Source organism: Halorubrum lipolyticum DSM 21995 (assembly GCF_000337375.1).
Lineage (GTDB): Archaea > Halobacteriota > Halobacteria > Halobacteriales > Haloferacaceae > Halorubrum > Halorubrum lipolyticum.
In genome coordinates this window covers 54,729-111,529 of sequence record NZ_AOJG01000006.1, presented here as the reverse complement: position 1 = coordinate 111,529, position 56,801 = coordinate 54,729, and the positions used below count along the sequence as shown (strand labels likewise).

52 protein-coding genes and 2 pseudogenes (2 of these 54 cut by a window edge) are annotated in these 56,801 nt (G+C 69.9%); 36 read left to right on the top strand and 18 right to left on the bottom strand.

Annotated elements, in window-relative coordinates:
* Positions 1-251, top strand: partial view of a hypothetical protein gene (locus C469_RS16610; RefSeq protein ID WP_147587229.1) — the 3' portion only. It extends 199 nt beyond the left edge of the window; 251 of the gene's 450 nt are visible here — the last part of the coding sequence; the start codon falls outside the window, past its left edge; it ends in the stop codon at positions 249-251.
* Between the two features lie 147 nt (positions 252-398).
* Here C469_RS16610 and purD read toward each other — a convergent pair whose 3' ends face one another.
* Positions 399-1,682 (bottom strand): phosphoribosylamine--glycine ligase, encoded by a 1,284-nt coding sequence (gene purD, locus C469_RS02235; RefSeq protein ID WP_008003466.1) that lies wholly within the window; start codon positions 1,680-1,682, stop codon positions 399-401.
* Positions 1,683-1,810: 128 nt separating this feature from the next.
* Between purD and C469_RS02230 the strand changes: the two genes are divergently transcribed.
* Genes C469_RS02230 through C469_RS02220 form a run of 3 tightly spaced genes read left to right on the top strand, consistent with a single transcriptional unit; the run spans position 1,811 to position 6,585 of the window.
* The gene (locus C469_RS02230; RefSeq protein WP_008003464.1) at positions 1,811-4,054 is read left to right on the top strand and encodes a thioredoxin domain-containing protein; all 2,244 of its coding nucleotides are present in this window, start codon (positions 1,811-1,813) and stop codon (positions 4,052-4,054) included.
* 51 nt (positions 4,055-4,105) lie between these two features.
* Complete coding sequence (locus C469_RS02225) at positions 4,106-5,434, top strand: hypothetical protein (protein ID WP_008003463.1); 1,329 nt, start codon at positions 4,106-4,108, stop codon at positions 5,432-5,434.
* A 41-nt stretch (positions 5,435-5,475) separates the two neighbouring features.
* Positions 5,476-6,585 carry a geranylgeranyl reductase family protein gene (locus tag C469_RS02220; protein WP_008003462.1) on the top strand — a complete coding sequence of 370 codons (1,110 nt, stop codon included), beginning with the start codon at positions 5,476-5,478 and terminating at the stop codon, positions 6,583-6,585.
* A gap of 23 nt (positions 6,586-6,608) precedes the next feature.
* Here the strand turns inward: C469_RS02220 and C469_RS02215 are convergent, their stop codons facing one another.
* A complete protein-coding gene (locus tag C469_RS02215; protein ID WP_008003461.1) occupies positions 6,609-7,079 on the bottom strand; it encodes a TRAM domain-containing protein in 471 nt (156 codons plus the stop codon).
* A gap of 157 nt (positions 7,080-7,236) precedes the next feature.
* Between C469_RS02215 and C469_RS02210 the strand changes: the two genes are divergently transcribed.
* The 11 genes from C469_RS02210 to C469_RS02160 all read left to right on the top strand — a co-directional run bounded on the left by C469_RS02210 (position 7,237) and on the right by C469_RS02160 (position 20,144).
* On the top strand, positions 7,237-8,475 hold the full coding sequence (locus tag C469_RS02210; protein ID WP_008003460.1) for a mandelate racemase/muconate lactonizing enzyme family protein: 1,239 nt from the start codon (positions 7,237-7,239) through the stop codon (positions 8,473-8,475).
* Positions 8,476-8,730: 255 nt separating this feature from the next.
* The gene (locus tag C469_RS02205) at positions 8,731-9,081 is read left to right on the top strand and encodes a DUF2209 family protein (protein ID WP_082230085.1); all 351 of its coding nucleotides are present in this window, start codon (positions 8,731-8,733) and stop codon (positions 9,079-9,081) included.
* 22 nt (positions 9,082-9,103) lie between these two features.
* Entirely contained in the window at positions 9,104-10,453 is a 1,350-nt protein-coding gene (gene hflX, locus C469_RS02200; RefSeq protein ID WP_008003458.1) for a GTPase HflX, read from the top strand.
* Between the two features lie 120 nt (positions 10,454-10,573).
* Positions 10,574-12,532, top strand: coding sequence for an acetate--CoA ligase (gene acs, locus C469_RS02195; protein WP_008003457.1), 1,959 nt, complete (start codon positions 10,574-10,576; stop codon positions 12,530-12,532).
* Positions 12,533-12,605: 73 nt separating this feature from the next.
* Positions 12,606-12,842 carry a DUF2061 domain-containing protein gene (locus tag C469_RS02190; RefSeq protein WP_008003455.1) on the top strand — a complete coding sequence of 79 codons (237 nt, stop codon included), beginning with the start codon at positions 12,606-12,608 and terminating at the stop codon, positions 12,840-12,842.
* A 238-nt stretch (positions 12,843-13,080) separates the two neighbouring features.
* Positions 13,081-14,886: a bacterio-opsin activator domain-containing protein gene (locus tag C469_RS02185; protein WP_008003451.1), complete on the top strand. Its 1,806-nt coding sequence runs from the start codon at positions 13,081-13,083 to the stop codon at positions 14,884-14,886.
* 110 nt (positions 14,887-14,996) lie between these two features.
* Positions 14,997-16,991: an acetate--CoA ligase gene (gene acs, locus C469_RS02180; protein WP_008003450.1), complete on the top strand. Its 1,995-nt coding sequence runs from the start codon at positions 14,997-14,999 to the stop codon at positions 16,989-16,991.
* Positions 16,992-17,105: 114 nt separating this feature from the next.
* Positions 17,106-17,609 carry a DUF4212 domain-containing protein gene (locus C469_RS02175; protein WP_008003449.1) on the top strand — a complete coding sequence of 168 codons (504 nt, stop codon included), beginning with the start codon at positions 17,106-17,108 and terminating at the stop codon, positions 17,607-17,609.
* Positions 17,606-19,336 carry a VC_2705 family sodium/solute symporter gene (locus C469_RS02170; RefSeq protein WP_008003448.1) on the top strand — a complete coding sequence of 577 codons (1,731 nt, stop codon included), beginning with the start codon at positions 17,606-17,608 and terminating at the stop codon, positions 19,334-19,336. Before C469_RS02175 ends, C469_RS02170 begins: the two co-directional genes overlap by 4 nt.
* Complete coding sequence (locus tag C469_RS02165; RefSeq protein WP_008003447.1) at positions 19,336-19,797, top strand: universal stress protein; 462 nt, start codon at positions 19,336-19,338, stop codon at positions 19,795-19,797. The genes C469_RS02170 and C469_RS02165 overlap by 1 nt, the downstream gene beginning before the upstream one ends.
* Positions 19,798-19,883: 86 nt before the next feature.
* A complete protein-coding gene (locus tag C469_RS02160; protein ID WP_008003446.1) occupies positions 19,884-20,144 on the top strand; it encodes a hypothetical protein in 261 nt (86 codons plus the stop codon).
* Between the two features lie 13 nt (positions 20,145-20,157).
* Here the strand turns inward: C469_RS02160 and C469_RS02155 are convergent, their stop codons facing one another.
* Positions 20,158-20,814, bottom strand: a complete 657-nt coding sequence (locus tag C469_RS02155; protein WP_008003445.1) for an NAD-dependent epimerase/dehydratase family protein — start codon at positions 20,812-20,814, stop codon at positions 20,158-20,160.
* Positions 20,815-20,975: 161 nt separating this feature from the next.
* Between C469_RS02155 and C469_RS02150 the strand changes: the two genes are divergently transcribed.
* The 3 genes from C469_RS02150 (at position 20,976) to C469_RS02140 (ending at position 23,503) form a co-directional block, all read left to right on the top strand.
* The gene (locus C469_RS02150; RefSeq protein WP_004045866.1) at positions 20,976-21,170 is read left to right on the top strand and encodes a cold-shock protein; all 195 of its coding nucleotides are present in this window, start codon (positions 20,976-20,978) and stop codon (positions 21,168-21,170) included.
* A gap of 286 nt (positions 21,171-21,456) precedes the next feature.
* On the top strand, positions 21,457-22,611 hold the full coding sequence (locus tag C469_RS02145) for an acyl-CoA dehydrogenase family protein (RefSeq protein WP_008003444.1): 1,155 nt from the start codon (positions 21,457-21,459) through the stop codon (positions 22,609-22,611).
* A 70-nt stretch (positions 22,612-22,681) separates the two neighbouring features.
* On the top strand, positions 22,682-23,503 hold the full coding sequence (locus C469_RS02140; protein WP_008003443.1) for a sensor histidine kinase: 822 nt from the start codon (positions 22,682-22,684) through the stop codon (positions 23,501-23,503).
* 58 nt (positions 23,504-23,561) lie between these two features.
* Here the strand turns inward: C469_RS02140 and msrB are convergent, their stop codons facing one another.
* Positions 23,562-23,981, bottom strand: coding sequence for a peptide-methionine (R)-S-oxide reductase MsrB (gene msrB / locus C469_RS02135; protein ID WP_008003441.1), 420 nt, complete (start codon positions 23,979-23,981; stop codon positions 23,562-23,564).
* A gap of 109 nt (positions 23,982-24,090) precedes the next feature.
* On the opposite strand from msrB, the gene C469_RS02130 reads away from it, so the two are divergent.
* On the top strand, positions 24,091-24,327 hold the full coding sequence (locus C469_RS02130) for a CDGSH iron-sulfur domain-containing protein (RefSeq protein ID WP_008003440.1): 237 nt from the start codon (positions 24,091-24,093) through the stop codon (positions 24,325-24,327).
* A gap of 21 nt (positions 24,328-24,348) precedes the next feature.
* Here C469_RS02130 and C469_RS02125 read toward each other — a convergent pair whose 3' ends face one another.
* On the bottom strand, positions 24,349-25,434 hold the full coding sequence (locus C469_RS02125; RefSeq protein ID WP_008003438.1) for a DNA topoisomerase IV subunit A: 1,086 nt from the start codon (positions 25,432-25,434) through the stop codon (positions 24,349-24,351).
* Positions 25,435-27,891 carry a DNA topoisomerase VI subunit B gene (locus tag C469_RS02120; RefSeq protein ID WP_008003436.1) on the bottom strand — a complete coding sequence of 819 codons (2,457 nt, stop codon included), beginning with the start codon at positions 27,889-27,891 and terminating at the stop codon, positions 25,435-25,437.
* Positions 27,892-28,060: 169 nt separating this feature from the next.
* Here C469_RS02120 and C469_RS02115 point away from each other — a divergent pair, with 169 nt between their 5' ends.
* Positions 28,061-29,023 carry an oxidoreductase gene (locus tag C469_RS02115; RefSeq protein ID WP_008003434.1) on the top strand — a complete coding sequence of 321 codons (963 nt, stop codon included), beginning with the start codon at positions 28,061-28,063 and terminating at the stop codon, positions 29,021-29,023.
* A gap of 84 nt (positions 29,024-29,107) precedes the next feature.
* On the opposite strand, the gene C469_RS02110 is transcribed toward C469_RS02115, so the two are convergent.
* Together C469_RS02110 and C469_RS02105 are read right to left on the bottom strand one after the other, a co-directional pair.
* The gene (locus tag C469_RS02110) at positions 29,108-30,250 is read right to left on the bottom strand and encodes a pyridoxal phosphate-dependent aminotransferase (RefSeq protein WP_008003433.1); all 1,143 of its coding nucleotides are present in this window, start codon (positions 30,248-30,250) and stop codon (positions 29,108-29,110) included.
* Positions 30,247-30,735 (bottom strand): Lrp/AsnC family transcriptional regulator, encoded by a 489-nt coding sequence (locus tag C469_RS02105; protein WP_008003432.1) that lies wholly within the window; start codon positions 30,733-30,735, stop codon positions 30,247-30,249. The genes C469_RS02110 and C469_RS02105 overlap by 4 nt, the downstream gene beginning before the upstream one ends.
* 133 nt (positions 30,736-30,868) lie before the next feature.
* On the opposite strand from C469_RS02105, the gene C469_RS02100 reads away from it, so the two are divergent.
* The gene (locus tag C469_RS02100; protein WP_008003431.1) at positions 30,869-31,729 is read left to right on the top strand and encodes an aldo/keto reductase; all 861 of its coding nucleotides are present in this window, start codon (positions 30,869-30,871) and stop codon (positions 31,727-31,729) included.
* Positions 31,730-31,759: 30 nt separating this feature from the next.
* Here the strand turns inward: C469_RS02100 and C469_RS02095 are convergent, their stop codons facing one another.
* Together C469_RS02095 and C469_RS02090 are read right to left on the bottom strand one after the other, a co-directional pair.
* On the bottom strand, positions 31,760-32,575 hold the full coding sequence (locus C469_RS02095) for a hypothetical protein (protein ID WP_008003430.1): 816 nt from the start codon (positions 32,573-32,575) through the stop codon (positions 31,760-31,762).
* Between the two features lie 89 nt (positions 32,576-32,664).
* Complete coding sequence (locus C469_RS02090; protein ID WP_008003423.1) at positions 32,665-34,020, bottom strand: adenylosuccinate synthase; 1,356 nt, start codon at positions 34,018-34,020, stop codon at positions 32,665-32,667.
* Positions 34,021-34,291: 271 nt separating this feature from the next.
* Here C469_RS02090 and C469_RS02085 point away from each other — a divergent pair, with 271 nt between their 5' ends.
* The gene (locus C469_RS02085; protein WP_008003416.1) at positions 34,292-34,597 is read left to right on the top strand and encodes a hypothetical protein; all 306 of its coding nucleotides are present in this window, start codon (positions 34,292-34,294) and stop codon (positions 34,595-34,597) included.
* A 250-nt stretch (positions 34,598-34,847) separates the two neighbouring features.
* Here C469_RS02085 and C469_RS02080 read toward each other — a convergent pair.
* From C469_RS02080 to C469_RS02070, 3 genes and pseudogenes are all read right to left on the bottom strand, one after another.
* Positions 34,848-37,144 (bottom strand): annotated as a pseudogene (locus C469_RS02080) (DUF7527 domain-containing protein).
* A 140-nt stretch (positions 37,145-37,284) separates the two neighbouring features.
* Positions 37,285-37,758 carry an NUDIX hydrolase gene (locus C469_RS02075; protein WP_008003413.1) on the bottom strand — a complete coding sequence of 158 codons (474 nt, stop codon included), beginning with the start codon at positions 37,756-37,758 and terminating at the stop codon, positions 37,285-37,287.
* A gap of 84 nt (positions 37,759-37,842) precedes the next feature.
* Positions 37,843-38,890, bottom strand: a pseudogene (locus C469_RS02070) (transcription initiation factor IIB).
* A gap of 313 nt (positions 38,891-39,203) precedes the next feature.
* Between C469_RS02070 and C469_RS02065 the strand changes: the two are divergent.
* Together C469_RS02065 and C469_RS02060 are read left to right on the top strand one after the other, a co-directional pair.
* Positions 39,204-40,376, top strand: coding sequence for a M24 family metallopeptidase (locus C469_RS02065; protein ID WP_008003409.1), 1,173 nt, complete (start codon positions 39,204-39,206; stop codon positions 40,374-40,376).
* Between the two features lie 69 nt (positions 40,377-40,445).
* On the top strand, positions 40,446-41,630 hold the full coding sequence (locus C469_RS02060; protein ID WP_008003408.1) for an MFS transporter: 1,185 nt from the start codon (positions 40,446-40,448) through the stop codon (positions 41,628-41,630).
* A gap of 50 nt (positions 41,631-41,680) precedes the next feature.
* Here the strand turns inward: C469_RS02060 and C469_RS02055 are convergent, their stop codons facing one another.
* Positions 41,681-41,917 carry a hypothetical protein gene (locus C469_RS02055; RefSeq protein ID WP_008003406.1) on the bottom strand — a complete coding sequence of 79 codons (237 nt, stop codon included), beginning with the start codon at positions 41,915-41,917 and terminating at the stop codon, positions 41,681-41,683.
* Positions 41,918-42,062: 145 nt separating this feature from the next.
* Here C469_RS02055 and C469_RS02050 point away from each other — a divergent pair, with 145 nt between their 5' ends.
* From C469_RS02050 to C469_RS01995, 12 genes are all read left to right on the top strand, one after another.
* Positions 42,063-42,722: a helix-turn-helix domain-containing protein gene (locus tag C469_RS02050; RefSeq protein WP_008003403.1), complete on the top strand. Its 660-nt coding sequence runs from the start codon at positions 42,063-42,065 to the stop codon at positions 42,720-42,722.
* Positions 42,723-42,987: 265 nt separating this feature from the next.
* Complete coding sequence (locus C469_RS02045; protein WP_008003401.1) at positions 42,988-43,617, top strand: hypothetical protein; 630 nt, start codon at positions 42,988-42,990, stop codon at positions 43,615-43,617.
* A complete protein-coding gene (locus C469_RS02040; protein WP_008003400.1) occupies positions 43,617-44,318 on the top strand; it encodes a QcrA and Rieske domain-containing protein in 702 nt (233 codons plus the stop codon). The genes C469_RS02045 and C469_RS02040 overlap by 1 nt, the downstream gene beginning before the upstream one ends.
* The gene (locus tag C469_RS02035) at positions 44,318-45,826 is read left to right on the top strand and encodes a cytochrome b (RefSeq protein ID WP_008003399.1); all 1,509 of its coding nucleotides are present in this window, start codon (positions 44,318-44,320) and stop codon (positions 45,824-45,826) included. Before C469_RS02040 ends, C469_RS02035 begins: the two co-directional genes overlap by 1 nt.
* Positions 45,819-46,019, top strand: coding sequence for a hypothetical protein (locus tag C469_RS02030; RefSeq protein ID WP_008003398.1), 201 nt, complete (start codon positions 45,819-45,821; stop codon positions 46,017-46,019). The genes C469_RS02035 and C469_RS02030 overlap by 8 nt, the downstream gene beginning before the upstream one ends.
* Positions 46,012-49,035, top strand: a complete 3,024-nt coding sequence (locus C469_RS02025) for a nitrate reductase subunit alpha (protein WP_008003395.1) — start codon at positions 46,012-46,014, stop codon at positions 49,033-49,035. Before C469_RS02030 ends, C469_RS02025 begins: the two co-directional genes overlap by 8 nt.
* Complete coding sequence (gene narH / locus C469_RS02020; RefSeq protein WP_008003387.1) at positions 49,035-50,129, top strand: nitrate reductase subunit beta; 1,095 nt, start codon at positions 49,035-49,037, stop codon at positions 50,127-50,129. The genes C469_RS02025 and narH overlap by 1 nt, the downstream gene beginning before the upstream one ends.
* Positions 50,119-50,997: an ethylbenzene dehydrogenase-related protein gene (locus C469_RS02015; RefSeq protein ID WP_008003385.1), complete on the top strand. Its 879-nt coding sequence runs from the start codon at positions 50,119-50,121 to the stop codon at positions 50,995-50,997. The genes narH and C469_RS02015 overlap by 11 nt, the downstream gene beginning before the upstream one ends.
* The gene (locus tag C469_RS02010) at positions 50,994-51,797 is read left to right on the top strand and encodes a molecular chaperone TorD family protein (protein ID WP_008003384.1); all 804 of its coding nucleotides are present in this window, start codon (positions 50,994-50,996) and stop codon (positions 51,795-51,797) included. Before C469_RS02015 ends, C469_RS02010 begins: the two co-directional genes overlap by 4 nt.
* 5 nt (positions 51,798-51,802) lie before the next feature.
* Positions 51,803-52,738, top strand: coding sequence for a phosphate ABC transporter permease (locus C469_RS02005; RefSeq protein ID WP_082230086.1), 936 nt, complete (start codon positions 51,803-51,805; stop codon positions 52,736-52,738).
* Positions 52,735-53,571: a HEAT repeat domain-containing protein gene (locus tag C469_RS02000; RefSeq protein WP_008003380.1), complete on the top strand. Its 837-nt coding sequence runs from the start codon at positions 52,735-52,737 to the stop codon at positions 53,569-53,571. The genes C469_RS02005 and C469_RS02000 overlap by 4 nt, the downstream gene beginning before the upstream one ends.
* 37 nt (positions 53,572-53,608) lie before the next feature.
* Positions 53,609-54,934 carry a P-loop NTPase gene (locus tag C469_RS01995; protein ID WP_008003378.1) on the top strand — a complete coding sequence of 442 codons (1,326 nt, stop codon included), beginning with the start codon at positions 53,609-53,611 and terminating at the stop codon, positions 54,932-54,934.
* Positions 54,935-54,971: 37 nt separating this feature from the next.
* Here C469_RS01995 and C469_RS01990 read toward each other — a convergent pair whose 3' ends face one another.
* The 4 genes from C469_RS01990 to hisC form a co-directional block, all read right to left on the bottom strand.
* Positions 54,972-55,193 carry a type II toxin-antitoxin system HicB family antitoxin gene (locus tag C469_RS01990; protein WP_008003376.1) on the bottom strand — a complete coding sequence of 74 codons (222 nt, stop codon included), beginning with the start codon at positions 55,191-55,193 and terminating at the stop codon, positions 54,972-54,974.
* 74 nt (positions 55,194-55,267) lie between these two features.
* Positions 55,268-55,870, bottom strand: coding sequence for a CDP-alcohol phosphatidyltransferase family protein (locus C469_RS01985; protein WP_008003374.1), 603 nt, complete (start codon positions 55,868-55,870; stop codon positions 55,268-55,270).
* Positions 55,871-55,896: 26 nt separating this feature from the next.
* Entirely contained in the window at positions 55,897-56,442 is a 546-nt protein-coding gene (locus C469_RS01980; protein WP_008003373.1) for an adenylate kinase family protein, read from the bottom strand.
* Positions 56,439-56,801, bottom strand: partial view of a histidinol-phosphate transaminase gene (hisC, locus tag C469_RS01975; protein ID WP_049910921.1) — the final stretch only. 732 nt of this gene lie beyond the right edge of the window; 363 of the gene's 1,095 nt are visible here — the last part of the coding sequence; its start codon lies beyond the right edge, outside the window; the stop codon is at positions 56,439-56,441. The genes C469_RS01980 and hisC overlap by 4 nt, the downstream gene beginning before the upstream one ends.

The window sequence follows — 56,801 nt, the reverse complement described above, 5'->3', positions numbered from 1 at the left end:
GTGAGTTCGACGTTCCGACAGCCGAGGATTCGCCTCCACCGTGGGATCATCCGGAAGGCGTTTATCGAAAGAATGTGCTTCCGAACATGCGTTCGTTGATCGCGACTGTCAGCTACGAAGGCGAGAGGCTCACGCATTCCTGGCTAGTGTCGTGCAATCACCTTTATATACGCCTCCGTGACAACGGCGACGTGACCTTTACGACGATATCGCCGGATCTCTTCGACAGTATGGCTTCCGATCTTGACTGACCGCCGTCCGTTACAGCGCGTGGTCTGCACTCTCTATCTACGTCTGTGCCCTCTATTCAGCGCACCTGCGGAAATCCGCCATCACCTGATTCAACAGAGCCGAGTAGAAGAGTCGCTCCCGGTCGCGGGTCGAAGACCGCGACGAGCTCAGCGTCGGAGCTCGGCCATGTGCTCGATCCGGCGCTCGACGAGGTCGGCCGTGCCGATGTCGTGGCGGATGCGGACCCGGTCGCCGGCGGCGGCGAGCGCGTCCTCGGCCTGCGCCTCCGCGGCCGCGATAGAGTCGCCGCGGCCGACGACGGCGAACGACCGCGAGGTCGTCGTGTAGAGGCCGTCCTCGCGCTCGTCGACGCTGGCGTAGTAGAGGAGCGCGTCGCCGACGCTCTCCTCGTCGACGGCGATCTTCGCGCCCGCGTCGGGGTCGGTCGGGTATCCCTCCGGGACCGCGTACTTACAGACGGTCGCCTCGCCGGAGAAGGCGAGTTCGGGGAGGTCGTTTCCGTCGCGAGCGGCCGTGAGCACGTCGAGGAAGGGGGTCTCTAAGACGGGGAGCGTGTTCATCGCTTCCGGGTCGCCGAAGCGCGCGTTGAACTCGACGACCTTCGGACCCGCGTCCGTGAGCATGAACTGGCCGTAGAGCACGCCCTTGTAGTCGGGGAGCGCGTCCACGACCGCCTCCAGCACGTCGACGGCGGCGTCGTAGTCGCCCTCGGCCATGAACGGCAGCGAGAGGCCGGTGGCGGTGTACGACCCCATCCCGCCGGTGTTCGGTCCCTCGTCGCCCTCGTATGCGCGCTTGTGGTCCTGCACCGCGGGCGTGGTGCGGAGCTCGCCGTTCGCGACGAACGCCTGCACCGTGAACTCCTCGCCGACGAGCCGCTCTTCCAACACGACGCGCTCGTAGTCGGAGTCGCGGAGGTATTCTTTGGCCCCCTCGGCGGTCACCTGATCGCCGATCACCTTCACGCCCTTGCCGCCCGTGAGCCCGGCCGGCTTCACCGCGAGGTCGCCGTCGTAGTCGTCGATGTGATCGCAGGCGGCCTCGATGTCGTCGAACACCGCGTAGTCCGGACAGCCGGGGATGTCGGCCTCGTCCATGAACTCGCGCTGGTACGCCTTGTCAGTCTCCAGTCGCGCCTCCTCGGCCCGCGGCCCGAACGCGTACACGCCGGCGTCGTCGAGCGCGTCGGCGACGCCCGCCGCGAGCGCGGACTCCGGCCCGATCACGGCCAGGTCCGCACCCACCTCGGTCGCGTAGTCGGCGACCGCCGCGGCGTCGGTCTCGTCGATCGTCTCGAAGCCGTCGGCGAGCCGGCGGATCCCCGGGTTCCGGTTGCTCGCGCAGGCGTACAGCGCGCAGTCCTCTGCGACGGCGCGGGCGATCGCGTGCTCGCGCCCGCCGCCCCCCACCAGGAGTACGGTCTCCGTCATGTGCGACCGATCACTACACGGTAGTGTAAGCCTTACTCTCTATCTGCGCACGGATATCCACGTTCGTGTAGGTATTCACGGCGACGCTCGTGTGACGGGTTTTTGCCGCGCCGGGCCGAATCGGGCGTATGTCACAGCCGACCGAGCGGAACCGTCTCGACGGGGAGGCGAGCCCGTACCTCCAGCAGCACGCCGACAACCCCGTCAACTGGCAGCCGTGGGGCGAGGAGGCGTTCGAGCGCGCTCGCGAACACGACGTGCCGGTGTTCGTCTCTATCGGCTACTCCTCGTGTCACTGGTGTCACGTGATGGCCGAGGAGAGCTTCGAGGACGAGTCGGTCGCCGCGGTGCTCAACGAGTCGTTCGTCCCCGTCAAGGTCGACCGCGAGGAGCGGCCGGACGTGGACAGCACCTTCATGACCGTCTCGCAGCTCGTCACCGGCGGGGGCGGGTGGCCCCTCTCCGCGTGGTGTACGCCGGAGGGAGAGCCGTTCTACGTGGGGACCTACTTCCCGCCCGAGCCGCGCCGAAACCAGCCGGGGTTCCGCGATCTGTGCGAGCGCATCGCCGACTCGTGGGCGGACCCCGAACAGCGCGAGGAGATGAAGCGGCGCGCCGACCAGTGGACGACGAGCGCCCGCGACGAGCTGGAGTCGGTCCCGGATTCAGGGCCTGTCGGCGGCGCGGGCGACGCCGGCGATATGAGCGGCGCCGAGGCGCCCGGCCCCGACCTCCTCGACGAGGCCGCGGCCGCCGCGATCCGCGGGTACGACGACGAGTACGGCGGGTTCGGGAGCGGCGGCGCGAAGTTCCCGATGCCCGGCCGGATCGACGTGCTCCTGCGAGCGTACGCGAAGACCGGGAGAAACGCCGCCCTCACGGCCGCGACGGGCACCCTCGACGGGATGGCCCGCGGCGGGATGTACGACCAGGTCGGCGGGGGGTTCCACCGGTACGCCGTCGACCGGCAGTGGACGGTCCCGCACTTCGAGAAGATGCTGTACGACAACGCGGAGCTCCCGATGGCGTACCTCGACGCCCACCGGCTCACGGGCGACGCCTCGTACGCCCGCGTCGCGAACGAGACCCTCGGCTTTCTCGACCGCGAGCTCCGCCACGACGAGGGGGGGTTCTTCAGCACGCTCGACGCCCGGAGCCGACCGCCGGCGAGCCGACGCGGGGACGCGGGCTCCGACGGGAGCGGCCGCGACGACGACGCGAACGATGTCGAGGGCGCCTTCTACGTCTGGACGCCCGGCGAGGTCGACGCGGTCCTCGACGAGCCCGCGGCGTCGCTCGCGAAGGACCGGTACGGGATCGAGTCCGGGGGGAACTTCGAGCGCGGCACGACCGTCCCCACGATCGCGGCGTCGGTCGCGGAGCTCGCCGAGGCACACGACATGTCGACCGATGACGTCCGAGAGACGCTGACGGCGGCCCGCGTCGCGCTCTTCGAGGCGCGCGAGTCGCGGCCGCGGCCCGCGCGCGACGAGAAGGTGCTCGCGTCGTGGAACGGCCGGGCAATCTCCGCGTTCGCGGCCGCCGGGCGGGTCCTCGGTGAGCCGTACGCCGACATCGCGAGCGACGCGCTCGCGTTCTGCCGCGAGCGCCTGTACGACGAGGAGACGGGCGCCCTCGCGCGGCGGTGGCTCGACGGCGACGTGCGCGGACCGGGCTACCTCGACGACCACGCGTTCCTCGCGCGCGGCGCGCTCGACGCCTACTCGGCCACCGGCGACCCGGAGGCGCTCGGGTTCGCGCTCGACCTGGCGGAGACGATCGTCTCGGACTTCTACGACGAGGAGGACGGGACGATCTACTTCACGCGGGACCCAGACGAAACTGCCGGAGGAGACGGCGACGACACCCTCTTCGCCCGCCCACAGGAGTTCACCGATCGGTCGACCCCGTCGAGCCTCGGCGTGGCGGCGGAGACGCTCGCGCTCCTCGACGGCTTCCGGACCGACCGCGAGTTCGCGGAGGTCGCGGAACGGGTCGTGACGACTCACGCGGACCGGATCCGCGCGAGTCCGCTGGAACACGTCTCGCTGGTGCGCGCCGCCGACCGCGTCGCGTCCGGCGGGATCGAGGTGACCGTCGCCACCGACGCGGTGCCGGAGGCGTGGCGCGAGACGCTGGGGGAGCGCTACCTGCCGGGCGCGCTCGTCGCCCCGCGTCCCCCGACGGAAGACGGACTCGCGGCCTGGCTCGATCGGCTCGGCATGGACGAAGCCCCGCCGATCTGGGCCGACCGCGACGCGGTCGACGGCGAGCCGACCGCCTACGTCTGCGAGGGCCGGACGTGCTCGCCGCCGGAGACCGACCTCGACGCGGCGCTGGAGTGGCTGGCGGCGCGGGACTCGTCGGAGTAGGGCGGCGGCCGGAGACGGCACGTTTTACGCGCCCCGGCTCGGAGGGCGCCCATGGAGCGGCACGACCTTCTCTATCGCCTGTACGACGAGTTCGACGCGGAGAGCCTCCGGGAGCACCAGTCGTTCGTGGACCTCTTCCCGCCGGTCGACTCGCGAGTGGCGCTGGAACACTGGGAGGAGGCCGGCGAGGAGCTCGACCGGCTGAAACGGGGGATCCGCGAGTCGCTGCCCGCGGGCGCCACCTTCGCCGAGGTCGCGGCCTACGCCGACCGCGAGGCGGCGTTCACCGCGCTCGACCTGCACGCGCGCTACGGCCGCGCGGTCAACGCCCTGGTGTTGGACGTCGACGAGACCCTCCGGTCCGCGGGCGGCACGGACAACGAGATCCCCCGCGAGACCCTCCACATGCTGACGGTGCTGCACGACGCCGGCGTGCCGATCGTCATCTGTACCGGCCAGACGCTGGAGAACGTGAAGGGGTTCATGATCCAGGGGCTCGGCAACGAGCTCGTCCACTCCGGGCGCTTCTCGATCGTCTACGAGGCCGGCAACGGCGTGTTCACGCCCGGACACGGCTCGCGCACGAAGCGCCTGCTGTACGAGGACCTCGACGAGACCGTGCGCGGCGTCTTCGACGCGGTGCGGTCGCGCGTGCTCCCCGACGCGCCCGAGAACGTGCGCCGCGGCTGTCACCTCCAGGGCAACGAGTTCAACGTCACGCTGAAGCCGAACTTCGAGACCGGCGGCGCGGACGCCGAGGCCGTGATCGACGACGGGCTGGTCCACCTGATCGACCTGCTCGGCGAGGCGGTCGTCGACCGGATCGCCGGCGATCCCGGTGTGGGAGACGCAGACACGACCAACCTCGACGCGACCAACCTCGACGCGGACGACACCGACGCGGACGACACCGACCTCGCGGACCGCGGCGCGGCGTGGGCCCGCGCGCACTACGCGGCGGCCGACCCCGAGATCCGGGAGGTGCTCGAGACGGCGGAGGTCGACGACCCGGCCGACTCAGACGACGTGCCGGAGCCGGTCGCGGCGCTGTTCGACCGGATCGACGTGGGCTACTACCGCGCGGACGCCGCGGAGATCAGCTCGCTGGAGCTGGACAAGGTCGCGGGCGTCGAGGCGGCGCTCGACGTGCTCGACGTGCGGGACCCCTTCCTGCTGGTGATGGGCGACAGCAAGTCCGACCTCCGGGTGATGGAGTGGGTCGCCGAGCGGGACACGGGGGTCTCGGCGGCCCCGGAACACGCCTCCGCGGACGTCCTCTCGCACGTGCTTGACCGCGACGAGCTGGTGTTCGCCCGCGGGCAGTCCGCGACGATGCTCCGGACCGTCTACGTCTGTAACCTGCTCGCCCGCCTCGAGTAAGCCGCGGCGTAATTATATATCTCCGTCACCACGCATCCCTTATGCACGATTTCGTCGTCGTCGGCGCGGGGCCGCCGGGGTCGCGGTTCGCCCGGCGCGCCGCCGCGGCCGGCCGCGATGTCGTCGTCTTCGAGAAGGGGTCGGTCGGGACCCCGCTGGCCTGCTCCGGACACGTCTCCGACGACGTGTGGGGGTACGTCCCGGACGACGCCCGCGACGAGCTCCTCCAGAACCGGGTGTACGGCGCGCGCTTCCGCGTCGGCGGCCCGGGCTCGAAGGCGTACCCGTTTTATAAATCAGACCCCGTCTCGAACGTGATCGACCGCGTCGGGCTCGACCGCACCCTCGCCGACTGCGCGCGAGAGGCCGGTGCCGACGTGCGGGAGAACCACACGGTCGTCGGCGTCGACGAGCGGGCCGACCGGGTCGTCGTCGAGGTCCGGACGCCCGCGGGCGACGTGGAGGAGGTCGAGGCGCAGATGGTCGCCGGCTGCGACGGCCCGACCTCGCGGGTCCGCCGGTCGCTCGGGCTCCCCGAGCCGGACGAACTGCTCCACGGCGTGCTCGCGTTCGACGACGCACCCGACGCGGGCGACCTCGTCGACGTCCACCTCACCGCGCCGACGTTCTTCGCGTGGCGCATCCCCCGCGGCGACGCGGGCGTGGAGTACGGGCTCGCCGCGCCGCCGAGCGACGACGTGTCCGCGATGTTCGACCGGCTCACGGAGGCGTACGACGTGACGACCGACCACTTCTGTTCGGGGGCGATCCCGGTCGGCCCCCCGGACCGCGTGACCACGGACCGGGCGTTCCTGATCGGCGACGCCGCCGCCCAGACGAAGCCGTTCACGGGCGGTGGGATACTCTACGGGATGACCGCGGCCGACGTGGCGGCCGACGCGATCGACCCGCGGGACCCGGCGACGCTCGCCGACTACGAGTCCGGGTGGCGCGACGCGATCGGCACGGAGATCCGGCTCGGAAAGGGGATCCGACGATGCTACTCGCTCCCGGAACCCGTCCAACGGGCCGGTCTGTGGGCGCTGTCGGGCGAGATCGGCGTCCACATGGACCGACCGAGCTCCTTCTTCTCGCCGGGACACCTCAGAAAGCTGTTCTCGCGGAGCGACCCCGAGGAGGCGCCGCGGTAGCGGTCACCGGTCCGCGTCGTCGCCTACTCCTCGACGACTTCCGCGAACGAGACGTTCTCGCGGACGCTCGTGATCTCGACGGTCGGCTCGTCGCCCGGCTGGGAGTCCGGGACGATGACGACGTAGCCGCGCTCGATCTTCGCGATCCCGTCGCCCTTGTCGCCGAGCGTCTCGATCGTCACCTCTCGCACGTCGCCCTCGGAGACCGGGGGACCCGACGCCCCGGCGTCGCCCCTCGAGCGCGTCGTCGTCGTCGACGTGGGAGCGCCGCCGGCGCCGTCGCCGGCGACCGCGTGATCCGCGTTGCCGTCGGTCGCGGCGGCCGCGCCGTCGCCGCCCGCCTCGCGTTTGATGAGCGCCACGCGGTACGACTCGCCCGCCTCGATCGTCCCGTGTTCGACCTCCGTGGCGGGGATCGTGACGACGTGATCGCCGCCCCGCTCCTCGACAGTCCCGGTAAACAGACACTTCAGCGAATCCGTGAGTTCGACCATACCGACAGTAGTGGGTACGCCAATGAAAAACTCCCTATTTGTACGGCGGCGAAAGCGCCCTATCTGTCCGGCGACGGACCGATAAGCGTTCGCGCGGGTGCGAACCCCTCCGCAGAAGAACATAAACGTTTACCCTGTTCCGAATAAATCGGGGGCTATGAGCCGAAACTACGAGTCGCTCCACGACCCGAACGCGGAGTACACGATGCGGGAGCTCTCCGCCGAGACGATGGGGACGACGGGCACGCGCGGCGACGGACGCGACGTCGAGATCACTGACGTGCAGACCACGATGGTCGACGGGAACTTCCCGTGGACGCTGGTCCGCGTGTACACCGACGCCGGCGTCGTGGGGACCGGCGAGGCGTACTGGGGCGCCGGCGTGCCGGAGCTGATCGAGCGCATGAAGCCGTTCGTGATCGGCGAGAACCCGCTCGACATCGACCGGCTGTACGAGCACCTCATCCAGAAGATGTCGGGCGAGGGCTCCGTCGAGGGCGTCACCGTCACCGCGATCTCCGGGATCGAGGTGGCCCTGCACGACGCCGCCGGCAAGATCCTGGACGTGCCCGCCTACCAGCTGCTCGGCGGCAAGTACCGCGACCGGATGCGCGTCTACTGCGACTGCCACACCGAGGAGGAGGCGGACCCCGAGGCCTGCGCCGACGAGGCCGAGCGCGTCGTCGACGAACTCGGCTACGACGCCCTGAAGTTCGACCTCGACGTGCCGAGCGGCTTCGAGAAGGACCGCGCGAACCGCCACCTCCGCCCCGGCGAGATCCGCCACAAGGCGGAGATCGTCGAGACCGTCACCGAGCGCGTGAAGGACAAGGCCGACGTGGCCTTCGACTGCCACTGGACGTTCTCGGGCGGCTCCGCGAAGCGCCTCGCGGACGCCATCGAGGAGTACGACGTGTGGTGGCTCGAAGACCCCGTGCCGCCGGAGAACCTCGAGGTGCAGGAGGAGGTGACGAAGAACACCGTCACGCCGATCGCGGTCGGCGAGAACCGCTACCGCGTCACCGAGCTGCGCCGCCTCATCGAGAGCCAGGCCGTCGACATCGTCGCGCCCGACCTGCCGAAGGTCGGCGGGATGCGCGAGACCCGCAAGATCGCCGACGTGGCGAACCAGTACTACGTCCCGGTCGCGATGCACAACGTCGCCTCCCCGATCGCGACGATGGCGGCGACCCACGTCGGCGCCTCGATCCCGAACTCGCTCGCGATCGAGTACCACTCCTACGAGCTCGGCTGGTGGGAGGACCTGGTCGAGGAGGACGTCATCGAGGACGGCTACATCGAGGTGCCGGAGAAGCCCGGTCTCGGCCTCACGCTCGACATGGACGCCGTCGAGGAGCACATGGTCGAGGGCGAGACGTTGTTCGATCCGGCGTAAGCCGGATCGAGCCAGCAGCGCGGAGCGCTGCGTTGTTCGACGAAGCGTAGCTTCGTCGAGCGGCGTCCCGCGCGCCAGTTATAACCGGTCGACGACACCGCGGTTCTTTTTAAATACGACCGCCGCCGACCACGGAAACGTTCAATTCGTCGGGCGGTCTATCGCGGGGTATGGACACGACAGCCGCCGGAACGACGCCGCGCCCCGACCGAACCGAGGTGGCGAGCGCCCGTCCCTGAGGTCGTCGGCGTCGACATCAGCGGCCGCCACGAGGAGGCGGGCGGGTACCTGATGGTCGCGGCCGCGGTGCACGCCCGGATCGACTCGACGCGGATCCGGTCGGTCGAGGGCATGGGCTTCGCCGCCGCGCGCGAGGGGCCGACGCTCGACGCGACCGTCGCGCTCGCGGCCGAGGCGGTCGGAAACCTCCCGGAGCCGCCCGCGGGGCCGGTCGTCGCGGAGGGCGGCGAGTTCTACGAGGAGCCCGCGGAGCGGGTGGGGCTGAGCTTCCGACCCGAGTTTAAATACGTCGAGAGCATAGGAGAACGCGAAACAGTGCAGGCAGCACACCACGCCGCGTACGCCGCCCGGGACCTCCTGTTATGACCGGGGAGACCGAGGGTGCGGCATGACCGGGAGCGCCGAGGGGGTCGACATCGACGCCGAGCCGACCGCCGCCGAGCGGCGCGCGGTCGTCGCCAAGCGCGTCGAGTCAGGATCGGCGGACCTGACCGAGATCACCCAGCTCGCGGCCGCCGCGGGCTACGACGTGGTCGGCGAGCTCACCCAGACCCGCACCGAGGACGCCGCGTTCATGTTCGGGAAGGGGAAGGTCGCGGAGCTCCGCGACCTGGTCCGCCGGACCGAAGCGAACGCCGTGATCGTCGACAACGACGTGGGGCCGTACCAGACGTTCAACATCGGGGGCGAGCTCCCCGAGGGCGTCGAGGTGATCGACCGGTTCACGCTCATCCTCGAGATATTCGGCCAGCGCGCCAACACCCGGAAGGCGCAGCTGCAGGTCGAGCTGGCGGAGCTGCGGTACGAGCTCCCGCGCGCCGAGGCGAAGGCGAGCCTCGCGAAGCGCGACGAGCGCCCGGGGTTCATGGGGCTCGGCGAGTACGACGAGAGCGTCGAGCGCGACATCAAACGCCAGATCTCCGAGATCCGCGACGAGCTGGAGTCGATCGCAGCGAAGGAGGAGGCGCGCCGGGAGCAGCGCCGCGACTCCGGGTTCGACCTGGTCGCGCTCGCGGGCTACACCAACGCCGGCAAGTCGACGCTGATGCGCCGGCTCGCCGCCGAGATCGACGTCGACGAGAACGCCGAGCGGCACCCGGACCTCGACACGACCGCCGAGTCGCAGGACATGCTCTTCACCACCCTCGGCACCACCACCCGCCGGGCCGAGATGGAGAAGCGCGACGTGCTCCTGACCGACACGGTCGGGTTCATCGCGGATCTGCCCCACTGGCTCGTGGAGTCGTTCGAGTCGACGCTCGACTCGGTGTACCGCGCCGACCTCGTGCTGCTCGTCGTCGACGCCAGCGAGTCCGTCGAGGCGATGCGCGAGAAGCTCGTCACGAGCCACGACACCCTCTACGAGCGCAACGAGGCCCCGATCGTCACGGTGTTCAACAAGGTCGACCGGCTGGCGCCCGGCGAGCTGGCGGACAAGCGCGCCGCGCTCTCGGGCGTCGCGCCGGACCCGGTCGCCGTCTCGGCGAAGACGGGCGCGGGCGTCGCGGAGCTCCGCGACCGCGTCGAGTCCGAGCTCCCGGAGTGGGAGCGCGAGCGGCTCGTCCTCCCCCTCTCCGACGACGCGATGAGCCTCGTCTCGTGGATCCACGACCACGGCCACGTCGAGGAGGAGACGTACGCGGACGACCAGGTCGCCCTCGACTTCGAGGCCAAGCCGTCGATCGTCGCGCGCGCTCGGTCGAAGGCGGCCGGGCTCGCGCCGGCGGAGTCGACGTAGGCGGCCGGGCTCGCGCCGGCGGAGTCGACCTCGGTTCGGCCCGAGTCACCGCATTTCGATCCCGTCCGCGCGCCGGACGCTCGGACAAAGTATACATTCCTTCGCTTGCGAGATAGTATCATGGATTACGCCGGAGTCGACGGCCGGCGGGCGGACGGGACCGCCGCCGGCGACGAGGTCGTCGAGCCGCCCGCCGCGTTCAGCGACCGGGCCGTCGCGAGCGACCCGGAGATATACGAGGCGTTCGCCGAGGAAGGGCCCGAGGCGTGGCGCCGCGCCGCCGACCTGCTCGACTGGGAGCGCCCCTACGAGACGGTGCTGGACGACGAGAATCCGCCGTTTTATCAGTGGTTCCCGGACGGGCGGCTCAACGCCGCGGCCAACTGCGTCGACCGTCACCTCGACGAGCGGCGGAACCAGCTCGCGATCCGCTGGTTCGGCAAACGGGGGGAGCGTCGGTCGTACACCTACCTCGACCTCCACCGAGAGGTGAACGCGCTCGCTGCCGGGCTCCGCGACCTGGGGGTCGAGGAGGACGACGTGGTGACGCTGTACCTCCCGATGGTCCCGGAGCTGCCGATCGCGATGCTGGCCTGTGCCCGGATCGGCGCGCCGCACAACGTCGTCTTCGCGGGGCTGTCGGCGGAGGCGCTCGCGACCCGGATCGACGCCGCCGACTCGGAGTACCTCGTCACCTGCGACGGCTACTACCGGCGGGAGGACGCCTTCAACCAGAAGTCGAAGGCGGACAACGCCCGGCTCCGGGCCGAGGCCGACCTCTCGGCGACGGTGGTCGTCGACCGGCTCGGCGACGCGCTCGACGTGCCGCTCGGCGACGACGAACACGAGTACGAGGCGGTCGTGGCGGCGCACGACGGGGAGACGGTCGAGCCCGTCGCGCGCGACGCCACCGACCTCCTCTTCGTGATGTACACCTCCGGGACGACGGGGCGTCCGAAGGGCGTCGAGCACGCGACCGGCGGCTACCTCGCGCACGTCGCGTGGACGACCCGGAACGTCCTCGACGTGCGCCCGGACGACACCTACTGGTGCGCCGCCGACATCGGCTGGATCACGGGCCACTCCTACGGCGTCTACGGTCCCCTCTCCGTCGGGACGACCAGCGTCCTCTACGAGGGGTCGCCCGACTACCCCGACCGCGACCGCGTGTGGGACCTGATCGAGCGCAACGCCGTCAGCGTCTTCTACACCTCACCCACCGCGATCCGCTCGTTTATGAAGTGGGGCGCGGAGTACCCCGACGCCCACGACCTGTCGTCGATCCGCCTGCTGGGGACCGTCGGCGAGTCGATCACCTCGAAGGCGTGGCGCTGGTACCGCGAGCACGTCGGCGGCGGGGAGGCGCCGATCGTCGACACGTGGTGGCAGACCGAGACGGGCGCCATCTCCCTCGCGACCCTGCCGGGGGTCACGCCGATGAAGCCCGGGAAGGTCGGCCCGCCGCTGCCGGGGATCGACGCGCGCGTCGTCGACGAGGACGGCGAACCCGTCGAACCCGGCGAGCCGGGGTACCTCACGATCGCCGCGCCGTGGCCCGGGATGCTCCGCGGGCTCCGCGAGGGCGACGAGCGGTACCGGCGGGAGTACTGGCTGGAGGGCGAGGACGGGTGGCGGTACCGCACCGGCGACGGCGCCACCGTCGACGGGGACGGCTACGTCACGATCCTCGGCCGCGTCGACGACGTGATCAACGTTCGGACGCACCGGTTCAACACCGCGGAGCTGGAGTCGGCCATCGTCGAGGCCGACGGCGTCACCGAGGCCGCGGTCGTCGGCGACGACGACGGGCGGATCGTCGCGTACGTGACGACTCGAGGCGACGTCGACCCCGACGAGTCCCTCCGCGAGGCGATCGGCGAGCGGCTGGCGCACGCGGTCGGCGACGTGGCGCGCCCCGACCGGATCGTGTTCACGCCGGACCTGCCGAAGACCCGCTCGGGGAAGATCATGCGCCGCCTGCTGGAGGACATCGCCCGCGGCGACGAGTTCGGCGACGTGAGCGCCCTGCGCAACCCCGAAGTCGTCGGCGAGATCGAGTCTGCGGTCCGCAAAAAGTAACTATTACCAATTACTTATTAACTATTTAGAAACGACTGTAGGTTTCTTGTCACTCCGGGTCGTTTCACGCCGCATGAGTGGTCTCGTCTCGCGCTCGGCGGTCCACGCGCGGAAACGCGCGCTCGCCAAAACCCTCTGCTACCGCGCGCTCATGGTCGCGATCACCGTTCTCGTGGCGTGGGTCGTCGTCGGCGACGTCGGCGCCGCCGTGAACATCGGGCTGGTCGCCAACGTGGTGAAGACGGTAACCTACTACAGTTACGAGCGGCTGTGGGACCACGTCACGTGGGGTGTCGCGAACGGGGGGTGAGCAGTCCGGACGGACGCGGAGTAACGGTTGAGCCGCCCGGACGCGGAGCGGCTGTCACGGGGAGAGATTCGACACTCTCTTTTCGGCTTTTTCTGTGAAAGCGAAACAGCTCTGTGAGAGTGAGCACAGAGACGACCGCATCTGTCCAGGATCTCCCGACGCTATCCGGATACTGTCCTTTTAAACCCCGATCTACGGCGAAAGAGTTATTTCGGATTTTGAAGAGTATACGAAACGAATGGACCAGGGAGTGGACGCCGACGCGTACGAGGCGCTCGTGACGGCGGCGGAGACGTACCGCGCCGCGCTGGTCGTCCGCCTCGGCGGCGAGGCGGGGCTCCGGACCGGGGAGATCACGCGCGTCGCCCCGCGACACCTCCGCGAGACGGAGGGCGACGCGGACCTCTCAATCCTCGCGGTCCCGTCGGAGGACACGGCGGGAGGGGGAGAAACCGACGGCGCTCCCGAGACGGAGCCCGCGCCGCGAGACCGAAGCGGGATCGACCGCGAGACGGCGATTCCGGCGTCGCTGGCGGCGGAAATGCGGCGGTACGCCGAGAGCGCCGACCTCGGCGAGTCCGAGCCGTTCGTCGACGTGTCGCCCCGTCGGGTCCAGATGATCGTGAGCGAGACCGCCGAGCGCGCGGCGGCGCGGAGCGACGGTCTCGTCGGCCCGGACGTGACCCCTCGCGACCTCCGACGGACCTTCGCGCGGCGGCTCCTCGCCGACCGCGGCGTCGACCCGCACGCGGTCCGCGAGGCCGGGGGGTGGGAGACGATGGCGACGCTCGACGGGTACCTCGGACCGCTTGACGGCGAGGCGATCGCCTCGGCGATCGCCGGCGGTCGGGGTGGGTCGGCGGACGGGCCGGCGGACGAGTCGGCGCCGACCGCCCTCGGAGGGTTCGAGGCGCTCGCGGACGGCGACGACCGAGCGACACCCCTCGCGGCGGTTCCCGACGGCGTGACCGAGTCCGACCGCTGGGCCGAGGCGTGGGTCGTCCGCGGGACGGGGGACCGCGGGCGCGTCGAGATCGCGGGCGCGGCCGGCGTCGACCGAGAGACGCTCGTCGACCGCGGCGTCGACGGCGACGGGCCGTGGCGCGAGGCGGTCGAGGAGGAAGAAGCGATATCGACTGCGGGATCGCCCGCGACCGCCGGTCGACCGGCGGTCGCGGTACCCCTCCGGTACCGCGACGTGACCCACGGCGCGCTGTGCGTGGTCGCCGGCGGGGAGTCCTCTTCCGAAACCGTACCGTCCGTCTCGTCGGTCGAGCGCCGAGAGATCGCGGCGCTCGGACGGTGTCTCGGGTGGGCCGTGACCGCGGAGCGCTGGCGGGAGCTGCTCCACTCCGACGCGGTGACCGAGGTGGAGTTCCACACCGGCGACGAGGGGGCGTTCCTCGCCCGCGCGAGCGCGACGCTCGGCTGTCGGATCGAGCTGGCGTCCACGGTGGCCGTCGACGACGACGCCTCCCGCTTCTACCTCTCCGTCGAGGGGGCGCGGCCGCAGGCGCTGGCCGACGCGGTCGCGGGCGCGTCCGGCGTCTCCGACCTCCGCGTGATCGAGACGCGCGAGGACGGCTGCGACGTGTCCGCGCGCGTTGCGGGCGGGTCCGCGGTCCGGACCCTCACCGAGCACGGCGCGACCGTCCGCGACGCGACCGCGGAAGACGGGAGGGTCCGAGTGGTCGCCGACCTCCCGGAGGGCGCCGACGTGCGCCCCGTCGCCGAGGGGTTCCGGGACGCCTTCGACGACGCGCGGCTCGCGAGCAAGGAGTCGGTGGCGCGGGCGCCGCGGAGCGAGGACTCGCTCCGGGAGGGGGTCGCGGACCGGTTCACCGACCGCCAGTGGGCCGCGCTGTCGGCCGCGTACCACGGGGGGTACTTCGACTGGCCGCGGGGGAGCACCGCGGAGGAGGTCGCCGACGCCATGGACGTCTCCTCGCCGACGTTCCACAACCACCTCCGGAAGGCCCAGCGCCGGCTGCTCGACGAGCTCTTCGAGGACGGGCGGCGGGCCCGGCGCCTCGATCAGGGCTGAGTCGGTCCCGGGCGGTCGCGGCGCTCCGAATCGCCGCGCGAATCTATCACGATTTTTCGTATTTAGCGCCATCGTTTAAGGGGCGAGATCGGTTTGCTACAGAGCGTACCATGACAGAGGGAGACGGTCAACTGGAAGCGAGACTCGCAGAGCAGGAGGTGTTCGAGCCGCCGGAGTCGTTCGTCGAACAGGCGAACGTGTCGGATCCCGGCGTCTACGACGAGTTCGAGGAGAACTGGCCGGAGTGCTGGGAGGCGGCCGCCGATCTGCTCGACTGGGAGACGGACTACGATCAGGTGCTGGACGACAGCAACCCTCCCTTCTACGAGTGGTTCACCGGCGGCGAGCTGAACGCGTCGGCCAACTGCCTCGACCGACACCTCGACGAGCGCGGCGACGAGGCCGCGATCGAGTGGGTCGGCGAGCCGGTCGACGAGGACGACCGCACGTACACGTACGAGGAGCTGCACCGAGAGGTGAACGAGTTCGCGGCCGCGCTCCGCGAGCAGGGCGTCGAGGAGGACGACGTGGTGACGATGTACATGCCGATGATCCCGGAGCTGCCGATCGCGATGCTGGCGTGCGCCCGGATCGGCGCGCCGCACAGCGTCGTCTTCGCCGGGTTCTCGGCGGACGCGCTCGCGACGCGGATGAACTCCGCGGAGTCGGAGTACCTCGTCACCTGCGACGGCTACTACCGGCGCGGCGACCCCCTCGACCACCTCGACAAGGCCAACGAGGGGCTCGCGGGCGTCGAGCACGACACGACCACGGTCGTCGTCGACCGACTCGGGCCGAACGGCGACGGCTTCGGTCACGACCTCGGCGACGACCAGATCGACTACGGCGACCTCGTGGCGGACCACGAGGGCGCCGAGGTCGAGCCGGTCACCCGCGACGCCGAGGACATGCTGTTCCTGATGTACACCTCGGGGACGACGGGGAAGCCGAAGGGCGTGAAACACACGACCGGCGGCTACCTCTCGTGGGTGTCGTGGACCTCGCAGTCGGTCCTCGACATCAAGCCGGATGACACGTACTTCTGTTCGGCCGACATCGGCTGGATCACGGGTCACTCCTACATCGTCTACGGGCCGCTCGCGCTCGGGACGACGACGATGATGTACGAGGGGACGCCCGATCACCCGGAGCGCGACCGCCTCTGGGAGATCGTCGAGGAGCACGACGCGACCCAGCTGTACACCGCGCCCACCGCCATCCGGGCGTTCATGAAGTGGGGCGCGGAGTACCCCGACGCCCACGACCTCTCCTCGCTGCGGCTGCTCGGCACGGTCGGCGAGCCGATCAACCCGCGCGCGTGGAAGTGGTACTACAAGCACATCGGGGACGAGGAGTGCCCGATCGTCGACACGTGGTGGCAGACCGAGACCGGCGGCATGATGGTGACGACGCTGCCCGGTATCAAGGACATGAAGCCCGGGGCGGCCGGACCGCCGCTCCCGGGGCTCGACGTACAGATCCTCGACACGCTCGGCGACGAGGTAGAGCCGGGGAAGGCCGGCTACCTCACGGTACAGAAGCCGTGGCCCGGGATGCTCCGGACGCTGTACAACAACGACGAACGGTACATCGACGAGTACTGGGCGGAGTACTCGGACACCGACAGCGACGACCCCGAGGACTGGGTGTACTTCCCGGAGGACGGCGCCAAGATCGACGAGGACGGCTACATCACCGTGCTCGGTCGCGTCGACGACGTGCTCAACGTCTCCGGCCACCGGCTGGGGACGATGGAGATCGAGTCCGCCATCGTCGGCGTCGAGGGCGTCGCGGAGGCGGCCGTGGTCGGCGGCGACCACGACATCAAAGGCGAGGCCGTCTACGCGTACGTGACGACCGAGGACGGGTACGAGGGCAACGACGAGCTCCGCGACGCGATCGTCGCGGGCGTCGAGGACGCCATCGGCCCGATCGCCCGGCCGGAGCAGGTCGTGTTCACGCCGGACCTGCCGAAGACCCGCTCGGGGAAGATCATGCGCCGCCTGCTTGAGAACATCGCCGACGGCAAGGAGCTGGGTAACACCAGCACGCTCCGGAACCCGGAGATCGTCGAGGAGATCCAGCAGAAAGCGAAGAGCGAGTAGCCCACCGACGGATCCGTTTTCGAGACGCGAAACGAGAGACGACGCGCACGACACCGCGAACAAATATCACGATAAAATCGCATAAACGCACCACGACAATACACACCACAACACATGACAGATAATAGCTCACGTAATTCGGGCGACGCGGTCACCGACGGGGGCCGCGCAGCCGACGACGCGGTCACCGACGGTGGCCGTGCAGCCGACGACGCGGCCACCGACGGCGGCGTCGCCAGGGGCGCGGCACAGGAGCACAACGACACCGACTACCTCGGAGCGGAGGTGAACATCCTCAATCCGAGCACGCCGTATATGCGCGATCACCTCCGCATCGTCTGGTCGGGGTTCGCCGTCTGGGTCCTCGCGGTGTGGGGACCGGTGACCCTGACGCGGATCGCGCCCGGTCCGATGACGAGCCAGATGCCGATCTTGGGCTTCCCGCTTCACTACTTCCTCGTCGCGTTCGGCGCCCCGACCAGCGCGCTAATCTTAGCGTTCTGGTACTCGCGCAAGCGGGACGCGCTCGACGAGAAGTACGGTATCGACCACGCCGACGTCGCGGAGAGTAAGAGCGGTGCCGGGGTCGCGGCGGCCGACGGGGGGTCCGACGAATGACGGGGAGTTCGCTCCTCCTGCAGAGCGACCTCCTCCCGGAGGCGCTCGACATCTCGTTCAAGCTGGCGCCGGCGGTCCTCGTGATCGCGATGTTGGGGCTGTTCCTCACGATCGGGTTCGTCTTCCGCGTCGCCGACACCGAGAACATGTGGGTCGCCGGCCGTTCCATCGGGAACGTCGAGAACGGGATGGCGATCGGGGCGAATTGGATGTCGGCCGCCTCGTACCTCGGCATGGCGGCGTCGATCGCGCTCGCGGGGTTCTACGGGCTCGTGTACGTCGTCGGCTGGACGACGGGATACTTCATCCTGCTCATCTTCCTCGCCGCGCAGCTGCGCCGGTTCGGGAAGTACACGGCGCCGGACTTCGTCGGCGACCGGTTCAACTCCGACACCGCGCGCGCCATCGCGGCGGTGACGACGTTCCTCATCGGCTTCGTCTACGCCATCGGGCAGGCGAAGGGGATGGCGCTCGTCGGCCTGTACATCTTCGGCGATTACGGCGGTCTCATCCCCGGCCTCGACGGGTACCAGGTGATGGTCGTCGCGATGATGGTCGTCACCGTCGGCTACCTGACGCTGTCCGGGATGTTGGGCGCCACGAAGAACCAGGCGGTCCAGTACGTCATCCTCATCCTCGCGTTCGTCGTGGGGCTGTTCGTCGTCGGCTACACCAACGGCTACTCCACGGTGCTGCCGCAGCTCGAGTACGGAATGCTCATCAGCGAGCTCGGTAGCGAGTTCTCCGAGCCGTTCGCCTCGTCGAGCTACTACCTCTGGGTCGCCACGACGTTCTCGCTGATCGTCGGCACCTGCGGGCTCCCGCACGTGCTCGTCCGGTTCTACACGGTCGAGAGCGAGCGGACGGCCCGCTGGTCGACGGTCTGGGGCCTGTTCTTCATCTGTATCCTCTACTGGAGCGCCCCGGCGTTCGCGGCGTTTGGCACCGACCTCTACACCCAGAACGTCGGCGCGACGTACGGCGACCCCGGCATGACGAGCGCGGCCAGCGAGGTCATCGTCGTGCTGGCGACGCAGCTGTCCGGGCTCCCGGACTGGTTCGTCGGCATCGTCGCGGCGGGCGGTATCGCCGCGGCGATCGCGACGGTCGCCGGGCTGTTCATCGCCGGCTCCTCGGCGATCAGCCACGACATCTACACCAACATCATCAACGAGGACGCGACGCAGCGCCAGCAGATCCTCGTCGGCCGCCTCTCGATCGTCGCGCTCGGCGCGCTGACCACGCTGGCCGCGCTCAATCCCGCGTCGTCGATCGCGGCGCTCGTGGGATACGCGTTCTCGCTCGCCGGCTCCGTCCTGTTCCCGATGTTCTTCCTCGGCATGTGGTGGGAGAACGCCAATCGGCAGGGAGCGCTCGCCGGCATGACGACCGGGCTGACGCTCTGGTCGATCCCGATGATCAACGAGATCGTGCCGAACTACGTCGGCGGTCTCGAGGCGCCGCTGTCGGCGGGGCTGGCGACGTGGATGCCCGCAATCGGCTCTGCGCTCATCACGCTCCCGGTCGTGTTCGTCGTCACCATCGCCGTCTCGATGGCGACCGACGAGCCGTCGCTCGAGACGAAGCGGATCGTGCGGCAGTGTCACAGTCCCGAACCGATGGGACAGCAGGAGACCGCCGAGGACGTCGTCGCCGACGGCGGCGAGGACGTCGCAACAGATGGGGGCCGCGCAGTTGACGACGACGAAGCCACGGAGGAGCGATAATGTACGACCGAATCCTCGTCCCCACGGACGGAAGCGATGTCGCAGAGGCCGCCGTCGACCACGCGCTCGACCTCGCGGAGAAGTATGACGCCGAGGTCCACGCGCTGTACGTGGTCGACATCGACTCGGTGAACTTCAGTCTCGGGACCGAACAGGTCGACCGGCTCAAACAGGGTCGGTTCGAGGAGATGGGAGAGCTGAAAGAGCAGGCCGACGAGGCGACCGGCGTGGTCGCCGATCGCGGAGCCGAACGCGGCGTCGATATCGTCGAACACGTCTCCGGCGGCCGGCCGCACAAAGTGATCGGCGACTACGCCGAGAACCACGATATCGACCTCATCGTGATGGGGAGCCACGGGCGCGCCGGCGTCCGCCGCGCGCTCCTCGGGAGCGTCACCGAGCGGACACTGCGCTCCACGCACGTGCCCGTGCTCGTCGTCGACTACCTCGAGGAGGACTGAATCGGCGCCGAGCGCGCGCCCCGTCAGGGGGCGCTCGGCCTGCACCGTTCCGGAACACCGACGTATTTCGACGACGACGTTCACCCATGAGCGACGCCGAGCACATCGACGAGCCAGACGCGGACGAGAGCCTCGCCGACCGGGTTCGGTCTCACGTCAGCGAGAACCGCGGCGGGATGCTCTACGACCTCGCCTTCGCGGTCGTGTGGGTGACGGCCGTCTCGCTGCTGTACGACTTCGCGTTCTCGAGCTCCCCGCAGTGGGTGTTGTACATGTTCATGCTCGCCGGGATCCCCGCCTACTTCGGGTTCTTCATGTCGTTGGAGATGGCGAAGTCGGGGCAGTGAGTCGTCGGACCGTTCAGTTCCCGACCGTCCGGATGTCGTCCACGTCGAGCAGCGACTCGTCGGGGTCGAGCGCGGTCCGATAGGTCGCCCGCGCCACCGTGTCGACGGCGAGCGGGCGACGCTCGCCGAGTCGGTCCGCGATCGGCGGTACGGACGCGATCAGCCGGACCAGCCCGTCGACCGCTTTCGGGAAGTGCGGCTGACCGGGGCCGTACACCGGACCGGGTCGGAGCGCGACCGCGTCGAGCGCGAGGTCCGCAATCGCGGCCTCCGCGCGGCGCTTCGCCGTGAGGTAGGCGTTCCGAACGCCCGGAGGTTTCACCGACGCGGAGAGGAAGACGAACGTCTCGACGCCGGCGCGCTCGGCCTCGAGCGCCGCGATGATCGCCGCGTCGCCGTTGACGCGCTCGAAGGTGGCTCCCTCCGCGGGCGACTCGGTGAGCGTCCCGACGGCGTGGACGACCGCGTCGACGCCGTCGAGGCGGCTCCGCCACGCGTCGGGCCGGAAGAGGTCGGCGCTGGTCCAGGAGACTGCGTCGGTCCAGGGCGCGTCGGTGGGCGGGCGACCGCCCCGGGAGACGCTTCGGACCTCGTGGCCGTCGCGGACGGCGATCCGACACACCTCGCGACCGATGAACCCGCTGCCGCCGACGACGAGGAGGGTGGTCATACCCGGTGATCGTCGCCCAGCGACGTTGTCGTTTCGGTCGCCCGACGGTTCGGGAGCCGAAACCGGATACATCCCGCCGAAAGCGGATCTAAGTGCTCAATTCGGGCGTTTCGGGAAGGCACGCAACACTTATACATTAGTCGGGAGTTGGTACGGCTGCGATGGCGACAGGCAAGGTCGATTTCTTCAACGACACCGGCGGCTACGGATTCATCGAGACTGACGACGCTGACGAGGACGTGTTCTTCCACATGGAAGACGTCGGCGGCCCGGATCTCGAGGAGGGACAGGAGGTAGAGTTCGAGATCGAGGAGGCGGACAAGGGGCCGCGCGCGACGAACCTCACCCGGCTGTAATCGCCGGTCTCGACGCGCTCGGACAGCTCTCGAAACACGTTCTGTGTATATCGCATTCCGAGCGGCCGCGCCGGGGTATCGCTCGCCGAGCGGGGATCGCTCACACGGACGCCGACGACGCACGCCGCCGCACCGTTTTTATACTCGCTCGTCCCCCTCGCTCGTCGCCATTTAAATAACACGTCGCCGACGGTGCTCCGTGACACCAAGCCGAAGAACTGTAAACGCGATCCGAATTCCTCGACGTTTACGAACGATTATGATAGATTCGGCGAAACGGTCGCACATGGAGTTCCAGCTAACGGACGAGCAGAAGCAGCTGCGCGAGGAAGTCCGCCGGTTCGCGGACGAGGAGATCCGGCCGGTTGCGACCGAGTACGACGTCGCCGAGGAGTACCCGTACGAGGTGATGGAGACGGCCGCCGACATGGGGCTGCTCGCGCCGCACGTCCCGGTCGAGTACGGCGGCGTCGGCTACTCCTCGCTGGAGAACGCGATCCTCACGGAAGAGCTGTTCGCGGCCGACCCCGGCATCGGCCTCTGCGTCTCCAGCGCCGGCTTCGGGGCGGAGGCGCTGATGGAGTTCGGGACGGACGAGCAGAAGGAGCGCGTCCTCCCGGAGGTGACCGCCGGCGACGCGGTGATGGGCTCGGCCATCTCGGAGCCGCAGGCGGGCTCGGACGTGACCTCGGTGGCGACGCACGCCGAAAAAGACGGCGACGAGTGGGTGATCAACGGCTCGAAGATGTGGATCACGAACGGCACCGTCGCCGACTACTTCGTCGTCGTCTGCGAGACCGACCCCGAGATCGACGACCGCTACTCGGGCTACTCGCAGATCCTCGTCGAGGGCGACCGCGACGGACTCGCCCGGGACAAGATCACCGGGAAGCTCGGGATCCGCGCGAGCGACACCGCCGAGCTCCGGTTCGACGACGTGCGCGTCCCCGACGAGAACCTGATCGGCCAGCGCGGGATGGGCTTTTTACAGCTCATGCAGTTCTTCGACGAGACGCGCACCGCGGTCGCCGCGCAGGGCGTCGGGATCGCCCGCGGCGCGGCCGAGCGCGCGCTGGAGTACGCCGAGGAACGCGAGCAGTTCGACCGCCCGATCAGCGACTTCCAGGCGATCAAACACAAGCTCGCGGAGATGCACACGAACACCGAGGCGGCCCGCTGGCTCACCTACCGCTCGGCGTGGGCGGTCGACAACGAACCGGGGGATCTCACCGCGCTCGCATCGATGGCCAAGGAGTTCGCCTCCCGGACCGCGGTGGAGGTCGCCGACGAGGCGGTCCAGGTCCACGGCGGCGCCGGATACGTCAACGACCACGACGTCGAGCGGCTCTACCGCGACGCCAAGATCACCCAGATCTACGAGGGGACCACGGAGATCCAGAAGAACATCATCGCCCGCGAGCTGCTCGACGAGGGGATCTGAGCGACGACCTCCCGGACCGCTCCGGACCCCGATCGGTATTTAAAAACTACCGGCCGGCGTACGAGTTCTCATGGGCGACGACGCGAACGCGGCACCGGGTGAAGACGCGGGGCCAGGAGCGAGGGTTTCGACCGAGCCGGGCGCGAGAGAGGACACGGGTGTCGTGCGTTCAGACGGAGAGGCTGGCGAACTGGTCGACGACGCGGACCCCGAGGAGCGCCTCAAGCGCCAGCGCGACGATCTCAGACTGCTGAACCAAGTGATGCGCCACGACATCCGTAACGACCTCCAGCTCGTCGGCGCGTACGCCGAACTGCTCGACGACCACGTCGACGGGGAGGGCGAGGAGTACTTGGACGTGATCAAGCGGAACACCCAGAGCGCCGTCTCCCTGACCACGACGGTCCGCGACCTCGCCGAAGTGATGCTCCGCGAGGAAACCGAGCCGAGCCGCGTCTCGCTCGCTCGGGTCCTCTCACAGCAGGTCGAGGAGGTCCGATCGGCCTACTCGGAGGCCGTCTTCACCGCTGAGGGATCGTTCCCCGGCGCGGACGTTGTCGCCGACGAAATGCTGAGCTCTGTCTTCCGGAACCTCCTGCGGAACGCGGTCCAGCACAACGACGAGACGCCGCCGAAGGTGACGGTCTCGGCCGCGGTCGACGAGGCCCGCGGCGTCGCCGAGGTGCGCGTCGCCGACAACGGCCCGGGGATCCCCGAGAGCCACCGGGACGAGGTCTTCGGGAAGGGCGAGAAGGGACTCGACAGCCCGGGCGCCGGGATCGGGCTGTACCTGGTCCGGTCGCTCGTGGAGATCTACGATGGGGACGTGTGGATCGAGGACAACGAGCCGAAGGGCACGGTGTTCGTCGTCAGGCTCCCGCTGGCGGCGTAGCGGGCGGTCGCGTCGGTCGCGGCCACGTAGGCGCGGTGTCCTCCCTCGGGCCGAGTTCTCACTCCCCGCCGTACTCCATCGCGACCGAGTTGATGCAGAACCGCTTGCCGGTGGGCTCGGGGCCGTCGTCGAACACGTGGCCCAAATGGGAGTCGCAGTTCGCACACCGGACCTCGGTGCGGCGCATCCCGTGGCTGGTGTCGACCGTCGTCGTCACCGACTCCTCCTCGGCGGCGTAGAAGGCGGGCCAGCCGCAGCCGGACTCGTACTTCGTCTCGGCGTCGAAGAGGACGGTCCCGCAGGCCCGACAGCGGTACTCCCCGTCGTCGGGGTGGTGGTCGACGTACTCGCCGGAGAACTTGGCCTCCGTGCCGCTCTCGCGGAGCACGCGGTACTCCTCCTCGGAGAGGCGCTCGCGCCACTCCGCGTCGGTCAGCTCTCGCGGGTCGACCGCGTCGCCCTCGTCGGTCTCGCTCATACCTCCGATACGGCCCCCACGGGCAAGGGGGTTGCGGCGGTCTCGACGGGAGCGGCTGCTCCCGCTCTGCGGCCACAAGCCGTATTCGGGTGCGCACCGATCGACGACCATGGCACGCGAAGTCACGCACGAGGAGCGCGGACCGGTAAAGCTCGACGAGTCCGACATGGGTGACGACGGCATGATCTACGTCTGTCAGTGCGGTCTCTCTGATTCGGAGCCGCTCTGTGACGGCTCGCACAACGCGACGACGGACGAGGTGGACGGGGTCGTTTATAAATATGCGAACGACGACGCCGACGGCGAGCGTCGCCAGATCGGCGAGGTCGCGGACGAAGGCGAGTAAAAGGGCTATCCCCGCGGGGCTTCAGATCACGCCCATCGCGTCGAGCCGCTCGGGGAGGTAGGTGTCGGTGACGAAGTCGAGCCCGCGGCTCGCGAGCGACTGCTGTTCGGACTTCTTCCCGATGTCGAGCTGCAGTTCGATCTGTTCCTCCCAGTAGTCGGTCTGGAACCGCGGGTCGTCCAGCTCGGATTCGAGGGCGTTCACGTCCGAGTCGGAGAGCGGGTCGGCCGGGAGGTCGTACTCGACGATGTCCTCGGGCTGGATCCCGACGAACTGCGCCTCCGGCGTCGCGAGGTACTTCGAGAGGTGCGCGGACTTGATCGAGCCGTACGCCACGGAGCCGTAGATCCGGTAGGACCACGGGTCGCCGTCGGCGAAGACCGCGATGGGAACGTCCAGCTCGTCGTGGACGCGCTTCGTGATCCGACGGGTCGCTCGCGCCGGCTGGCCCTTGAGGTGGATGACGAGGCAGTTGTACTCCTCGTCGAACCCGTTCTCGACGAGCCGGTCGCGCATCCCGCCGGTCTCGACGGCGAGCGCGAAGTCGATGTCGTCGTCGAGGAACTCGATCATGTCCGGGTTGTTCGGGATCTGGTAGCCGCCCGCGCCCACGTCCTCCTGACAGTGGATCTCGCGTTCTCCGCGGCGGGTCTGCTCGCGGATGAGGAGGGGCCCCATCAGGGTCGCGCCCGACTCCTCCGGGCGCATGTGGAAGTCCTCGCGGGTGACCCCCGTGACGATCTCCAGGTCCTCCACGAGGTCGTTCGACTCGTCCTGACTCGAGAACTGCGCCTCGTCGTTGTCCCACGACTCCGAGAGGTAGTACAGCTCCCGCAGCGTCGACGAGCGGTCCTCGTCGAGCTGGTCCGCGAGGAACTCGATCGTGTACGCCGCCTTCAGCAGCTTGCGCGCGCCCCGCACCGAGTTGGCGCTGCGCGTCGACGTGCGGTCGCCGTAGGTCCAGACGCCGCTTTCGGTGTCGTACTCGATGTTGCTCTTCGTCCGCGTGGGAAGCGTCATCTCCGGGATGTTCCCGGCGGCGAACTGGTCGTAGAAGTCCGCTGCCAGGTCGATCAGCTCGTCTCGTGCGTCGCTTTCTGTCGTCATTTACGCGTTCACCGTGAGTTTCTCAGTCTCCACGCCGCCGACGCTGACCTCGAAGTCGGCCTCGCCGTCGACCGCGTACGTCAGTTCCCGCTCGTCGCCCGAGGGCACCTCGGGCTTCCACTGGACGAACCACTCGCCGTCCATGTCCACCACCGTCCCGTCGGAGAGGTCGGTCGGCTCCGCGGAGACGATGTCCGTGATCTCCAACTGCTCGTTCACGTCCGAGTGGTTCTCGACGACCAGCGTCACCGTCTCGCCGTCCACCTCGCGCTCGACGCTGACGTTGTTCATGATCCGCGCCAAGGCCCCGTCGATGTCGGGGCGCGACCGGCCCGTGACCTCCGAGACCTTGTCGGCCATCTCCGGGAGGATCTTGCCGAGCACGTCCTGTTTCTCCCGGCGCTGCTGCATCGAGCGCCGCTTGTTGAGGTACGACTTCAGCTCGCGCGCCGCCTCGCGGACCGCCAGTTCGATCTCGTCTTCGATCGCGGGGACGTTCGCGAGCGCGTCCTTCGACTCGCTCGTGAACGGGACGTTCGTGGAGGCGACGTGGATGCTGATAACGGCCGGCCCGTTGGGGAGCCCCGATCCGCCGGGCTGGTCGAGCCCGTAGTTGCGCCAGCCGATCGACTTGATCACGTCCGTCGTCGCGCAGGCGCCGCGCTGGTAGACGAGCGGGACGCGGTTCGCGAACCGGAGCAGCTCGACCGACCCCTCGGCCGGGATCTCGCCGCCGTAGGCGATGCCGGCCTCGACGATGAACGGGTCGCCGCCGTGGACCTCGGCGTCGCGGGTCGCGGCCGCGTAGAAGTCGGCGTCGTACTCCTTCCGGAGGCCGGCCTCGACCAGCTCGGCCGTGATCGGCGCGAGGCAGTCCGTCGGCGGCGCGAGGATGTCGGTCGTCCGCATCGCCTCGAGTAAGTCGGCCGCGGCGTCGCGGTCGCCCGCGATCGACTTCACCTTCGGCGGGTCGTCCGGGACCGTCCGCGCCCGCGACCAGAACGCCTCGACGACGTTCTCGCGGGCCGTCTCGCCGAAGGTGGCGTCGCGCTGCTCGGCGACGAAATTGGCCGCGTCCGCGACGAGCCGCTCCAAGTCGTCGCGGGCGATCCGGAACGCCTCACCGTCGAGGTTCGCGAACCGACGCGCGAGCGCCTCGGCCATCGCCCGCACCGCGGCGTCGTCCTTCCGGGTCGAGGTGGCGTCGTCGACGAGGGCGTAGGCGTCGGCGACGAGGGGGGACTCGGCGTCGTCGCCGTCCCCGTCATCGGCGGCACCCGCCGCGTCGCCGTCGGCGTCCACGCCCGTTATCGCCCGCCACGCCGCGTCGACGGCGTTCTCGCGGACGGTCCCGCCGAACGTCTTGCCCGTGTCGCCCTCGACGTTTTCGGCGACGTTACCGACGATCGCCGCGAGTTCCGAGCGCGAGAGGCGGTCGTTGCCAGCGACCGTCTCGGCGACGCCCTCGGCGAAGGCGGTGGTCGCCGCCTTGCCCTTGTTGGCGACCGCGTCCGCGACCGCGGCGGCGACGTCGCGGTCGTCGTGGGCGCGCGGCGGCGACCACGCGAGCTCGCGGCCGTAGTACACGTCTCGGAAGTTGTCGATCACGCTGTCGGCGGTCTTCTTGCCGACCCGCGTGAACTCCTCCTGGAGGAACCCGGAGACGGAGTACGACTCGGTCGCCTCCAGCATCTTTATCAGCGCGCCGAGCTCGACGCCGTGCGGGTGCGGGCGGATCTCCTCCGTCTCCGCCGGCAGCTCGTCGGTCGCGCGCTCGAACTTCAGCGGCTCGTCGAGCCCCGGCTCGCGGAGTTCGAGCCGCGCGTGGGGGTTGACGACCGCGGTGTGTTTCACGTAGTCGTGGAGCTGCTGGCGGGCGCGCATGTTCGCCTCCATCTCCAGCTCGATCCGGGTGCCGTGGGGGCGGTCCCACGTCGTCTCCTCGTCCGCCTTGATCTCCGGCTCGTTCGTGTCGGTGTCGATGATGAGCTCGAAGTACTGCGCCCGCGACTGTCCCTTCGGGCGTGAGGTGATCTTCGCGGGCTGGCCGGAAGTCAACTGAGAGTACAGTACAGCCGCTGAGATCCCTATTCCCTGTTGGCCACGAGACTGCTCCCTGGCATGAAAACGACTCCCATACAGGAGCTTCCCGAACACTTTCGGGAGCTGTTCTTTCGTGATACCGGGCCCGTTGTCCTCGATGACGAGCCGGTAGTAGTCGCCCACCTCCTCGATCTCGATGTAGATGTCGGGGAGGACGCCGGCCTCCTCGGTCGCGTCGAGCGCGTTGTCGACCGCCTCCTTGACGGCGGTGACGAGCCCGCGGGCGCCCGAGTCGAACCCGAGCATGTGTTTGTTCTTCTCGAAGAACTCGGCGATGGAGATCTCGCGCTGGCCCTCGGCCAGCTCCTCCGCGATCCCCTCCTCGTCGCCGATCGTCGACTGGAAGGACGTCATTCGGTATCCTCCCCTTCCACCGAGGCACCTAAAAACGCACCGCCGGCGCGGTGAAAGTGGATCCCGGCGTCAGGCGCCGTCTCGCCGCCCTGTTCGGGAACGTTTCGCACGAAGCGTGACCGTCGGATCCCGCCGACAGATTTCTCCCCGTGACGCCCCTTCCGTGCGTATGGCAGACTGGACCGCCGAGGAGATGCCGCGACTGGACGGGAAGACGGTGGTCGTCACCGGCGCGAACAGCGGGCTCGGCTACGAGGGGACGCGCGCGTTCGCCGCGGAGGGCGCTACGGTGGTGATGGCGTGCCGGAGCGTCGAGCGCGCCGAGGACGCCGCCGCCGAGATCCGCGCCGACGCCGGCGGCGAGGTCGACGGCGACCTCGACGTGCGCGAGTGCGACCTCGCCTCGCTCGACTCGGTGCGGGCCTTCGCCGAGGACCTGAGCGACGACTACGACGCGGTCGACGTGCTCTGTAACAACGCGGGCGTGATGGCGATCCCCCGGAGCGAGACCGCGGACGGCTTCGAGACGCAGTTCGGCGTCAACCACCTCGGCCACTTCGCGCTCACCGGGCGGCTCTTCGAACTCCTCGAAGCCGCCGAGGGGGTCGACGGCGTCGCGCGCGTCGTCACGCAGTCGTCGGGCGCCCACGAGCAGGGCGAGATGGACTTCGCGGACCTCAACTGGGAGCGGTCGTACGGCAAGTGGAAGGCGTACGGCCGGAGCAAGCTCGCGAACCTCCTGTTCGCCTACGAGCTCCACCACCGGATCGACGCCGCGAACCGCGAGACCGACGCCGGCCTCGACGTTCGTAGCGTCGCCTGCCACCCCGGCTACACCGACACCAACCTCCAGATGCGGACCGCCGCCGAGAGCGGGAACCCCCTGATGAAGGTCGGGATGAAGGCCGCGAACGCCCTTCTCGGACAGGACGCCGAAATCGGGGTCGAGCCGATGTTGTACGCGGCCACCGCCGACGTCGACGGCGGCGCGTACGTCGAGCCCGGCGGGCTGTTGAACATGCGCGGACACCCGACTGTCGGCCGCTCGAACGACGCCTCCTACGACCGCGAGGACGCCCGGAGACTCTGGGAGTACTCGACGGACGCGACCGGCGTCGAGTTCCCGGTTTGAACGGTCGAGTCCGCGGCTCTCGTCGATTTATAAAGATGGTCGCTTCGAGGGTTCAGCGATCGACGGAGGTCCGCCCGTCCCCGGTCAGTCCCGCCCCTCGACGAACGTCGCGATCCGGTCGGTCGCCTCCTTCAGCTCGCGCATCGAGGTCGCGTACGACACCCGGAGGTGGCCCTCGCCGCCCTCGCCGAAGACGGAGCCGGGGACGACCGCGACGCCCTGCGCCTCCAGCAGCTCCTCGGCGAAGACCTCGTCGTCGCCGCCGCAGTCCGGGAACGCGTAGAACGCGCCGCCCGGCTCGAAGGTGTCGAGTCCCATCTCGTTGAACCGGGAGACGACCAGCCGCCGGCGGCGGTTGTACTCGTCGACCATGTCGGTCACCTCCTCGTCGCAGCGGTCGAGCGCTTCGATCGCGGCGTACTGCGGCGTCGTCGGCGCCGACAGCATCGTGTACTGGTGGATCCGGTTCATCGCGTCGATCGCGTCGGTCGGGCCCAGCGCGTACCCCAGCCGGAGCCCCGTCATCGCGTACGCCTTCGAGAACCCGTTGACGACGACGGTGCGCTCGCGCATCCCCGGCCGGGTCGCGATCGACGTGTGATCGGTCCCGTAGGTGAGCGCCGAGTAGATCTCGTCGGCGATCACCCGGAGGTCCTCGTCCCGGCAGAACGCGGCGACCTCGGCGTACTCCTCCTCGGTCATCGTCGCGCCCGTCGGGTTGTTCGGGTAACAGCAGACGAGCAGGTCGGCCTCGGCCGCGCCCGCCGCCTCCAGCGACTCCCGCGTGAGAGCGAAGTCGTCCTCGGCCCGCGTGGGGACCGTCAGCCGCTCGCCGCCCGCCAGCTCGATCCCGGGGCCGTAGGAGATGTACGTCGGCTCGTGGACGGCGACCGTGTCGCCGGGGTCGACCAGCGCGCGGAACGCGAGGTCGACCGCCTCGCTCGCGCCGGTCGTGACGAGCACCTCGTCGGCCGGGTCGTACGGCTGGTCGTAGCGCTCGTGGTGGGCGGCGATCCGCTCGCGGAGCGCGGCCATCCCGCGGTTCGAGGTGTAGGAGGTCTTCCCGCGTTCGAGCGAGTCGATCGCGGCGGTGCGGGCGGCCCACGGCGCCGAGAAGTCGGGCTCGCCGACGCCTAAGGAGATCACGTCGTCGCGCGCCTCCGCGAGCTCGAAGAACTTCCGGATCCCCGACTCCGGGAGGTCGCGCGCGCGGTCCGAGAGCCTCATGGCGAGACGGAGAGGCGGTCGTCGTCGTCGCCGTCCTCGAACCGGATCCCGCCGTCCTTGTAGGTCTCCATGATGTAGTGGGTCACCGTCTGGGTGACCTCGGGCATGGGCGCGACCTGCTCGGAGATGAACCGCGAGACGTCCTGCATCGTCTCGCCGAGCACCTCGACGGCGAAGTCGTAGTCGCCGGAGACGAGGTGGAGGGCGTCGACCGCGGGGAATTTCGCGATCCGGTCGGCCACCTGCTCGTAGCCGGTCTCGCGGTCGAGCTCGACGTTGATCTCGACGACCGCCCGGATCTTCCCCTCGTCGACGCGGTCCCAGTCCACGACCGCCTGGTAGCCGTGAACCACGTTGTCCGCCTCCAGCGCGTCGATCGCCGCCGCTACCGCGTCCGCGTCGAGGCCCGTCTGGGCCGCGATGTCGTCGATGTCCTCGCGGGCGTTCCGCGCCAACACGTCGAGTACCTCGCGCTCGGCGTCCATACCTCACGATCACGCGGGGACGGTTTATGAGTAGCGACGGACGCAAGACGGGCGAGGGGGCAGGCCACCGCTGACGAGCGCGCCCCCTTCCGCCACCCCCACGACTTTGAGCGTGGCTCGAGAGTGACAGCACATGGCTTCAGACACACCCCTGAGCGAGACGTTCGACATCGGCGGCGACATGACCGTCAACCGCCTCGGCTTCGGCGCGATGCGGATCACGGGCGAGGACATCGTCGGCCGCCCCGACGACGAGGAGGAGGCCAAGCGGGTCCTCCAGCGAGCCGTGGACCTCGGCGTCGACTTCGTCGACACCGCCGACTCCTACGGGCCGGGCGTCAGCGAGCGGCTGATCGGCGAGGCCCTCGGCGACCCCGACGACGTGGTCGTCGCCTCGAAGGCCGGCCTGCTCCGCAACCGCGAGGGCGATTGGCTCCCCCACGGCGACCCCGACTTTCTGCGAAATCAGGTGCTGTGTAGCCTCGACCGGCTCGGCACCGACACGATCGACCTCTACCAGTTCCACCGCCCCGACCCCGACACCGACTTCGAGGAGTCGGTCCACGCGTTCGCGGAGATGAAAGACGCCGGCCAGATCTCTCACGTCGGCCTCTCGAACGTCAGCGTCGAGCAGTTAGAGACCGCCACGGAGATCGTCGACGTCGCCACCGTCCAGAACCGCTACAACGTCGGCCACCGCGACGACGAGGACGTGCTGGCCGCCTGCGAACAAAAGGGCGTGGGCTTCATCCCGTGGGGACCGATGTACGCGGTCGACGGAGACGAGACTCCCGACGCGCTCGACCAAGTCGCCGACCGCCACGACGCGACGGCTCGGCAGGTCGCGCTCGCGTGGCTCCTCGATCACTCCGACGTGACGCTCCCGATCCCGGGCACGTCGAGCGTCGACCACCTCGAAGCCAACCTCGCGGCCGCGGACCTGTCGCTGACGGACGAGGACATGGCCGCGCTGAACGACGTCGACCCGCAGTAGCGACTGGGGCGCCGATCGTCCCCCGGCCGGTCACTCGACCGTCTCCACGTCAGCCATCTGCGCGACCTTCAGCGCGGTCGCGACGTTGAACGCGAGCCCCAGCGGCGCGGCGACGACCGCCGCGAGCAGGGCGCCGGGCGTTCCAGCACGCGTCAGGAGGCCCAGTGGAACGGAGCAGACTGCAGTGACGATCGCGACGAAGAGGAAGAACCCGAGCGGCTGGTGGCGCGAGACGAGGTCCCGCGCCCGGCGGACTGCGGACTCGATCCCTCGGTCCTCCAGGGTGAGGACGTACACCGTCGGGAAGTACAGGTAAGCGAGCACGAGCGCCGCGAGGACCGCGGCGACGAACAGCGGCGGAACGACGAGCAACGGCAGGAAGAGGGCCGCCACCGCGACCACGACGATCGCCTCGAGGAGTATCATCCGGACGCCGAACCGCCGGACGCCCGCGACGAAGTCAAACTGTCCGGTCGTGATCCCCTCGGCGATTGCGCCGAAGTAGCCCGCGCTCAGCGCGCCCGAGACGACGACGTAGGCGCCGAGCAGCGGGACGAAGAGCACGACCGACTCCACGGTGCCGAACGGGAGGCCGACCGAGAGCCCGTCCCCGGTCGGCGACTCCACGAAGCTCCAGAGGTCGTACCGGTAGACCGGGAACGACGCCCGGACCGAGATCCCGTCCGTCCGCGACGCCGCCAGCAGGTCGCTCGCGTTCAAAAGCGTCGTGACGAGCGGCACGAGCGCGAGCGGGAGCAGTCGCGAGAGGTGTGAGAACGTGCGTACGACGATCGGTTCCGGAGCGGACTGCGCGCCGTCTGACGGACCGTTGGAGGGCCGGGCCATGTCGGCGGTTCGCGTTCGACCCTGAAAAGCGTCGGCCGTCCGCGATACCCGTCAGCACGCTGTGCCGGAGTTGGTCACCGGCGGCGACGTTACTCGTCGAACGGGTTCGTCAGCTCGACCGTCTCCTCGCGGTCGGGGCCGACGCCGACCGCGTAGATCGGCGTGTCGATCTCGTCGGCGACGAACTCCAGGTACTCGCGGGCCGCCTCCGGGAGCGCGTCGTAGCCCGCCTCGGCGACCGCGGCCGAGTCGAACTCCGCCCAGGTGTCGAGCTCCGCGAACACCGGCTCGCAGCGCTCCCAGCGCTCGGTCGTGGTGGGGACGGTGTCGATTTCTTCGCCATCGAGCTCGTAGCCCGTACAGACCTTCAGCTCGTCGAGCCCGGCGAGCACGTCGACGTGGTTGACCGCGACGCCAGTGAAGCCGGAGACGCGCGCGGCGTGCCGGAGCATGGGGAGGTCGAGCCAGCCGATTCTTCGGGGGCGGCCGGTGACGGTGCCGAACTCGCCGCCCTTCTCGCGGATGTCGTCGGCGAGCGCCTCCTCGTCGGCGTCGCCGTCGAGCTCGGTCGGGAGCGGCCCCTCGCCGACCCGGGAGAGGTACGCCTTCACGATGCCGACGACCTCGCCGTCCCCGACCGCGGTGACGCCGAGCCCGGAGCCGACCGACGCGGCGCCGGCGGTCGGGTTCGAGGAGGTGACGAACGGGTAGTTCCCGTGGTCGATGTCGATGTGGGTACCCTGCGCGCCCTCGAAGAGGATCTCGTCGCCCGCCTCGCGGCGGCGGTGGAGGTAGTCGGAGCAGTTGACGGTCATCCCCTCGTCGGCGAGGCGCTCGCCTATCGCGGCAAACTCCTCGTGGAGCGCGTCGACGTCGAACGCCTCGGCGCGGTCGTCACCTCCCTCGATTTCGAGCCCGTACACGTCCTCGACGAGCGCGCGCTTCTGCGGGACGGCGTACTCGAGCTTCTCGCGGAGCACGTCGGGGGCGAGCAGGTCCGCGATCCGGATCCCGCGACGCCCGGCCTTGTCCTCGTACGTCGGACCGATGCCGCGGCCGGTCGTGCCGACCTCGTCGCCGGCGTCGTCGTCCGCCTTGACCTCCTCTTCGATCCCGTCCAGCACGCGGTGGTACGGCATGATGACGTGCGCCCGGCGGGCGACTCGCACGTCGGGGTCGAGCCCGCGCTCGCGCAGGTCGTCGATCTCGGTGAACAGCGTCTTCGGGTTGACGACGCAGCCGTTGCCGAGGATACCGGTCGTCCCCCGGACCGCGCCGCTCGGCACGAGCGACAGCTTGTACTCGACGCCGCCCTCGACGACGGTATGGCCGGCGTTGTCGCCGCCCTGATAACGGACTACGACGTCCGCGTCCCCTCCCCACCGGTCGACGAGCGCGCCCTTGCCCTCGTCTCCCAGCTGGGAGCCGACGATGGTGAGTGTCATACGACCCGGTGGTTCCGGGCGGGAGGTAAAACCGATTACGGTCCAGCGCCGGAATCACACCACGAACGTGCATTAGATCCGCAGAGTATGCGCGCCGCTATCGCCGTTCGTGGTGACACACCAGCGATCGGCGACGAAGCGATGCGACCGGCTCGCCGCCGCCGCGATCGAATGCGTTAACTACCCCCACGTCAAAGCGTCGGGTCGAGCGATTTCGGGTCGTCCGCCGACAGCAACTTTTAAACGGGGGCATGACGAGTTAACATGTGCCATGATAGATCGACTAGAGAAGGAGGTAGATATGCTGGAACGTCACCTCCAGGTCCTGCGGATGGTCATCGAAAACGAGCCGATCGGCATCGTGAAGATGTCGAACGAGACGGGCTACCCCCATCACAAGGTCCGCTACTCGCTGCGCGTGCTCGAGGAGGAGAACCTCATCGAGCCGTCCAGCCAGGGCGCGATCACGACCGAGCGCACCCACGAGTTCGTCGACGAGCTCGACGAGAAGCTCGACGAGACGGTCAACAAGCTCGGCTCGATGCGGATCGACGACGCCGCGGAACTCGAGAACTGAACCGCTTCGACTTCGCGTGAGACGACGGACGGGTCGCGTTCGGGTCGTGTTTACGTCGCGTGACCGCTGCGTTCGAATCGCATTTAAGTAGCGTTTGAATTGCGTTTAAATAGCTATTAAACCGCGTCCGGAGCGAGTTTACCGTTCGGTTCCCGACTGTTTCGCTCTCCCGAGCTGACCGCTCTGACTCGTTGCGCTCCGGTTTCGGACTCCCCCGACGGCTCGACGGCGACGGGTTCAGTCTCGACGGCTACAGGTCCGGGACCGTCATGTGGAAGCCGCCGTCGCGGGCCTCGACCAGACAGAGGTGGTAGCCGCGCTTGCGCGAGAGCTTCACGAAGCTCGCGCGCTTCGACCGGCTGAAGAGGCCGCCGCCGACCGCGTCGCTCGCGGTCTCTAACGCGCCCGGCTCGAAGAAGCTCTCCGTCACCGCGAACGCCGCCGCGAACGACTCGTTCGACTCGGCGATGTCGCGCCCGTTGCCCACGAGCGACTCCAGCGCGCCCTCGGCGGTCGGGTCTCGGCTGTCGTTGAGGTCGGCGACGAACAGCGGATTTCCCATCCGGTCGCGCAACACGAGGTCGAACGAGCGCTGCTCGCGGGTCTCCTCGCCGTTTTCCCGGAGCGCGATCGACACGGAGCCGCCGATCTCCGCGCGGTCGATCTCCGGGATGGCGTCGTAGAGGTCGCGGAGCACGCTCTGGTTGCCGGTGCCGCTCACCTCGAACGGGAGGTCCTCGACGAGCCACCGGGTGAACCCGTACTCGATGGTGCCCTCCAAGAACGCCTCGAACGGCTGCCCGTCGACCGCGAGCCCGTCCGTCTCGAAGCTGGTGTGGTGCTCGATCCGGAGATTCTCGCGGAGCGCCTCGCGGTCGACCGCTCCGTCGTGGGCCTGTCTCTTATACACATCNCCTCCGCCGCCGATATCGTTCGGTCGCTCTCCGGGAGCCGGTCGCGGGCGGCCGACAGCTCCGACTCCAGCCGGTCGCGCTCCTCGCGGAGCGTCGACAGCTCCGACTCCAGCCGGTCGACCTCGCTCGCGAGCTCGTCGCGCTCCGCGGCGATGTCGTCGCGGTCGGCCGCGAGCTCGTCCCGTTCCGCCGCCAGCGTCGCTCGCTTCTCCTCGGCGGCCTCCAGTTCGGCTCGGAGCTGTTCGCGCCGCTCGTCGGTCGACCCGCGGTCGACCGCGCCCGACCCCGAAGCGCGCTGCGAGACCGCCGACCGGTTCGCCCGGCTCGACCGGTCCCGGTCGGTAGAGCGAGGCTCGGGGGACCGGTCGGCGCCGTCGGCCGCGGTCGAGCCGGCGTCGCCGCTCCGGCCGGCGCTCCCGGAGCGCTGTCGGTCGCTCGCCTCGCGCGGGGACCGTCCGCCCGCGTCCGTCTCGGCCTCACCGCGACCGCCCGGGGGATCGCTCGCCTCCGACGGGTCGAGCGCGGGGATGGACTTCTGCTCGCGCCACTGCTCCTCCTCGGAGAACACGTCGTCGTCCGGGCCCTCGCCGTCGGATTCCGAGGCGTCGGGAGCGTCGGTCGTCACAGCGGGAGCGGCCCGTTCCGCCGAGGCGTCCGCCTCTGCGCCCGCGTCCGGGCTCCCCGCGTCCGCCCGCTCGGCCACGTCCGTCCGCTCGGCCGCGTCCGTCGGCGTCTCGGTCCCGTTCGCTCCGCCGGTTCGCTCCCGCGGCGAGGGCGTCGCCTCGTCGGTCGACTCGCCCGCGGTCTCGGTCGTCTCGCTCCCGTCGACCGGGCTCTCGTCGTCGCGAGGCGCGTCGGCGCGAGTTGCCTCGCGGACGGGTTCGTCTTCGACGGTCTCGGCCCCGTCGCTCCCGCCGCTCTCGCCGCTCTCGTCTGGTTCGGCGGGTTCGGAGATATCGATGGGGCCGGCGTCACCCGTCTCGTCTTCGGCGATCTCGGCGGGTTCGCCGTCGTCGGCCCCGTCTTCGATCTCGATCGAGTCGCCTTCGGAGGCGGCCTCGTCACCCGCGGCAGTCACGCCGCCGGTCGCGCCGGGATCGGGGATCTCCCGCACGTCCAGATCGACCTCGTAGACGGTGTAGATCCCGACCTCGTCGTCGGCCAGTTCGAAGGCGTCGTCACCGGTTTCGAGCCGGCGGGAGTTGCCGACGTACGCCGCCGCCATCGACTCGCCCGCGGTGTAGGTGACGTAGTAGTCGCCCGAGAGCACGTTCTCCGACAGCTCGACGTAGCCGGTGAATCCGCCCTGCGAGAGCTTCCGGTCGGCCTCCGAGAGCGGCGTGTCGTTCGTGTAGTACTGCGCCCGCGGCTCCCCGCCCTCCTCCTGCATGGCGAATAAGACCGGGAGGACCTCCGCCGGTGATTTATAAACCGTCCCGGAGGCGTCCGCGAACGCGTCGAGGTCGGCGTCCGCGGTACCGACGACGCGGCCCTCGAACACGAACAGCCACCCCGTGCCGTTCGTCACCGCGCCGGAGAACCCCCGGTCGACGAGACGCCCGAGCCCCTCGAAGCCGCCCGAGAACTCCCGGGCGTCCCACCCGGTTATCTCCGCTCTTCGCTCTGCGTCCATTTGCGTTTACGTCGCCTGCAACGACCCAAATACCTTCCGGAGCGTGAGACGGTCGTCTGACGCCGGCGAGCGGGCGCTCCGGCCACGGTCGCGGCTTCGCCGTCCACCGATCGCGGGGATGCCACCCGCTCCGGTCGCGGCTACGCCCCGTCGACGGCGTCGATCGCCTCGCAGCCGAGCTCGATCACGTCCGGCTGGAGGTCGCTCGCGGTCAGCTCCGTCGGCGTGTACCAGCGCCAGTCGTCGGGGTCGACCTCGTCGTCGCCGTTCGGCGCGATCTCGCGGGAGTCGACCCGCGCGTAGTAGAGGTGATCGACGTGCTGGTGACCCACGGACCCGTCCTCGTGGACGTTGATGTCGTGGAGCATGAGGTGGGCCGGCTCCGGGAGCCCGCGCGTGTTCGGCCCCTCGATCGGCGACTCGGTCGCGACGAGCTCCGCCTCCAGCCCCGTCTCCTCGCGAACCTCCCGGAGCGCGGCCTCGTGGGGCAGCTCGTCGCGGTCGACGTGCCCGCCCGGCGGGAGCCGGATCCCGAGCCGCTCGTGGGCGTGGAGCGCGGTCGCGCCGTCGTTGACGACGTACGTCGTCGCCGTGAAGTGACGAGTGGTCTCCATACCCGTGGCTCGGCCTGCGCGGGCTTGGGCGTTCGGAAAAACGGCGGGCGTCGACGGCGACCGAATCGGAATCGGGGAGCGGCGTCAGTTCAGCGCGACGCCGTCCTCGGCCTCTAACAGCTCGTGGTACCGGTTCCGGATGGTGACCTCGCTGATGTTCGCGACGTCGCTGACCTCGCTCTGTGTCACCTTCTCGTTGACGAGCAGCGAGGCGGCGTAGACGGCGGCGGCCGCGAGCCCGACCGGCGACTTGCCGGAGTGGATCCCCTGCGACTTCGCGGTGTCGAGCAGCGACCGGGCGCGGCGCTCGGCCTCGTCGGAGAGGCCCAGGTCGGAGGCGAACCGGGGGACGTAGCTCTCGGGGTCGGCGGGCTGGATCTCCAGCTTGAGCTCGCGGACGACGTAGCGGTACGTCCGGGCGATCTCGTCCTTCTCGACCCGGGAGACGGCCGCGATCTCGTCGAGGCTGCGCGGGGTCCCCGCCTGCCGAGCGGCGGCGTACAGCGACGCCGTCGAGACGCCCTCGATGGAACGGCCGGGCAGCAGGTCCTCGTCGAGCGCGCGGCGGTAGATGACGGAGGCGGTCTCGCGGACGTTGTCCGGGAGGCCGAGCGCCGAGGCCATCCGGTCGACCTCGCCGAGCGCCTGCTTCAGGTTGCGCTCCTTCGAGTCGCGGGTGCGGAACCGCTCGTTCCAGGTGCGCAGCCGCTGCATCTTCTCGCGCTGGCGGCTGGACAGCGACTTCCCGTAGGCGTCCTTGTCCTGCCAGCCGATGTTCGTCGAGAGCCCCTTGTCGTGCANGGCTGGACAGCGACTTCCCGTAGGCGTCCTTGTCCTGCCAGCCGATGTTCGTCGAGAGCCCCTTGTCGTGCATCATGTTCGTCGTCGGGGCGCCGACGCGCGACTTGTTGTCCTTCTCCTTCGAGTCGAACGCGCGCCACTCCGGCCCGCGGTCGATCTCGTCCTCCTCGACGACGAGCCCGCAGTCGACGCAGACGGTCTCGCCGTGCTCCGTGTCGGTCGCGAGCTGGCCGCCGCACTCCGGGCAGTGCAGCTCCTCGTCGGCCGACTCGGTCTCGGGTTCGGTCTCGTCGACGTGCTCCGCCGTGTACGTTCGAACGTTTTCGCTCATTGGTTAGTTCAAGTGGAGGGAACGGGTGGACCGAGAGACGCGTCTCGGTTGGTTGTCCTCACCGTCACGTAAGCGTCGGAAATATTTAAATGATCGGGTCGTTTTCGGATCGGAGAAGCTCCGGAAGAGGAGTTCACGAGGCGTTATTCGACGAATATTGCCGGTTTTTTGGCCGACCTTAATACCGATCGACACCGATCGCCGATCGGCGGCACCCACCTATATAGCTATTTCGCGGACGGAGCGCCGTCTCGAACGCCGGCCGGCGTTCCGCGAGGACAACGGATTTGGGGGTCGCCCGCGCAGGTGTCGTATGCACCGCGAACGCCTCGACGACCGGCTCGCCGACCTCGAGACGGACGGCTACCTGATCGACGCCTCGCAGGACGACGCCAACCAGCTGTACCTCTCCGGGTTCACCGGCCCCGACCCCTTCCTCACGCTGTACGCCGACGGCGAGGTCCACGTCCTCGTCGGCGGGCTGGAGTACGGCCGCGCACGCAAGGAGGCGGCCGCCGACACGGTCGAGCGCCACGCCGACTACGACTACGAGTACGGCGGGCGAGAGGCCCGCAACGACATGTACGCCCGGTTCGTTCGCAACAAGGGCGTCGAGTCCGTCTCGATGCCGCCGCGCGGCCCGGTCGGCACCGCGGACGCCCTCCGCGAGCGCGGGATCGAGGTCGCCGTCGACACCGACGACCGGATCCGCGAGGTCCGTGCGGTCAAGACCGACGAGGAGGTCGACGCGATCCGCGAGGCCCAGCGCGCCAACGAGGCCGCGATGCGAGCGGCCGAGGAGCTGATCGCCGGCGCCGACGTGGCCGGAGACGGTGACGACGCGGAGACGGGCGTCCTCCTCCACGACGGCGAGCCGCTCACCAGCGAGCGGGTGACCGAGGAGATCGAGGTGACGCTGCTGCGCCGCGGCTGCGCGCTCGACCAGACGATCGTCGCCGGCGGCGCGCAGGCCGCGGACCCCCACGACCGCGGATCGGGGCCGCTCCGGGCGAACGAGGCGATCATCGTCGACATCTTCCCGCGGTCGAAGGCGACGAAGTACAACGCCGACATGACGCGGACGTTCTGCGTCGGCGAGCCGCCGGCGACGCTCCGCGAGTGGTACGACCTCACCGAGCGCGCGCTCGACGCCGCGCTCGACGCCGTCGAGCCCGGTGCGACCGGCGGGGACGTCCACGCGGCGGCCTGCGAGGTGTACGAGGACGCCGGCGAGCCGACGTTCCGGACCGACCCCGAGACGGAGACGGGGTTCATCCACTCCACCGGCCACGGGGTCGGCCTCGACGTCCACGAGTCGCCCCGGCTCGCGAGCGGCGGGGAGGAGCTGGAGCCCGGCCACGTGATCACCGTCGAGCCCGGCCTCTACGACCCCGACGTCGGCGGCGTCCGGATCGAAGACATCGTCGTCGTCACCGAGGACGGCCACGAGAACTTCACCGAGTACCCGATCGAGTTCGCGCTCTGACAGCGCACCGCACCCGGCGCCGACCGCCGCGACCGGAACCCGCTTTGACCCCGGTCGTGAACGGCGACCGTGAACTGGCGGTACAAACACACGGCGCTCGCGCTCTGCACGCTCGCGTTCACCGCGACGATGGTCGCGCGGCTGGTGATCAGCCCGCTGATCCCGCAGATCCGCGTCGAGTTCGGCGTCACGAACGCGACCGTCGGACTCGGGCTGTCGGGGATGTGGCTCGCGTACGCGCTCGCGCAGTTCCCCTCCGGCGTGCTCGGCGACCGGTACGGCGAGCGGGCCGTCATCCTGACCGCCGTCGGCGCCACCGCGGTCGCCTCCCTGCTCATCGCCGTCTCCCCGTCGATCGTCGCGTTCGTCGTCTTCACCGTCGTGCTCGGCGCCGGCGCCGGCCTCCACTACTCGGTGGCGACCACCTTCCTCGCGCGGCAGTTCGACGACATCGGCCGCGCCATCGGCGTCCACGTCGCCGGCGCCCCGGCCGCGGGGCTCGCCGCTCCGCCGCTGGCCGCGCTCGTCGGCTCGCGGCACGGCTGGCGAGCCGGGGTCGCCCTCGGCGTCGCCGCCGCGGTCCCCGTGTTCGCGCTGTTCGCGTGGCGGGTTCGCCCCACCGAGCCGCTCCGGCCCGATCAGGCGATGCGCGAGCGGTTCGCCTTCGGACCGCTCGCGGAGCTGCTCTCCCGGCCCCGGATCCTCTACACGACAGCGCTGGCGACGATGGGCGCGTTCACGTGGCAGGCGACCGCCTCGTTCCTCCCGAGCTTCCTGGAGTTCGGAACGGGGCTGTCGGGCGGGCTGTCGGCGCTGCTGTTCTCGCTGTACTTCCTCGTCCACGGCGCGACGCAGCCGGTGACGGGGTCGGTGTCGGACCGGATCGGCCGCGACGCGACCGTGATGGCGACGATGGCCGCCGGGGTCGTCGGCTACGGGCTGCTCGTCGCGGCGGCCGAGTTCGGCCTCGGACGCCCGGCCGTCGTCGCCGGCGTCGGGCTCGTCGGGCTCGCGATGTCGTGGGGGGCGCCCCTGCAGTCGCGGTTCATGGACCTCCTCTCTGACCGGGAGCGCGGCGCGGGGTTCGGGCTCGTCCGGACCGCGTACATGGTCGTCGGCGCGTCCGGGAGCGTCGTCGTCGGGGCGGTCTCGGACGCCGCCGGCTGGTCGGTCGCGTTCGGGCTGCTCGCCGGCGTGATGGGGGTCGCGTTGGTCGCGCTGGCGGCGAACCGGGCGCTGCGGCTCGGGTACTAGCGGGGCGGTCATCGATGAAAAAGCGGCGTCGATTCGAAAGGCGAACCCGACTACAGCCGGTCGTCTTCGAGGCTCCCGGGGTCTTGCGCCGTGTCGAACATGTTGTTCTCGGCGCCGTCCAGCATCTCGTCGCGGGGGTCGTCGTCGACGACGCTCACGTTGTACGCCTCGATGCCGGAGGCGATCAGGTCCTCGGCGGCCTGCTCCTCGGAGACGAACTCCTGTTCGGCGAGCTGCTGGAACTCCGCGTACACGTCGTCGGACAGGTTCAGCTCGAAGGTTGGCATACCCACCCGTTCCGGCCGGATACTTTTAAGCGTTCCCTCGCCGGCGACCGCCGCGTGCGGGACGGGAACGCGGGTGGAGAGCGCGGACACTCCGCCGCGACGGCCGCCACGTTTTTTCAGATCCGCTGCCGTATGCACCGCCGTCGTGGCCGACACGATCCAGGTCGAGCTGGCGACCGCCGCCTGCGATCGGTGCTCGGTAGCCGCGCTTTCGGAACGGACGGCCCTTCGAAGGGTCCGAGTGGACCCCGTGGACGAGCGCGTCGACTTCGTCGCGAACGAGGTCCCAGCCGATCCGCCGAGCGAACTGGAACTGCTGGAGTTCGCGGGGAAGGCGCACGGCCGGTACGACCTCAACGCGACTGCGTCCGGATCGGAAGGCGACGCTCACGGCCCCTGCGCCTGCGCCGGGTTCCCGCCGGCGTTCTCCAGTATCCCGGTGCTGCCGCGCGAGGCGCGGATCGACGACGGCGAGCTGATCGCCACCTTCGTGTTGACCGGGTACGGCGAGCTGCAGGCGATCGTCGACGCGCTCGGCCCGGCGGAGGTCCGTCGGATCCTCGTCGACCGAGACGCGGACGAGGACGGCGACGGGCGACCGGACGTGGTCCCGATCGACCGCTCCGCGGTGACGGAGCGACAGGCGACGGTGGCCGCGCTCGCGGTCGAGAAGGGGTACTTCGAACCGGACGGCGCCACCGCCGACGAGATCGCCGCCGACCTCGGTCTGGCCAAGTCGACCGTCTCGGAACACCTTCGGCTCGTGACGGCGACCGTGCTCTCTCAGCTGTTCGGCGACGAGTAGGCCGCCGTCGCCGCCCGGTCCCCCGGACCGGTATTTAAATCCCCGAATAGTTCGGGAGTAGCTAGTTGTTCGTTTCTGGTCCAACGATACGGTATGTCACGCCCCCGTGCACCGTAATAAACCGTCGACTGAACGACCGCAAGGCATCGGGAACGCACGAGCAACGGGAACGCACGAACGAACGCCGCGGCGGACGGGGAGCCGGCGCCGCGGGAGCGCGTTCGCGCGCAGCGAGCCGGCTCATCGACACGACACACGACACACAATGGACCGACGAACGATCGCCGTCCTCCTCATCGTGCTCGCCGTGCTGCTGCCGACGTGGTACGTCGGACTCCACGGCGAGCCGCCCTCTGAGGAGGTCAGGATCGACCAGAGCGTGAGCGAGATGCAACCGCTTGAGGGATTCGTGGACGCGCCGAACAAGCTCTCGCCGAGCCAGGTCGGCGTGATCGTCTGGGTCGCGCTGCTCGGGCTTCTGGGAGCCGTGGCGTTTTTCCACCGCTTCATGAACCGGGCCGCGCGCCCCGACCCGAGCGGCGGCGGCCCGGGAGAGGCGCCCGACGCGGCCGCCACCGACGGCGGCGGGGTCGACGCCCCGCCGCCGGAGGGAGCGAACCGAGCGACGTTCCCCTGGTTCGAGACGGAGGACCGGTGGGTCGTCGAGTACCACGACGCGAGCGACGCCATCGAGGGGCTCGTGGCGATGGGCGGGCTCACCGTCCTCGCCATCGTCTTCTCGGCGCTGCTCACCGCCGAGTACCTCACGCTGGCGCGGACCCAGTACTTCGGCGTGTACGCCTTCGGGCTGTTCATGTCGCTGCTGGGGTCGACCGTGTCGTACTACGCGTGGTTCATGCCCCACGTGGAAGTCGCCGAACGGAGGGACCACTGATGGGAGACGACGCATCCGACCCGCGACCGGCCCGAGACGGAGCCGAGGATCACCCCGACGACCGCGAGCCGTGCGACGCCTGCCCGGAGAACGACGACGGCCTCGTCGTCGACCCGAGCATCTATCGTCCGTTCTGGAAGGACGCCCGCGCCGAGCTCAAGCGACGCGACTACGCGAAGGTCCTCGCGACGGTCGGGGGGATTACCGCGGTCGGGAGCCTCGCCGCACCCGTCGCGGGGCTCACGCAGGTGTTCGACCGCAAGTATCAGGGACCGGTGTACGAGGACGGGATCCCGCTCGTCGACGACGCGGGCGAGCGAATCGCAGAGGACCGCATCTCGCCCGGCGAACAGCTCACCGTCTTCCCGGAGCCGCGTCCGGGGATCGAGGACGCACCGACGCTGCTCGTGCGCTTCGAGGAGTCGGCGTACGGCGAGGAGGTGCGCGACGAGTACACCGTCGGCGGGTACGCCGCGTTCTCGAAGGTGTGTACCCACGCCGGCTGCATGGTCGCCGACCGCGACGGCGACGTGCTCGTCTGCCCGTGTCACTCAGGGCGGTTCGACCCGGTGACGGGCGGACGGGTCGTCGGGGGGCCGGCGCCGCGGGCGCTGCCGCAGCTCCCGATCACGCTCTCGGGCGACGGCTACCTCGTCGCGACCGGGGACTTCCAGGGGCCGATCGGCCCCGGGGGGGAGTGATGTCCCGGATCGACGCCGCGACCGACCGGGCCGAGTCCGTCTACGACTGGCTCGACTCCCGGCTCGACCTCGACGACGGGAGCGACTTCCTCGGGAAGGCGTTCCCCGCGGAGGACTCGTTCCTCCTCGGCGAGGTCGCGCTGTTCTGCTTCGGCATCCTCGTCGCGACCGGGACGTTCCTCGCGTTCTTCTACGAGCCGAGCACGACCGCCGTGGAGTACGGCGGGAGCGTCGCGCAGTACCAGGGCGAGGAGCTGCCGGCGGCGTTCACGAGCGTCCTCTACCTCACCTACGACGTGCCGTTCGGGATGTTCCTGCGGCGCATGCATCACTGGGCTGCGCACCTGTTCGTCGCGTCGATCGCCTTGCACATGCTCCGCGTCTTCTTCACCGGGGCGTACCGCAACCCGCGCGAGCCGAACTGGCTCGTCGGGACCGCCCTCGCGGGGCTGGCGATGTTCGCGGCGTACACCGGTTACTCGCTCCCGTACGACGAGTTCGCGAGCACGGCGGTGGGCATCGGCTACAACGTCGCCGCCTCGGTCCCGATCGTCGGCGACCCGCTCGCGAGCGTCGTCTTCGGCGGTCAGTTCCCGACGAGCGCGACGATTCCGCGGCTGTTCTTCCTCCACGTCTTCCTCATCCCGGCCGCGATCGCGGGGCTCATCGCCGTCCACATGGCCATCCTCGTCCGGCAGAAACACACCGAGGCGCAGCGCGACGGGGACGTGGCCGCCGCGAACGCGAGCGGGAATCCCGCGGGAGCAGACGGGGGGATCGCGGGGGCGACCGGGGACCCCGAGGGGACCGACGGCGGCGCGCCCCAGATCGACCGCGACGACGACAGCGTCGTGATCGGGCTCCCCGCGTTCCCGAATCAGACCGCGGTGAGCGCGGTCGTGTTCTTCCTCACGATGGCCGTGCTCTCGCTGCTCGCCGGCCTGCTCCCCGTCCACAACATCGCCGAGTACGGCCCGAACGACCCGGCGTCGACGCCGTCGCTCGTCATGCCGGACTGGTTCCTCATGTGGGGGTACGGGTTCCTGAAGCTCACTCCGTCGTGGCTGAGCTTCGACGTGCTCGGCGTTCACGTCAGCTCGGAGTTCGTGGGCGGCCTGCTCCTCCCGAGCCTGGTGTTCGTCGCCGTGGCGGTGTGGCCGTTCGTCGACCGCGCCGAGGAGCCGGAGCACTTCACGCGGAACTACCTCGACAGGCCGTTCCCGACCGCGGTCGGTATCGTCGGCGTCACGCTCGTCATGGTCGCCTCCATCGCCGGCATGGACGTGATCGTCGCCGGGATATTCGGCACGTCGACGGCGGCGCTCCGACCCTACCTGATCGGGGCGCTCGTGCTCGTCCCCGCCGCGGCCGGCACGCTCACCTACGCGGTCCTCGGCGGCTTCGAGGACGGGTCGGAGGAGGAGCCGCCCTCGGCGAGCGGCGGGGAGCCGCCGATAGCGGGAGACGACGGACCGCGGTCGCCGACGGAGGGATCGGGCGATGACTGAGTCGAGCGGACTCCGGCTGGCCGAGCTGTCGCCGCGCCGGTACCGCTGGGCGGACCGGGCGACGAAACTGGTCGGCGTGGGGCTGATCGCCGCCGGACTCGACGCGGGCGGCGGCACGACCGAAGGCGTCGCGCTCGCGGCGCTCGGCGTCGCGCTCGGCCTCGCGACCGTTCTCATCGACAAACATGACTGACACGACAGACGCTTCGGACGAATCGACACGCGACGGCTCGGGCGCCGCGCGCCGCGACTTCCTGAAGGGGGTCGGGGCGGCGGCCGCCGTCGGCGCCACCGGGTTGGGCTCCGCGCAGGACCTCACCGAGATGACGACGCTGGAGGTCGTCGACGACCCGATCGGCGACTACCCGTACCGCGACTGGGAGGACCTCTACCGCGAGGAGTGGGACTGGGACGGCAAGGCCCGCTCGACGCACAGCGTCAACTGCACGGGCAGCTGCTCGTGGCAGGTGTACACCCGGAACGGGCAGGTGTGGCGCGAGGAACAGGCCGGCGACTACCCCCGCTTCGACGAGTCGCTCCCCGACCCCAATCCGCGAGGGTGTCAGAAGGGGGCGTGTTTCACCGACTACGTGAACGCCGACCAGCGCGTCACGCACCCGCTCCGCCGGACCGGCGAGCGCGGGGAGGGGAAGTGGGAGCGGATCTCCTGGGACGAGGCGCTCACGGAGATCGCCGAGGAGGTCATCGACGCCGTCGAGGACGAGGAGTACGACGCGATCAGCGGCTTCACGCCGATCCCGGCGATGAGCCCGGTGTCGTTCGCCTCGGGGAGCCGGCTTATCAATCTCCTCGGCGGGGTCAGCCACTCCTTCTACGACTGGTACTCCGACCTCCCGCCGGGCCAGCCGATCACGTGGGGGACCCAGACCGATAACGCCGAGAGCGCGGACTGGTACAACGCCGACTACATCATCGCGTGGGGCTCGAACATCAACGTCACGCGGATCCCCGACGCCAAGTACTTCCTCGAAGCGGGGTACGACGGCGCCAAGCGCGTCGGGATCTTCACCGACTACAGCCAGACGGCGATCCACTGCGACGAGTGGCTCGGTCCGGAGCCCGGCAGCGACACCGCGCTCGCGCTCGGGATGGCCCGCACCATCGTCGACGAGGGGCTGTACGACGAGGCGCATTTAAAAGAGCAGACGGACATGCCGCTGCTCGTCCGCGAGGACACCGGCAAGTTCCTCCGCGCGAGCGAGGTGTCCGGACTCGACGTCGACGCCGACCGCCCGGAGAAGGTGTTCGTCATGCAGGACGCCGACGGGGCCCTCCGGCCGGCCCCCGGATCGCTCGGCGAGCGCGACGGGCAGTACGACGACTCCGTGAGCATCGAGCTCGACTTCGACCCGGAGCTCGCCGTCGAGCGCGCGGTCGACACGACCGACGGCGCGGTCGAGACGCGCTCCGTGTGGCTGAACCTCCGCGACGAGCTGTCGGCGTACACCCCCGAGCGGGTCAACGAGATCACCGGCGTCGGCGAGCAGACGCACCAGACGATCGCCCGCGAGTTCGCCGAGGTCGACCGCGCGAAGATCATCCACGGCAAGGGGGTCAACGACTGGTACCACAACGACCTGGGCAACCGCGCGATCCAGCTGCTCGTCACGCTCACGGGGAACCTCGGCCGCCAGGGGACGGGCCTCGACCACTACGTCGGCCAGGAGAAGATCTGGACGTACAACGGGTGGCAGAAGCTCTCCTTCCCGACCGGGAGCGTCCGGGGCGTTCCGACGACGCTGTGGACGTACTACCACGCCGGGATCTTAGAGAACACCGACCCGGACACCGCGGCGAAGATCCGGGAGTCGATCAATAAGGGGTGGATGCCGCTGTACCCGAGCGAGCGCGACGACGGCGGCCGCCCGGACCCGCGGGTGATGTTCGTCTGGCGCGGGAACTACTTCAATCAAGCCAAGGGGAACATCGCCGTCGAGGAGGAGCTGTGGCCGAAGCTCGACCTCGTCGTCGACATCAACTTCCGGATGGACTCGACCGCGCTCAACAGCGACATCGTCCTGCCGACCGCGAGCCACTACGAGAAACACGACCTCTCGGAGACGGACATGCACTCGTACGTGCACCCGTTCACGCCGGCGGTCGAGCCGCTGGGCGAGTCGAAGACCGACTGGCAGATCTTCCGCGAGCTCGCCGCGAAGATCCAGGAGCTCGCCGAAGAGCGCGGCACGGAACCGGTCGACGACCGGAAGTTCGACCGGCGGATCGACCTCCGGTCGGTCCGCGACGACTACGTCCGCGACTGGCTCGACGACGAGGCCGGCGCCCTGGCGGAGGACGAGGCGGCCGCGGAGTTCATCCTCGAGAACTCCGAGGAGACGAACCCCGAGGGGACCGACGAGCGGATCACCTTCGCCGACGTCGACGAACAGCCCAGACGGCTCCTCGAGGCCGGGGACCACTGGTCGTCGGACATCGAGGAGGGCGAGGCGTACACGCCGTGGAAGGACTACGTGCAGGACAAGAACCCGTGGCCGACGTTCACGGGGCGCCAGCAGTACTACATCGACCACGACTGGTTCTTAGAGCTCGACGAGCAGCTCCCGACCCACAAGGAGGCGCCGGTGTTACAGGAGAAGTCGGAGTACCCGCTGGGGTACAACACGCCGCACAGCCGCTGGTCGATCCACTCGACGTGGCGCGACAGCACCAAGATGCTCCGGCTGCAGCGCGGCGAGCCGACCGTCTATCTCAACCCCGAGGACGCGGAGGTGCGAGACATCGAGGACGGCGACACCGTTCGGGTGTACAACGACCTCGACTCCGTCGAGGTGCAGGCCAAGATCTACCCGAGCGGGGAGCCCGGAACGGTCCGGCACTTCTTCAGCTGGGAGCGGTTCCAGTACCCCGACCGCAACAACTTCAACTCGCTCGTGCCGATGTACATGAAGCCGACGCAGCTCGTCCAGTACCCCGAGGACACGGGCGAGCACCTGCACTTCTTCCCGAACTACTGGGGCCCGACCGGCGTGAACAGCGACGTTCGGATCGAGGTCGAGAAAGTCGAAGAGGGGGCGGCCTCGGGCGACGACGCGAGATCGGTGGGCGACGGGCTTAGTCTCGAACGGGGCGACGGGACCGGACCGGGCGACCCGGCGGCCGGAGACGCGGAGACCGACTCCCGCGGCGCGTTGGGTCGCGTCTCTGACCTGCTCGGAGGTGACGACTGATGAGTACAGACGACACGGTCAGCCGGACCGACGAAACCGCCCGCCAGACCGAGGACGGCGACGTTCCGCTCGCGGAGGGCGTCGATCACCAGATCGCGATGGTGATGGACCTCAACAAGTGTATCGGCTGCCAGACCTGCACGATCGCGTGTAAGACCAACTGGACCGAGTCCGGCGGGCGCGAGTACATGTACTGGAACAACGTCGAGACGAAGCCCGGCGCCGGCTACCCCCGCGACTGGGAGGAGCTCGGCGGCGGCTGGGACGAGGACGGCCAATCGCGGACGCCCGGCGAGCTCCCGGAGAAGGAGGAGTACGGTCGCGCGTGGGAGTTCAATCACGAGGCGATCATGTACGAGGGGAGCGACGAGCCGCTCCGCCCAATGGAGAACGCCGACTGGGGACCGAACTGGGACGAGGACGAGGGGGCCGGCGAGTACCCGAACTCGTACTACTTCTACCTCCCCCGGATCTGCAACCACTGCACCCACCCTTCCTGCGTGGAGGCGTGCCCACGCTCCGCGATCTACAAGCGCGAGGAGGACGGGATCGTCCTCGTCGATCAGGACCGCTGCCGCGGCTACCGGTACTGCGTCGAGGGGTGTCCCTACAAGAAGGTGTTCTACAACGCGCAGACGAAGACCAGCGAGAAGTGCATCTTCTGTTACCCCCGGATCGAGGGGGAGGGGCCCGAGGGCGAGGTGCGACCCCCCTCCTGCGCCGAGGACTGTCCGCCGCAGCTCCGGCACGTCGGCTTCCTCGACGACGAGGAGGGCCCGATCCACAAGCTCGTGAACGAGTACGAGGTCGCTCTGCGGCTCCACCCCGAGTACCGGACCGAGCCGAACGTCTACTACATCCCGCCGTACGCGCCGCCGCAGACCTCGGAGAGCGGCGAGACGGTGGACGCGAACCGCATCCCGCGCAACTACCTGGAGGAGCTGTTCGGCCCGGCGGTCGAGTCGGCGCTCAACACGATCACCCGCGAGCGGGAGAAGGCCGAGCGCGGCGAGGAGAGCGAGCTCATGGAGATCCTCTCGACCGTAAACAACGACGACCAGTACCGGCTGGAGGTGTTCGACGATGACGGCTGACGCCGGCCGGGGCGACGCTGACCGGTCCGACGCGGAGGCCGGCGGCGGACTCGGGTCCCGGGAGCTCGCCGCGGCGGCCGCGATCGCGCTCGCCGTCGTGCTCGCGACCGCGGCGTTCCCGATGCTCGTCGACGCCCGCGCGGCCTACGAGATCCCGGTCGAGCGGCAGGCGGGCGCCGGCGACCTCGCGGAGCCGACCGGGGACGCGTGGGAGTCGGTCGAGACCGTGAGCGTCCCGCTGAGCAGCTCCGGCGCGGCGGTTCCGGGCGGCTCCGACGCCACCGTCGACTCAGCCGGCGTCGCGGCCGCGCGGACCGACGAGCGGCTCTACCTCCGGCTGTCGTGGGACGACGGGACCGCGAACACGTCGACCGACTCGCTGCGCGCGTTCGCCGACGCCGCCGCGGTCCAGCTTCCGGTCTCGACCGAGAAACAGCCGCCGATCGCGATGGGGTCAGCCGACGACCGGGTGAACGTCTGGTACTGGAACGGGGCCGACGGGACGGAGTCGCTGCTCGCCGGGGGCGCCGGCAGCACGACGCGGCTCCCTGAGTCGGCGGTGGAGGCGACTGCGACCCACACCGGCGACCGGTGGGCCGTAGTGTTCTCCCGGTCGCTCGCGTCCGACCGCGCGAACGTGACCGACGTCGACGACGGCGAGGACGTGAACGCCGCGTTCGCGGTCTGGGAGGGCTCGAACGACGAGCGCTCCGGTCAGAAGGCGGCCAGCGAGTGGTACTACCTCTCGCTCGGTCCGGACGACGGCGGGGCACCCTACGAGACGGTTCTGTGGGCGATAGCCGGTGCCGCCGTCGTGTTCACCACGCTCGTCACCGTCGAGGGCGTCCGTCGAACGAGGGGTGAGTGACCGTGTCGGAATCGACGCCCGAGCGAGACGAGACGCAGTCCGGAGGGGACGGAGCGCGGCCCGGCGACGACCCGCGCCCCGACGCGGGCCTCCCGAGCGACGCGATCGACGAGGCGACCGCCGCCCGCGGGAACGTCTACGCGCTCGCGGCGGCGGCGTTCGCCGAGCCGAGTCGGGGCGTCTACGACGAGTTCGCGGACGGCTCGCTCGACGAGGCGGTGGCGACGCACGTCGGGGAGAGCGGCCTCGACGTCGACCCGCCGGACCTGACCGTCGATGACGACCGGGAGACGCTCGCCGCCCGGTACAACGACTTGTTCGTCGTCGGCTACTCCGAGGTGATCGACGGGACCGACGGGACGGTCGAGAACCAGGGGCCGCCGGCCTCCCTGTACGAGTCGACGTACCGGTCGGAGGTGTCGTGGAACGACGTGAACCTCGACCTCGCCCGGGCGTACGAGCACTTCGGATGCGAGATCGGCGGCGAGGAGCGCCGCCACCACGACCACGTCCGGCTGGAGCTCGAGTTCGCGGGGTACCTCTGTCGGCTGGCCGCCGCCGACTCCGCCCCGGACAGCGGCGTTGACCCCGGCGATCCGGCGAACCTCGACCGCGCGCGGCTCGACTTCCACGACCGCCACTTCTCCGTCCTGGCGTCGGGGCTTCGAGCGGCTCTGGACGAAGAACCCGGAACGAGCGTCTACGGGCGCCTCGCACGCTTCCTCGACGCGTTCGTCGCCGCGGATGTCGACGACCTCGCGGACCGGCTCGACGCCGGCGTCGGAGGTGCGTCGTCGTGACGCCCGTGAGTTCGCAGACACGAAACGCGAGCGCGCGAGCGAGTTCGCCGCGCTCCCCCGGTCGCTTCGGCGGCCGAGTGGGGTCGATCGGGCTGCTCGCCGCCGTCGCCGTAGGCGTCGCAACTGCGGTCCGCGTGCTGTACAACGCGCCGGTCGAGCCGGCCGGAGTCCCGTCCGGAGCGGTCCCCGCCGTGAGTACCGTCGCGGGGGTCGCGGCCGGGGTCGCGCTCGCTTCGGTCGCGCTCTCGACGGACCGCCCCGTCGTTCGCGTGGGCCTCCTGTTCGCCGGCGTGTTCGGCGTGCTCGCGACGGTCTCCGACGGGGCGACCGTCGCCGCGGCGGTCGCGGTCCCGACCGGCGCCGCGATCGCGTTCGCCCGGGCGCTGGGCACGCCGGCGGCCTACGTCGATCTCCGGCGCAGCGTCGTCGCGCTGGCGTTCGCGGCGGCCGCCGGGCTCTCGCTCGCCGCGACCGCGGGCATCGTCGGATCTCCCTTCCGGGCGGCCGGATCCGTCGCCTTCCTCGCGGGGGTGACCCTCCTCGCCGTCCGGGCCGAGGGCGACCCGGTCGCGCTCGTCGCCGGCGCGGCCGCGTTCGTGGGCGTCGTCGGCGCCAGCGCCGCCGCGCCGTACGTCACCGGGGGCGCGCTGCTCGTCGGGTTCGCCGTCGTCGGGAGCCCGCACGTCCTCGTCGCGACCGCGGCGTTCGGCGGGGTCGCGGCCGCCGTCGCCGGCGTCCGCAAGCGCGACGCGTGGCTCGCGGTCGGCGCGGTCCTGCTGCTGCTCTCGGGGGTCCCGGCGACCCCGGGGGCCGCGACCGCGGTGTGTCTCGGCGCCGCGCTCGCGACGCTCGACGCCGACGGGCTCTTCGGCGCGCCGGACGAGCCAGACGAGCCGGACGCGAGGGATTCACCGGGCGCTAGCGGGGTGAGCGCCCGATGAGAGACCCGGACGAGGCGACCGACGGACCCACTGACCCCCGAGTCCACCCGGAGGAGAGCCCGGGGTTCGGCGAGGAGCCGGACGGGCTCGAGGACATCGAGGTGAGCCGCGACGTGACGATCGGCGACGCGAGCCCGCGAGAGCTACAGGCGACCGACACGGCGCCGCTCCGCGGGACCGACGTTGCCGAGAAGATCGCGGACCTCGTCGACGGCGACCCCGTCGCGCGCCGGCGGGCCGCGCTGGCGCTCGGCGAGGGGCGACCGACCGAGGCCGCTCTCGACGCGCTGACCGAACGCGGTCTCACTGACGGCGACGCCGACGTGCGCCAGTTCGCGGTCGAGGCGCTCGGCCAGCTCGGCGGCGAGCGGGCGGGCGAGGCCGCGGTCGCGGCGTGCGACGACTCCGACCCGTGGGTCCGCGCCGAGGCGGTCGTCGCGCTCGACCGGATCGACCGGAGCGAGCACGCGGCGACGATCGAGGCGGCGCTCGACGACGACCACCACGCGGTCGTCAGGAACGCGGCCGTCTCGCTGTTCAAGCTGCGCGGCGAGGCGCTGTGTCCCGTCCTGCTGGAACTGTCGCACGCGGACAGCGAGCGGCTCCGGGAGTGGGCGGTCCACCTGCTCGCCGGCGTCGACGACGACCGCGCCGCGTCCCGCCTCGAGGCGGTCGCGAGCGACGAGACGCAGCCGAAGGTCGTGCGGAGCACCGCCGTCCGCGCGCTCGACGCCGACGCGGGGAAGTTCCGGCGGCAGTTCAGTGGCGGGACCGAAAACGACAGCGCCGACCTACCCGGCGAGAGCGCGCTCAACCGCCGGCCGGACCTGTGAGCCGCTCGCGTCCGGAACCGACAGCGACACCAACACCATGACAGATTCCACCGCAGAAATCGACGATGCCGACGATGCAGCCGACGCCGACGAATCGCCCGCTCAGGAATCGCCCGCCGACGCCGTGGAGGCCGCGCTCCGAGAGGTCCGGGACCCGGACGCCGGCGTGAGCGCGTTCGAGGCCGGCCTCGTCGAGGACGTGACGGTCGCGGACGGGACCGCGACTGTCACCGCGGACCTGCGGGAGTTCCCGCGGGACGCCGCCGAACGCGTGTCGGCCGCCATGGTGCGCGCGGCCTCCGACGCGCCGGGCGTCTCGAACGCGCGCGTCGAGCAGGCCGATCCCAGCCCGGACCTCGACGGGCGGTCGTCGGGGATCGAGACCGCGGACCGAGTGATCGCGGTCGCGAGCACGAAGGGCGGCGTCGGGAAGACGACGGTCGCGACGACGCTGGCCTGCGCGCTCGCGGCGCGTCGGGGCGGCGGTCGGGCGTCACCCTCTGTCGGCCTCTTCGACGCCGACATCTACGGCCCGAACGTCCCGGAGGTGCTCGGCGCGAGCGGCCCCGTCTACAGCGACGACGAGGGGAATCCCGTCCCGGTCGACGTCGGCGGGCTAGAGGTGATGAGCGTGGCGCTGCTCTCGGACGGCGGCCCGCTCGCGTGGCGGGGCGCGATGGCGCACGACGCGCTCTCGGACCTGTTCGAGACGACCGCGTGGAGCGACCCGGACACCGTCGTCGTCGACATGCCGCCGGGGACCGGCGACGTGGCGCTGACGACCCTCCAAGAGGTGCCGGTCGACGGGGTCGTCCTCGTCACCACGCCGTTCCACGCGGCGGTCTCCGACACCGGGCGCGCGCTGGAGCTGTTCGAGGGGAACGACGTGCCCGTCCTCGGCGTCGTCTCGAACATGGGCGAGTTCGTCTGCGGCGAGTGCGGCGCGCCCCACGACCTCTTCGGCGGTGACGATCCGATCGAGGCGCTCGACCTGCCGGTCCTCGCGGAGCTCCCGTTCGACCCGGAGCTGCAGTCGACGCCGGCGCCGAGGGCCGACGCGCTCCCCGAACACGCAGACGAACTGGCCGCCGCCGTCGACGAGCGCTACGAGGCGGTCTGGTCGGTCGAGCCGCCCGAAGACGCCGTCGACCTGCGCGGACTCGACCCGGAGACCCGCAAAGAGCGCGTCGCAGCGCGGTTCCGCGGCCTCGGCTCGGGCGAGGAGTGTCTCATCGTGAGCGACCGCGACCCCGCGCCGGTCAGGGGGTTCCTGCTCGGTCTGGCCGACGCCGAGGAGCTCCCGAGTTTCCGCGTCAAGCGGCAGAACCCGGAGACGTGGTTCGCGCGGGCGACGCGGCCGTAATCAGATTACAAATCCCGCTAGAGGGGACCCTATCGCCTCAGCGGTTCCGATCGATCCACTCACAGGTCGACGGGGCCCCGCCGCCGTTTTCCACCGCCTCGACGACAGCCTCGAGGTTGTCAAGGGCGGTGTCCCTGCTCTCACCCTGTGCCGTCACCTCGGCGCGGAGGTCTCGAGCCGTCCACTGCCCGTCCGGATTCTCGATCAGTCTGATATCTCGGGTGAGAGAGTCCGAGTCTCGCGGATCAGCTCGGGCCATAGCTAGCCGCACCTCGTCAAGACGTTAAAATGGTTCGGGGCGATCGCTCTTTCGGGGCGTGAGTCCGTCGATCCTTATAAATCGCGCCACGCGCCGAGGAACCGCTGAACCGCGGTGAGGTGGCCGACGGCCGCGAACAGCGCGAGCAGGAGGCCGACGACGTTCAGGCCGGCGACGACCGGCGCCGAGTAGACGGCGGCGACGAGGCCGACGACCCCCATCAGTGCGAGCCGGTCGGCGCGTCCGAGCAGGCCGCCGTACTCGCGGCCGATGCCGACCGCCTGGATCTGGGTGCCCATGTACGAGGTCATCAGGACGCCGGTCACCGCGACGAAGCCGAGCGCGTACGCCCCGATCCCGACGGTGAAGCCGGCGATCACCGCGATGTCGGCGTAGCGGTCGAGGACGTGGTCGAGCAGGTCGCCGCCGTCGGAGGCGACCTCGAGGTGCCGCGCGAGCGCGCCGTCGACGATGTCGAGCCAGCCGTTGAGCAGGACGCAGACCGCCCCGAGTATATAAAAGACGGGCTCGCCGACCGCGAACGCCCCGGCGGCGGCGACCGCGGCGACGAACGCGAGGACGCTCACCTGATCGGGCGAGAGCCCGATCTTGGCCGCGGCGCGTACCCACGGTCCGAGGAGGCGGTCCGCGACGGAACGGTACTGGTCGAGGGTCATCTATCGATCCGACCGTCGCGGCGGACTCATATATATTCGATGAAGTCGACGGTCCCCGCGCTCGGCTCGCGGTCGCCCTCGATCGCGGCGCGGATCGCGTCGGCCACGGCCGCCGGATCGCGGTCGGTGGTGTCGATCTCGTAGACGTTCTCGATGCCGTGTTCGGCGACCGCCTCCGAGAGGATCACGTCGAGGGCCTCGCTCTCACCATTTTCCTCGGCGGTCGCGTCCGACTCCCCCCGCTCGCGGAGCCGCGCCTCGATCGTCTCGGGGTGACACCGGAGAACGATCACGCGGTCGGCGTCGAACCGGTGCGCGAGGTGGGAGTCGAGCACGCCCGACCAGTCGCCGAGGTGCTCGCGGACCGCGTCGAGGTCGGCGACGAGCGTGTCGCGGTCGGCGTCGCGCTCGGTCCAGAGGTCGTCGTCTTCTTTTATAAGATCGTTGAGGTGGATCACGTCGTACTCGTCGGCGAGGAGGTCGGTCGCCGTCGACTTGCCGGTGCCGGGAGTGCCGGTGACCGCGACGCGGATCGGCGGGGAGTCCGAGCCGGATCGATCTGCACCGCTCACGCCCGGACACCCAGCCCGAGGTCGGCGAGCGTCTCGTTGAGCCTATCGACGGCCTCGCGGGTCCCCTCGCGCGTGCCGGTCGAGATCCGGACGTGGTTCGGGAGCCCGAACGAGGTGCAGTCGCGGATTATCACGCCGCGCTCCTGGGCCGCCTCGGCGACCCGCTCCGCGTCGCCGACCTCGGCGAGCACGAAGTTCCCGGCCGACTCGACGGTCGGGGCGTCCAGCTCGGCCGCGATGTACTCGCGCGCCCAGCGCGCCGTCTCGACCGACTCCGCGACGTGGTCCTCGTCGTCGAGGGCGGCGAGCGCGGCTCGACACGCGAGTTCGTTCGCCGCGAACGGGGTGTTGACGCGGGC

Coding starts and splice junctions, on each gene's coding strand:
- purD (WP_008003466.1), bottom strand. CDS start 1,682: ATGACGGAGACCGTACTCCTGGTGGGGGGCGGCGGGCGCGAGCACGCG.
- C469_RS02230 (WP_008003464.1), top strand. CDS start 1,811: ATGTCACAGCCGACCGAGCGGAACCGTCTCGACGGGGAGGCGAGCCCG.
- C469_RS02225 (WP_008003463.1), top strand. CDS start 4,106: ATGGAGCGGCACGACCTTCTCTATCGCCTGTACGACGAGTTCGACGCG.
- C469_RS02220 (WP_008003462.1), top strand. CDS start 5,476: ATGCACGATTTCGTCGTCGTCGGCGCGGGGCCGCCGGGGTCGCGGTTC.
- C469_RS02215 (WP_008003461.1), bottom strand. CDS start 7,079: ATGGTCGAACTCACGGATTCGCTGAAGTGTCTGTTTACCGGGACTGTC.
- C469_RS02210 (WP_008003460.1), top strand. CDS start 7,237: ATGAGCCGAAACTACGAGTCGCTCCACGACCCGAACGCGGAGTACACG.
- hflX (WP_008003458.1), top strand. CDS start 9,104: ATGACCGGGAGCGCCGAGGGGGTCGACATCGACGCCGAGCCGACCGCC.
- acs (WP_008003457.1), top strand. CDS start 10,574: ATGGATTACGCCGGAGTCGACGGCCGGCGGGCGGACGGGACCGCCGCC.
- C469_RS02190 (WP_008003455.1), top strand. CDS start 12,606: ATGAGTGGTCTCGTCTCGCGCTCGGCGGTCCACGCGCGGAAACGCGCG.
- C469_RS02185 (WP_008003451.1), top strand. CDS start 13,081: ATGGACCAGGGAGTGGACGCCGACGCGTACGAGGCGCTCGTGACGGCG.
- acs (WP_008003450.1), top strand. CDS start 14,997: ATGACAGAGGGAGACGGTCAACTGGAAGCGAGACTCGCAGAGCAGGAG.
- C469_RS02175 (WP_008003449.1), top strand. CDS start 17,106: ATGACAGATAATAGCTCACGTAATTCGGGCGACGCGGTCACCGACGGG.
- C469_RS02170 (WP_008003448.1), top strand. CDS start 17,606: ATGACGGGGAGTTCGCTCCTCCTGCAGAGCGACCTCCTCCCGGAGGCG.
- C469_RS02165 (WP_008003447.1), top strand. CDS start 19,336: ATGTACGACCGAATCCTCGTCCCCACGGACGGAAGCGATGTCGCAGAG.
- C469_RS02160 (WP_008003446.1), top strand. CDS start 19,884: ATGAGCGACGCCGAGCACATCGACGAGCCAGACGCGGACGAGAGCCTC.
- C469_RS02155 (WP_008003445.1), bottom strand. CDS start 20,814: ATGACCACCCTCCTCGTCGTCGGCGGCAGCGGGTTCATCGGTCGCGAG.
- C469_RS02150 (WP_004045866.1), top strand. CDS start 20,976: ATGGCGACAGGCAAGGTCGATTTCTTCAACGACACCGGCGGCTACGGA.
- C469_RS02145 (WP_008003444.1), top strand. CDS start 21,457: ATGGAGTTCCAGCTAACGGACGAGCAGAAGCAGCTGCGCGAGGAAGTC.
- C469_RS02140 (WP_008003443.1), top strand. CDS start 22,682: ATGGGCGACGACGCGAACGCGGCACCGGGTGAAGACGCGGGGCCAGGA.
- msrB (WP_008003441.1), bottom strand. CDS start 23,981: ATGAGCGAGACCGACGAGGGCGACGCGGTCGACCCGCGAGAGCTGACC.
- C469_RS02130 (WP_008003440.1), top strand. CDS start 24,091: ATGGCACGCGAAGTCACGCACGAGGAGCGCGGACCGGTAAAGCTCGAC.
- C469_RS02125 (WP_008003438.1), bottom strand. CDS start 25,434: ATGACGACAGAAAGCGACGCACGAGACGAGCTGATCGACCTGGCAGCG.
- C469_RS02120 (WP_008003436.1), bottom strand. CDS start 27,891: ATGACGTCCTTCCAGTCGACGATCGGCGACGAGGAGGGGATCGCGGAG.
- C469_RS02115 (WP_008003434.1), top strand. CDS start 28,061: ATGGCAGACTGGACCGCCGAGGAGATGCCGCGACTGGACGGGAAGACG.
- C469_RS02110 (WP_008003433.1), bottom strand. CDS start 30,250: ATGAGGCTCTCGGACCGCGCGCGCGACCTCCCGGAGTCGGGGATCCGG.
- C469_RS02105 (WP_008003432.1), bottom strand. CDS start 30,735: ATGGACGCCGAGCGCGAGGTACTCGACGTGTTGGCGCGGAACGCCCGC.
- C469_RS02100 (WP_008003431.1), top strand. CDS start 30,869: ATGGCTTCAGACACACCCCTGAGCGAGACGTTCGACATCGGCGGCGAC.
- C469_RS02095 (WP_008003430.1), bottom strand. CDS start 32,575: ATGGCCCGGCCCTCCAACGGTCCGTCAGACGGCGCGCAGTCCGCTCCG.
- C469_RS02090 (WP_008003423.1), bottom strand. CDS start 34,020: ATGACACTCACCATCGTCGGCTCCCAGCTGGGAGACGAGGGCAAGGGC.
- C469_RS02085 (WP_008003416.1), top strand. CDS start 34,292: ATGATAGATCGACTAGAGAAGGAGGTAGATATGCTGGAACGTCACCTC.
- C469_RS02075 (WP_008003413.1), bottom strand. CDS start 37,758: ATGGAGACCACTCGTCACTTCACGGCGACGACGTACGTCGTCAACGAC.
- C469_RS02065 (WP_008003409.1), top strand. CDS start 39,204: ATGCACCGCGAACGCCTCGACGACCGGCTCGCCGACCTCGAGACGGAC.
- C469_RS02055 (WP_008003406.1), bottom strand. CDS start 41,917: ATGCCAACCTTCGAGCTGAACCTGTCCGACGACGTGTACGCGGAGTTC.
- C469_RS02045 (WP_008003401.1), top strand. CDS start 42,988: ATGGACCGACGAACGATCGCCGTCCTCCTCATCGTGCTCGCCGTGCTG.
- C469_RS02040 (WP_008003400.1), top strand. CDS start 43,617: ATGGGAGACGACGCATCCGACCCGCGACCGGCCCGAGACGGAGCCGAG.
- C469_RS02035 (WP_008003399.1), top strand. CDS start 44,318: ATGTCCCGGATCGACGCCGCGACCGACCGGGCCGAGTCCGTCTACGAC.
- C469_RS02030 (WP_008003398.1), top strand. CDS start 45,819: ATGACTGAGTCGAGCGGACTCCGGCTGGCCGAGCTGTCGCCGCGCCGG.
- C469_RS02025 (WP_008003395.1), top strand. CDS start 46,012: ATGACTGACACGACAGACGCTTCGGACGAATCGACACGCGACGGCTCG.
- narH (WP_008003387.1), top strand. CDS start 49,035: ATGAGTACAGACGACACGGTCAGCCGGACCGACGAAACCGCCCGCCAG.
- C469_RS02015 (WP_008003385.1), top strand. CDS start 50,119: ATGACGGCTGACGCCGGCCGGGGCGACGCTGACCGGTCCGACGCGGAG.
- C469_RS02000 (WP_008003380.1), top strand. CDS start 52,735: ATGAGAGACCCGGACGAGGCGACCGACGGACCCACTGACCCCCGAGTC.
- C469_RS01995 (WP_008003378.1), top strand. CDS start 53,609: ATGACAGATTCCACCGCAGAAATCGACGATGCCGACGATGCAGCCGAC.
- C469_RS01990 (WP_008003376.1), bottom strand. CDS start 55,193: ATGGCCCGAGCTGATCCGCGAGACTCGGACTCTCTCACCCGAGATATC.
- C469_RS01985 (WP_008003374.1), bottom strand. CDS start 55,870: ATGACCCTCGACCAGTACCGTTCCGTCGCGGACCGCCTCCTCGGACCG.